This is a genomic window from Flavobacterium paronense (genome assembly GCF_030409795.1).
Classification (GTDB): Bacteria; Bacteroidota; Bacteroidia; order Flavobacteriales; family Flavobacteriaceae; genus Flavobacterium; species Flavobacterium paronense.
The window spans coordinates 1,153,428-1,211,098 of sequence record NZ_JAUFQN010000019.1; the positions used below are offsets into that span (position 1 = coordinate 1,153,428).

43 protein-coding genes and 1 other RNA gene (2 of these 44 cut by a window edge) are annotated in these 57,671 nt (G+C 34.0%); 25 read left to right on the plus strand and 19 right to left on the minus strand.

The window, feature by feature from the left end; all coding sequences use genetic code 11:
* Together QWY90_RS06360 and ssrA are read right to left on the minus strand one after the other, a co-directional pair.
* Nucleotides 1-5,837: the 5' portion of a RemA C-terminal-like gliding motility protein gene (locus QWY90_RS06360; protein WP_290285037.1), read on the minus strand. Its footprint begins 1,765 nt before the window's first position; the window shows 5,837 of its 7,602 coding nt (coding positions 1-5,837); the start codon lies at nucleotides 5,835-5,837; its stop codon lies beyond the left edge, outside the window.
* Between the two features lie 492 nt (nucleotides 5,838-6,329).
* Nucleotides 6,330-6,727: a transfer-messenger RNA gene (ssrA, locus tag QWY90_RS06365) on the minus strand.
* 387 nt (nucleotides 6,728-7,114) lie between these two features.
* On the opposite strand from ssrA, the gene QWY90_RS06370 reads away from it, so the two are divergent.
* The 10 genes from QWY90_RS06370 (at nucleotide 7,115) to QWY90_RS06415 (ending at nucleotide 18,953) form a co-directional block, all read left to right on the plus strand.
* On the plus strand, nucleotides 7,115-7,534 hold the full coding sequence (locus QWY90_RS06370; RefSeq protein WP_290285038.1) for a transposase-like zinc-binding domain-containing protein: 420 nt from the start codon (nucleotides 7,115-7,117) through the stop codon (nucleotides 7,532-7,534).
* A gap of 99 nt (nucleotides 7,535-7,633) precedes the next feature.
* The gene (locus QWY90_RS06375) at nucleotides 7,634-8,890 is read left to right on the plus strand and encodes a DcaP family trimeric outer membrane transporter (protein ID WP_290285040.1); all 1,257 of its coding nucleotides are present in this window, start codon (nucleotides 7,634-7,636) and stop codon (nucleotides 8,888-8,890) included.
* Nucleotides 8,891-8,916: 26 nt separating this feature from the next.
* Nucleotides 8,917-10,455, plus strand: coding sequence for an MFS transporter (locus QWY90_RS06380; RefSeq protein WP_290285041.1), 1,539 nt, complete (start codon nucleotides 8,917-8,919; stop codon nucleotides 10,453-10,455).
* A gap of 12 nt (nucleotides 10,456-10,467) precedes the next feature.
* Nucleotides 10,468-10,683, plus strand: coding sequence for a DUF6814 family protein (locus QWY90_RS06385; RefSeq protein WP_290285042.1), 216 nt, complete (start codon nucleotides 10,468-10,470; stop codon nucleotides 10,681-10,683).
* Nucleotides 10,684-10,747: 64 nt separating this feature from the next.
* Nucleotides 10,748-10,942 carry a hypothetical protein gene (locus QWY90_RS06390; RefSeq protein WP_290285043.1) on the plus strand — a complete coding sequence of 65 codons (195 nt, stop codon included), beginning with the start codon at nucleotides 10,748-10,750 and terminating at the stop codon, nucleotides 10,940-10,942.
* A complete protein-coding gene (locus QWY90_RS06395) occupies nucleotides 10,935-13,622 on the plus strand; it encodes an ATP-binding protein (RefSeq protein WP_290285044.1) in 2,688 nt (895 codons plus the stop codon). Before QWY90_RS06390 ends, QWY90_RS06395 begins: the two co-directional genes overlap by 8 nt.
* A gap of 97 nt (nucleotides 13,623-13,719) precedes the next feature.
* Nucleotides 13,720-14,085, plus strand: coding sequence for a response regulator transcription factor (locus tag QWY90_RS06400; RefSeq protein ID WP_290285045.1), 366 nt, complete (start codon nucleotides 13,720-13,722; stop codon nucleotides 14,083-14,085).
* An 89-nt stretch (nucleotides 14,086-14,174) separates the two neighbouring features.
* Nucleotides 14,175-16,070 carry an acetate--CoA ligase gene (locus tag QWY90_RS06405; protein WP_290285046.1) on the plus strand — a complete coding sequence of 632 codons (1,896 nt, stop codon included), beginning with the start codon at nucleotides 14,175-14,177 and terminating at the stop codon, nucleotides 16,068-16,070.
* A 161-nt stretch (nucleotides 16,071-16,231) separates the two neighbouring features.
* The gene (acs, locus tag QWY90_RS06410) at nucleotides 16,232-18,139 is read left to right on the plus strand and encodes an acetate--CoA ligase (protein WP_290285047.1); all 1,908 of its coding nucleotides are present in this window, start codon (nucleotides 16,232-16,234) and stop codon (nucleotides 18,137-18,139) included.
* Between the two features lie 64 nt (nucleotides 18,140-18,203).
* Complete coding sequence (locus QWY90_RS06415) at nucleotides 18,204-18,953, plus strand: hypothetical protein (protein ID WP_290285048.1); 750 nt, start codon at nucleotides 18,204-18,206, stop codon at nucleotides 18,951-18,953.
* 84 nt (nucleotides 18,954-19,037) lie between these two features.
* Here the strand turns inward: QWY90_RS06415 and clpB are convergent, their stop codons facing one another.
* Complete coding sequence (gene clpB / locus QWY90_RS06420; protein WP_290285050.1) at nucleotides 19,038-21,641, minus strand: ATP-dependent chaperone ClpB; 2,604 nt, start codon at nucleotides 21,639-21,641, stop codon at nucleotides 19,038-19,040.
* A gap of 165 nt (nucleotides 21,642-21,806) precedes the next feature.
* Between clpB and ytxJ the strand changes: the two genes are divergently transcribed.
* Complete coding sequence (gene ytxJ / locus QWY90_RS06425) at nucleotides 21,807-22,193, plus strand: bacillithiol system redox-active protein YtxJ (protein ID WP_290285051.1); 387 nt, start codon at nucleotides 21,807-21,809, stop codon at nucleotides 22,191-22,193.
* Nucleotides 22,194-22,207: 14 nt separating this feature from the next.
* Here ytxJ and proB read toward each other — a convergent pair whose 3' ends face one another.
* The 5 genes from proB to QWY90_RS06450 form a co-directional block, all read right to left on the minus strand.
* Complete coding sequence (gene proB / locus QWY90_RS06430; protein ID WP_290285052.1) at nucleotides 22,208-22,978, minus strand: glutamate 5-kinase; 771 nt, start codon at nucleotides 22,976-22,978, stop codon at nucleotides 22,208-22,210.
* On the minus strand, nucleotides 22,962-24,158 hold the full coding sequence (locus QWY90_RS06435) for a glutamate-5-semialdehyde dehydrogenase (RefSeq protein ID WP_290285053.1): 1,197 nt from the start codon (nucleotides 24,156-24,158) through the stop codon (nucleotides 22,962-22,964). The genes proB and QWY90_RS06435 overlap by 17 nt, the downstream gene beginning before the upstream one ends.
* A gap of 11 nt (nucleotides 24,159-24,169) precedes the next feature.
* Nucleotides 24,170-25,354: a hypothetical protein gene (locus QWY90_RS06440; protein WP_290285055.1), complete on the minus strand. Its 1,185-nt coding sequence runs from the start codon at nucleotides 25,352-25,354 to the stop codon at nucleotides 24,170-24,172.
* 241 nt (nucleotides 25,355-25,595) lie between these two features.
* Nucleotides 25,596-26,885, minus strand: coding sequence for a threonine synthase (gene thrC / locus QWY90_RS06445; RefSeq protein ID WP_290285056.1), 1,290 nt, complete (start codon nucleotides 26,883-26,885; stop codon nucleotides 25,596-25,598).
* Nucleotides 26,886-26,904: 19 nt separating this feature from the next.
* Nucleotides 26,905-27,831, minus strand: coding sequence for a homoserine kinase (locus QWY90_RS06450; RefSeq protein WP_290286944.1), 927 nt, complete (start codon nucleotides 27,829-27,831; stop codon nucleotides 26,905-26,907).
* Between the two features lie 243 nt (nucleotides 27,832-28,074).
* Here QWY90_RS06450 and QWY90_RS06455 point away from each other — a divergent pair, with 243 nt between their 5' ends.
* Complete coding sequence (locus QWY90_RS06455) at nucleotides 28,075-29,454, plus strand: hypothetical protein (RefSeq protein ID WP_290285057.1); 1,380 nt, start codon at nucleotides 28,075-28,077, stop codon at nucleotides 29,452-29,454.
* 54 nt (nucleotides 29,455-29,508) lie between these two features.
* A complete protein-coding gene (locus tag QWY90_RS06460; RefSeq protein WP_290285058.1) occupies nucleotides 29,509-31,107 on the plus strand; it encodes a TIR domain-containing protein in 1,599 nt (532 codons plus the stop codon).
* 48 nt (nucleotides 31,108-31,155) lie between these two features.
* Here the strand turns inward: QWY90_RS06460 and thrA are convergent, their stop codons facing one another.
* On the minus strand, nucleotides 31,156-33,603 hold the full coding sequence (gene thrA, locus QWY90_RS06465) for a bifunctional aspartate kinase/homoserine dehydrogenase I (RefSeq protein ID WP_290285059.1): 2,448 nt from the start codon (nucleotides 33,601-33,603) through the stop codon (nucleotides 31,156-31,158).
* 53 nt (nucleotides 33,604-33,656) lie between these two features.
* Here thrA and QWY90_RS06470 point away from each other — a divergent pair, with 53 nt between their 5' ends.
* The 3 genes from QWY90_RS06470 (at nucleotide 33,657) to QWY90_RS06480 (ending at nucleotide 36,209) form a co-directional block, all read left to right on the plus strand.
* On the plus strand, nucleotides 33,657-33,806 hold the full coding sequence (locus QWY90_RS06470) for a hypothetical protein (protein WP_290285060.1): 150 nt from the start codon (nucleotides 33,657-33,659) through the stop codon (nucleotides 33,804-33,806).
* A gap of 183 nt (nucleotides 33,807-33,989) precedes the next feature.
* Nucleotides 33,990-35,492 carry a histidine ammonia-lyase gene (hutH, locus tag QWY90_RS06475; protein WP_290285061.1) on the plus strand — a complete coding sequence of 501 codons (1,503 nt, stop codon included), beginning with the start codon at nucleotides 33,990-33,992 and terminating at the stop codon, nucleotides 35,490-35,492.
* A 51-nt stretch (nucleotides 35,493-35,543) separates the two neighbouring features.
* Entirely contained in the window at nucleotides 35,544-36,209 is a 666-nt protein-coding gene (locus tag QWY90_RS06480; RefSeq protein WP_290285062.1) for a hypothetical protein, read from the plus strand.
* Here the strand turns inward: QWY90_RS06480 and QWY90_RS06485 are convergent.
* The 5 genes from QWY90_RS06485 to QWY90_RS06505 all read right to left on the minus strand — a co-directional run bounded on the left by QWY90_RS06485 (nucleotide 36,206) and on the right by QWY90_RS06505 (nucleotide 41,704).
* Complete coding sequence (locus QWY90_RS06485) at nucleotides 36,206-36,571, minus strand: DUF1304 domain-containing protein (RefSeq protein WP_290285063.1); 366 nt, start codon at nucleotides 36,569-36,571, stop codon at nucleotides 36,206-36,208. The genes QWY90_RS06480 and QWY90_RS06485 overlap by 4 nt on opposite strands.
* A gap of 23 nt (nucleotides 36,572-36,594) precedes the next feature.
* Complete coding sequence (locus QWY90_RS06490) at nucleotides 36,595-37,173, minus strand: TMEM175 family protein (RefSeq protein ID WP_290285064.1); 579 nt, start codon at nucleotides 37,171-37,173, stop codon at nucleotides 36,595-36,597.
* 4 nt (nucleotides 37,174-37,177) lie between these two features.
* Entirely contained in the window at nucleotides 37,178-37,693 is a 516-nt protein-coding gene (locus QWY90_RS06495; protein ID WP_290285066.1) for a DUF421 domain-containing protein, read from the minus strand.
* Between the two features lie 7 nt (nucleotides 37,694-37,700).
* Nucleotides 37,701-39,077, minus strand: a complete 1,377-nt coding sequence (gene rimK / locus QWY90_RS06500; protein ID WP_290285067.1) for a 30S ribosomal protein S6--L-glutamate ligase — start codon at nucleotides 39,075-39,077, stop codon at nucleotides 37,701-37,703.
* Nucleotides 39,078-39,160: 83 nt separating this feature from the next.
* Nucleotides 39,161-41,704, minus strand: a complete 2,544-nt coding sequence (locus QWY90_RS06505; RefSeq protein WP_290285068.1) for an ATP-dependent Clp protease ATP-binding subunit — start codon at nucleotides 41,702-41,704, stop codon at nucleotides 39,161-39,163.
* 264 nt (nucleotides 41,705-41,968) lie between these two features.
* On the opposite strand from QWY90_RS06505, the gene gyrA reads away from it, so the two are divergent.
* Entirely contained in the window at nucleotides 41,969-44,584 is a 2,616-nt protein-coding gene (gene gyrA / locus QWY90_RS06510) for a DNA gyrase subunit A (protein ID WP_290285070.1), read from the plus strand.
* Between the two features lie 67 nt (nucleotides 44,585-44,651).
* Complete coding sequence (locus QWY90_RS06515) at nucleotides 44,652-46,055, plus strand: tetratricopeptide repeat protein (RefSeq protein WP_290285071.1); 1,404 nt, start codon at nucleotides 44,652-44,654, stop codon at nucleotides 46,053-46,055.
* Nucleotides 46,056-46,153: 98 nt separating this feature from the next.
* On the opposite strand, the gene QWY90_RS06520 is transcribed toward QWY90_RS06515, so the two are convergent.
* Nucleotides 46,154-46,516, minus strand: a complete 363-nt coding sequence (locus QWY90_RS06520) for a hypothetical protein (RefSeq protein WP_290285072.1) — start codon at nucleotides 46,514-46,516, stop codon at nucleotides 46,154-46,156.
* 299 nt (nucleotides 46,517-46,815) lie between these two features.
* Between QWY90_RS06520 and QWY90_RS06525 the strand changes: the two genes are divergently transcribed.
* The 4 genes from QWY90_RS06525 (at nucleotide 46,816) to QWY90_RS06540 (ending at nucleotide 49,534) form a co-directional block, all read left to right on the plus strand.
* Nucleotides 46,816-47,148, plus strand: a complete 333-nt coding sequence (locus QWY90_RS06525) for a ribonuclease Z (RefSeq protein ID WP_290285073.1) — start codon at nucleotides 46,816-46,818, stop codon at nucleotides 47,146-47,148.
* A 6-nt stretch (nucleotides 47,149-47,154) separates the two neighbouring features.
* The gene (locus tag QWY90_RS06530) at nucleotides 47,155-48,060 is read left to right on the plus strand and encodes a ribonuclease Z (protein ID WP_290285074.1); all 906 of its coding nucleotides are present in this window, start codon (nucleotides 47,155-47,157) and stop codon (nucleotides 48,058-48,060) included.
* A 55-nt stretch (nucleotides 48,061-48,115) separates the two neighbouring features.
* Nucleotides 48,116-48,760 (plus strand): pyridoxamine 5'-phosphate oxidase, encoded by a 645-nt coding sequence (gene pdxH, locus QWY90_RS06535; RefSeq protein WP_290285075.1) that lies wholly within the window; start codon nucleotides 48,116-48,118, stop codon nucleotides 48,758-48,760.
* Between the two features lie 273 nt (nucleotides 48,761-49,033).
* Nucleotides 49,034-49,534 (plus strand): CAP domain-containing protein, encoded by a 501-nt coding sequence (locus QWY90_RS06540; RefSeq protein ID WP_290285076.1) that lies wholly within the window; start codon nucleotides 49,034-49,036, stop codon nucleotides 49,532-49,534.
* Nucleotides 49,535-49,725: 191 nt separating this feature from the next.
* On the opposite strand, the gene fumC is transcribed toward QWY90_RS06540, so the two are convergent.
* Complete coding sequence (gene fumC, locus QWY90_RS06545) at nucleotides 49,726-51,123, minus strand: class II fumarate hydratase (protein WP_290285077.1); 1,398 nt, start codon at nucleotides 51,121-51,123, stop codon at nucleotides 49,726-49,728.
* A 206-nt stretch (nucleotides 51,124-51,329) separates the two neighbouring features.
* Here fumC and QWY90_RS06550 point away from each other — a divergent pair, with 206 nt between their 5' ends.
* Nucleotides 51,330-51,503, plus strand: a complete 174-nt coding sequence (locus tag QWY90_RS06550; protein WP_290283858.1) for a hypothetical protein — start codon at nucleotides 51,330-51,332, stop codon at nucleotides 51,501-51,503.
* Between the two features lie 54 nt (nucleotides 51,504-51,557).
* On the opposite strand, the gene QWY90_RS06555 is transcribed toward QWY90_RS06550, so the two are convergent.
* The gene (locus tag QWY90_RS06555) at nucleotides 51,558-54,089 is read right to left on the minus strand and encodes a TonB-dependent receptor (protein WP_290283857.1); all 2,532 of its coding nucleotides are present in this window, start codon (nucleotides 54,087-54,089) and stop codon (nucleotides 51,558-51,560) included.
* Nucleotides 54,090-54,154: 65 nt separating this feature from the next.
* Nucleotides 54,155-54,496: an ArsC/Spx/MgsR family protein gene (locus tag QWY90_RS06560; protein WP_290283855.1), complete on the minus strand. Its 342-nt coding sequence runs from the start codon at nucleotides 54,494-54,496 to the stop codon at nucleotides 54,155-54,157.
* Between the two features lie 68 nt (nucleotides 54,497-54,564).
* Between QWY90_RS06560 and QWY90_RS06565 the strand changes: the two genes are divergently transcribed.
* Nucleotides 54,565-55,533 (plus strand): CPBP family intramembrane glutamic endopeptidase, encoded by a 969-nt coding sequence (locus QWY90_RS06565; protein WP_290283860.1) that lies wholly within the window; start codon nucleotides 54,565-54,567, stop codon nucleotides 55,531-55,533.
* A complete protein-coding gene (locus QWY90_RS06570) occupies nucleotides 55,526-56,566 on the plus strand; it encodes an AMP-binding protein (protein WP_290283854.1) in 1,041 nt (346 codons plus the stop codon). The genes QWY90_RS06565 and QWY90_RS06570 overlap by 8 nt, the downstream gene beginning before the upstream one ends.
* 34 nt (nucleotides 56,567-56,600) lie before the next feature.
* Here QWY90_RS06570 and QWY90_RS06575 read toward each other — a convergent pair whose 3' ends face one another.
* Nucleotides 56,601-57,671: the 3' portion of a M1 family metallopeptidase gene (locus QWY90_RS06575; protein ID WP_290283853.1), read on the minus strand. The gene runs 546 nt beyond the window's last position; the window shows 1,071 of its 1,617 coding nt (coding positions 547-1,617); the start codon falls outside the window, past its right edge; the stop codon is at nucleotides 56,601-56,603.

The following is a 57,671-nucleotide window of genomic DNA, read 5'->3' on the forward strand; positions in this document are numbered from 1 at the left end:
GTACCTGCACAGATTATTTGATTTGAAGAAACACTGCCCGCAATAGGAAGTGGCGAAACGATGTAAGAACTGGATGTTGCTGAACCATCACTAGTTGTAACCGAAATAGTTCCGGCTGTTAACCCAGCTGGTGTAGTAACTATAATTGTTGTAGGGGATAAAGATGTTATGGTTCCAAGGACACCATTAAAACTAACAGAAACCGAACCATTATTTAAATTAAAACCCGATATAGTAACTGCTGTTCCACCAGAAAAACATAAAGTCGAAGGCGTAAATCCAGTTATAACTGGCACTAAATTAAACTCATCTGCACCAATATCTGGCGTAGTTACATTACGAACATCACCATCATAATCAGTGGTAAATCCGGCAATCGTTGTAGCGCCAGCATTTATAAGATTTGCTATTGAACTATTTACATGAAGGAATACTGAAGAAGAACCCGAAGTACTTATGAAAGTAGTGTTTTCTGAAACTGACAAACCATCTCTAGTTGCCATTCTGATTTTAAAATTAGCCAGAGTAGCATCAGTATTTGTACCATCAGTATAAATTGTAGTTCCGAAGAACGAATTGTTATTTGATGCAGCTGCATAGGAAGTTAAAGTAGTCGAAGATCTTCTGTAGGCTGCTGATAATCCGCCACCATTTGCGACTGAATTATTGATAAAAATATTATTTCTTAAAGTTGTTGTTACTGCAGTATTTACAAAAATAGCACTCGAACCAAAAACGGCACCACTACTTGTGGCATTTAATAAAATGGTATTGTAGTATACATTTGCGGTAGTTCCAAGTGAAATGTTTATTCCAACTATTGGGTTAGAAGCATTGGCCAAAGTAGCTTTTAAATCTCCGATAAGATTGTTATAAATAGTAGTTGTACTAGCCGCACCTGAACTTAAAACACCAGTTACAGTAGGACTTGTTGCAGTACTTGAAATATTGTACAATTTATTTTTAAAGATAGAGGTAGTTCCAATTGCTCCTTTATTAATTCCGATAACAATAGGATTGGTTCCTCCGGTACTAGTGATATCATTTACAGTATTACCAGAAATAGTTACAGTTGTTCCAGTTCCGATACTGATTCCATAAATGGAAGAGCCACCTGAGCCAGTTAATGTTGCCACCGAGTTGTTGGTAATTGTTTTTGTTCCTGTGGAAGTATTTTGGAAAATACCATAAACAGTACTTGTTCCACTTGTATTTGCATTTAAATTAGAAATGGTATTATTAGATAAAGATTCAGTTACTGAAGCACCAGCGCTATAAATACCATAAAGGACTCCGGTTGTATCTCTATTAAAGCCAGTAACAGTATTTCCACTCGCACTTAAAGCAGTAGCTGCTCCCCAATTTATCCCAATTAATGTACCGTTGGAATTAAATAACGAAATGTTTCGAACAATATTTGTATTGATATTAATAGTATTAGAAGAAGCTGTTGAAGCATTTAAAATCCCAATTAAATTTCCTGTTGAAGCTGTCAACGAAACGTTAGAAATAGTATTGTTATTTAAATTACTGGCGGAAGCAGCAGTTGGTAAACCTTGGAAATAGATTCCGGTGAAATTCCCTATGAATGTACTACCAGAATAAGTTGTGGTACCAGTTCCTAGTGCATTTTCATAACCAATTGTATTTCCGGTAATTTGAATGTTGTTTCCAAAAGTAGCATTGGCAAAATAAATTCCAAAAGCGGTTCCATTTGCAGTAAATGTTTGCGTAGCCGATTGATAGATTTTGTTATTGGTAATATTCCAATCTGTATTACCCGTTACTGCATAAATGGCTGCTGTTCCAGATGTTAAAAAATAATCATATAAGTTGCAATTTGTAATAGTTATGCCGCTATTAGCTATAGCTGAGGAAGCTGTTGATCCGTTTCCGTATATCAAGCGAGAAGGTAAATTGGAACCTGCTGGACCAATGTTACAATTTGAAATAATGTTATTGTCATTTCCTGTGGTTACACCAGTTGCAAAATAAACAACACCACCAGTTGTTGCCAAAGGAGCTGAAATAGAACCTAATAAGGTGCAATTTGTGATTGTATTATTTGTAGCATCACCAGTAAAAAGTAGGGTAGCAGTTCCTGCAGTAGCTGAAACCGTTGTATTAGATACGGTTAATGATATTCCGGGAATATTTAATCCATCAATAGTTACATTATCGGCACCATTTAAACGAATTAATGAATTGCCAGCAATTGTATTACCAGTGATTGTTCGGGTACCATTTGGTATAATGGTTAAACTAGTCCACAAACCGGCATTTAAAGTAGCTTGAAAATTTCCTTCATTAGTATCACCATTAACGGTGATGTTGATAGTAGCACCAGTTTGTGCTCCGGCATTAAGCGCGACAAAAGCACTTCCTAATGAAGTATAAAAACCGTTTCCTACTAGAGCGCCACTAACAATAATAGGGCTAGTGATTAATGAACCTTCTATTTCATAAGCACCTAAGTCTGGGTTTGTTCCCGTTCCTAAATAACCAGGATTCCCTTGTCTTACAGTTCCTAAATAATCATCTGCTATGCCTACTATTGCAAATCCTTTGCTTTCTATATAGGTTGGTGAACTATTGTCGGGTTTAAGAAAATCAGCACTTATTCCAGCTGTACTTAAAAAAATCACATTTTCTGTTACAGAATTAATTTCTCTTGTATTCACTCTTGTTTGAAAAGCGGCTAAAGTTTGACTGCTATTTGTATTGTCAAAATATATTAAATTTGAAACACCAGGTGTTCCTGCATAAAATAAATTAGCATTAGAAGTGATGTCATAGTTTGTCAAAACGGTATTGTTTCTATAATAGGCAGCCGTTCTACCAGTTCCTCTAGCGGTCGAAATATTGGTGAAAACATTATTTTTCAAAATCAGCTTGCCGGTAGTTGCTGTTGCATTTGTTGTATGATAAAGTGCTTCAGTTCCAAAATTAGTACCTGTTGAAGCTGCGTTTAAGTAAACGGTATTATAAGAAACTGTATAGGTTGAATTTGCTACACCTGAGTTAACCGAAATTCCTCTGATAGCATGAGTATTTGATACAGATGGTGCTTTTAAATCGCCAATAATGTTATTAAAAGCACTAACAGCAGTTGCTCCTGTAAATACAATTCCGTTTACTGCACCACCAGTACTTGCGCCATTTTGAGCTAGGTTATAAATTTTATTTTTGGATACATTTACAGTTGTACCACCACTAATTAGTATTCCGTTCTGCGTTGGACTTGTAGTTCCAGTTGTTGTGAAACCATTAATATTATTTCCTCTAACATTTTGGGTTCCTGTACCACCAGAAATCTGAATTCCGGTTAAAGTAGCAGAAACCGCAGTTGACGATAAAGTATTTATAGTATTATTATTTATGGTAACGGTTACACTTGGATTTGCACTTATTAAAGCTATTACATTTCCACCAGTTCCTGTTGAAGATAAACTAGTAATAGTATTTGAAGTTATAGAAAATGAACTAGCGTTTCCGGTAGTTCCAACGTTCATTCCGGTAATTGCTGCTTGACCAGCTAAATTTGAAATAGTATTATTAGTAACAGATGAAGTAAGTCCAAAACCATTTAATACCATTCCTGTTATAGCACCAGTTCCTGCTGACCAATTATTAAAAGTATTCCCATTTATTGTTTTTGCTGTTAACCCTAAATCACGCTGATTCCAACCTGATATAATAGTTGTTCCTAAAACTGTAATATTGGAGAAATTATTTGAAGTATTGGTAATTGTAGCTGATGCATTAGATGTTGCAGCACTTACAAAGACAGTAACAGTTCCGCCTATGCTACTTTTACTATAAGTTCCAACAATAGCATTTGAGGAAATGGTTTGTGTTCCCAAAGCTGGCAAAGCAACATTATTAGAAATAAAAGTGACATTCCCAGTAGTAGCAACATTTAAATTAGTAAAAGTGTTAGTATTGATGTTTTGGGAACGTGTTGCAAAACTATTGAAAATGTAATTGTGAGATGAACTTCCGGCAACCGAATGCGTAATTCCTCGAATATCATTTCCTTGAATTGTTAAAGCAGTTGCATTGGTTCCGCTAGAATTTAAAATTCCATAAAAAGCCCCAGTTGATGCGACAGTATAGGATAATAATCCAGCAGTTGCATCTCCTAATTTATTATTATTAATTGTAATTGTTGTGCTAACAGCACCTGCATTTAAAATACCCGAAACGGAGGAAGCTGTTGATGTTACTTTTAAATTTCTTAACGTATTATTTGATATAGACAAAGTACCAGCAGCTATTCCATTATAAATCCCACGCAATACATTTGTACCACTTAAGCTAGTATCATTTATAGTATTGTTATCTATTGTAACTGCAGAACCAATTCCACCACCATTATAAATACTATAAAAAAATGAAGCAGCTGTACCAAAAACAGCACATTTTAAAATGGCATTGTTGGTTATAGAAATTGATCCAGTAGCATTATTAAAAATTCCATAAAAATTACAAACTCCGGTAGTAGTTGTACCAGAAGTTCCCATAGCAATAGAATTTGATATAGAACTACTTCCTATACTATTGTTGCTAGTCGTAAAATTACCCAATGCCCCAGAACTGTATATGGCAACCATTGAAAATCCGTTAGTTGCTCCACCACCAGTAGTTATTCCGCCAATATTATTGTTTTGTATAGCAGAAGTTGTACCTGCAGAAGAAACATAAATTCCATCAATTCTTGAAGAAGTGGTAGCCGATGAAGTAATAACAATAGCATTAGCTACAGAAGTATTTCCAATTGTATTACCCGTTGTAGTTCCCACATTTGCCGCACCACTTGTAACCGCTATACCACTAAAAATACCAGGCGAACCAGCATTTCCGTTACTTGTTGTGAAATTTATCCCTGAAATAGTATTGCCTTGTATAGATGATACAGTAGTATTTGCAGCCAATTCAATTCCTCTAAAAGCAGTTGTGAAACTACCATTATATATAGTGTTTCCTGTTCCGGATGCATTTGCAAAACCAATAATATTATTAGTAATTGTATAATTCCCAGCACTAGCAGTACTAATTCTAATGGCTCTACATACTAAACCATTGGCAGCAGTCGTTCTTGTGGCAGTTTGAAAAAATTTATTATTTGAAATTATCCAGGCAGCACTATTTGAGGCTAGTAAAATTCCTGCTGATGACACGGTACTATTAAAATAATCTTGAACAGAACAGCTCATGATACTATTACCACTATTATCAATAGCAACAGAGGTTCCTGCTGAATAAATAGCGTTAGTTGGCAGGTTTGCTCCGGCTGCTGTTATCGTACAATTAGTTACTGTATTAGAATCATTACCTGTAGTTGTTCCTGTGGAAAAAAATACGGTTCCAGAACTTGCCGTTGCTTCTGAACCTGCGATGGTACAATTTTGAATTATATTATTGGACGCATCACCAATGAATCGAATTGTTGAAGTTCCAGCCGTGGCAGAAACTGTTGTGTTAGAAAGTGATAAACTATTTCCTCCGGAATTCAATCCGTTGATAGTAACATTATCTGCACCATTAAGATTTATTAATGGCGAACCTGCAGCTAATGCTCCGCTTATTGTTCTCGAAATTCCACCACTAGGTGAAATTGACAAAGCAGTATAACTTGATAAACCGGTTCCACTTGCGTTTAGACTTGCGGATAGCGTTTCTGTTGTGTTAGCGGTTATAGCAATACTAATATTTCCTTTATGGGTTCCTGCATTAACAGCATCAAATGCTAATTTAAGAGTTGTATAAGAAGTTGGGCCCGGTGTCCCCAAAGTAGCAGTTACTGATACTTGACCAAAAGAAACAATAGTTGTCAATAAAAAAAAACAGGTAAAAACTATTTTGTTTTTAGCTGTTTTTTTGTTAACGTAACTGTCAATTTGTTTTTTTGTCTTTATCCTAAATAATAAAAAAAGTAAGAAGGAATTTTTATTAACTAAAGTAATACTATTCATATTTATGAAATAAGAGATTTATATTTAAAAACATCAACAATTTATAATCTATGGTAAATGAATCAAAAAAACAAAATTATAGTATCTTAGAAAGGTTTTTGACAACAAAAATTGTCACTTATAAACTATCTTATTAACATATTTTATTTCCTTAATAAGTCATTCAATATAGTTTTAGTTTTAAATGGAGATAATTACTGAAATGCACTTATAAAATTTTAATAAACTTTAAAAGTGAATAGTTTGTAAAAAATGATAAGGAAGAATAGTAGTTATCTATACTATTCAAAAGATATATCCTGACTTGTCAACTAAAATTAAAAACCCTGTAAAATTAAAACTTTACAGGGTTAAAAGTGGAGTCGCCGAGAATCGAACTCGGGTCCAAACAAGCAATTAAAAAGGGTTCTACACGTTTATTTTCTGATTGAGTTTTCGATATAGTGATAGGCCAGAAACAGCCACACTATACTTATCTTCTTAAATTTTCGTAACAGCCCCGAAGTTTCACTGTTCTTAGGTTTATTTTTACGATTCACCTGTGCCGACCGCCACAAACCAAAGCTATCGAGGTGAATCCTGCTTTCCTACCTTGTAGGACGAGGCTAATCTTACTTTAATTCAGATTATGCAGCAAGAGCGTAGTTTCCTTCGCCGTTTATGTTTTTGTGAATTTGGATTTACGAGCAAAAAACACAATGCTCGACGTGCTTACAATTCAATTCGACTTGCTGTCAAAACCAGTCGACCCCAAATTTGTTTTTTTGTCTTATCAAAAATTGTTCCGCAAAAGTAGTTTAAAGTTGTTAGTATAAAAAATCATATCAAAAGTTTATAAATAGCTTTATGATCTATATTGTTTGTGTCAAATTTTATGATGTTGTTTTGTTTATTCGAAAGTAAAAACTATTTTTTATTTTTAGCTGATTACTATCCTTCAGTCACGTTTGAAATTATTAAATTGAAACTATCATTACATTTATTAAAATACCCAGCTAATTCTTATTTTTTCATTTTATGAATGATTTAATAATAAAACAGTGTAATAATTTAACACTTCGTAATTTTAAACCAAATAAAATAGTAATATCACTTTCATATAATTGCTAAATAAGTATATTTATGCAAAATTTATATATATGGAAATTTTAGCCTGTCCAAAATGCCAAAGTAATACTATAGTTAAAAGCGGTATCATCAAAGAAAGACAAAGGTTTTTATGCAAAAAATGCAATTACTACTTCACAGTCAATAAACTTGGAAAAAAGATAGATAGTTACTATGTGACCAAAGCACTACAGTTGTTTCTGGAAGGTTTAAGTTATAGAGAAATTGAGCGTATTATAGGCGTTTCCCACGTAACCGTTAGTAATTGGGTAAAGGAGTTTAAAATAACAAAACCTAATCACACAGATTATCACCCAACATATAAGATTTACAACCACTTAGAACTACTGGAATTTCTAAAAAACAAAGAAATTATGAAAGGAGCTGGGATGATTATAACAGAATTAGGCGATAAATTTATGCTTATTAAATGGGAGCGTTTCAAAGATTAACTATAGTAATTTACAATAATATATATCATAATTTTTTTGATTCACAAAATGTTAGAATTTGGTACAACAAAATAGTAACCAAAACTAACAAATCAAATTATGAAAAAAATTTTATTATTATTGTTTGCAGTCTGTTCTTTTTCAGGTTATGCTCAAACACCAAGTACTCAGGCAACTCCAATACCCTTGGAGAAAGAATGGGAAGTAACCCCATATGGTTTTATCAGAACCGACTATATCTGGGACACACGTCGTTCAGCTCAAGTTCGCGAGTATAACTTAAACCTTTACCCTTTAGACGAGCAACTCGATGCCAATGGGGATGATGTTAACGCAGCAGGCGCTTCTAACTTTTTATCAGTAGTATCTCGCTTGGGAGTAAAAACAAAAGGACCTAATGTATGGGGTGCAAAAACAACAGGTACTCTTGAAGGTGATTTCTTTGGAAATACTGAGTCTAGTATTGGTTTGTTCCGTCTACGTCATGCTTATGTTACTTTAGAATGGAAAAAAACCAGCATATTAGTAGGACAAACTTGGTACCCAACTTTTATTCCTGAAGTAATTCCAGGTGTGGCTAACTTTAGTACTGGTATCATGTTCAACCCTTTTGGTTGGGTATCACAGGTGAGAATAAAACAAAACTTCACTAAAGAATTCTCTTTTGCCTTTACGGCTTATAAAGAAAGAGAGTTTACCACTGCAACTGCTACAGGCGGGACACAAAACTCCGCTTCTTTCAACTCTATGTTACCAACATTGCACGGTCAATTCCAATTCAAAAATAAAAACTGGATAGCTGGTTTAGGCTTTGAATACAAATCATTGCAACCAGTAACAGTGAGTAATAATTTGGCTTCTACCGAAAAACTCAATACCACTTCGGTAGTAGGGTATTTAAAATACAGCAACGACAAATTTTATATTAAAGCTTACGGAATTACTGGCAAAAACTTATACAATATGGTGATGTTAGGGGGATTTGCTGGCTATACCTTACCAGGAGAAGTTGAAACCTATGAAGGAATTAAAACGACAGCTATGTGGGTTGATATTGCCAGTAATGGTAAAAGTATAGCGCCAGGCTTGTTCTTTGGGTACACCAAAACAGATGGAGTGAGTAAAGACAATCCTACTGCCTTGTATGGAAGAGGTTTCTCAGGAACTCGGGGTGTAGATAATGTAATGAGAATATCAGCACGAGTAGATTTCAAACAAAACAAATTCAGAGTGACACCTGAGTTAGAATATACTGGAGCTACTTGGGGTGACTTAAAACCCGATGTGACTTTTGACGGAAACAACAAGAATGTAGGCAATTTCAGAGCCATGATTTCTTGTGCTTATACTTTTTAATAAACCAACTAAAATATTTATATAGTATGACTAAAAAATCAACAAAAGGAATCTGGAAAGTAATTTCGGCTTCCTCCTTAGGTACGATGATAGAATGGTATGACTTCTACATCTTCGGAAGTTTGGCCGTAGTATTATCTACTAAATTCTTTCCATCGGATAATCCAACTGCAGCGTTCTTATCCACATTGGCTACATTTGCCGCTGGTTTTGTAGTGCGTCCATTCGGAGCCTTATTCTTTGGTCGATTGGGAGACCTTATCGGAAGAAAATATACCTTTATGGTAACTTTATTATTAATGGGTGGAGCTACTTTCTTAATAGGATGTATCCCAAGTTATGAAACCATAGGTTATATGGCACCAGTTTTAGTATTGGTATTGCGATTGCTTCAAGGTCTGGCTCTTGGAGGTGAATATGGAGGTGCTGCAACTTATGTAGCAGAACACGCACCAAAAAATCAAAAAGGATATTGGACTTCGTGGATACAAACTACTGCAACAGTAGGTTTGTTTGTTTCGCTGGTAGTTATCTTAATTACTAAAGGAACACTATCTAAGGAAGCTTTTGACGAGTGGGGATGGAGAGTACCGTTTTGGGTATCTATTATCATGGTTTTTATCTCATATATGATTAGAAAAAACATGAATGAATCACCAGTTTTTGCTAAAGCTAAAGCAGAAGGGAAAACTGCAACCAATCCGTTAAAAGAGAGTTTTGGTAACAAATTTAATTTGAAGTTTGTCTTGTTAGCATTATTTGGAGCCACAATGGGACAGGGTGTTGTTTGGTATACCGGACAGTTTTATGCTATGAGTTTTATGAAGACGGTACAATGTATAGAATCTTCACAAGTAGATACTTTATTGGGGATTGCTTTAATTTTCGGAACGCCTTTCTTTGTATTCTTTGGATGGCTAAGTGATAAAATTGGCCGTAAAACTATAATGATGTCAGGACTGTTATTAGCTATTTTTCTTTACAGACCTATCTATAGAGCAATGTATACTACCACCGATCTGGCTTTGAAAACAGAAATTGTTGCCAAAACCAAAGTAATACCTTCCATAAAAGAAGTAGATGCAACCAAAATGGATTCTATTTATACCACAACAAAAATGTATATAGACGGTACTGCTCTAGAAGAAATCAAAACGAAACATTTTGAAGCGGGAAAACTAATGTTGGACGACAAAGGCAAAGATAAAATTGAGACTAAAATCACTAAAACGATTACTAATAGCGACCGATGGATGTTAGTATTTCTAGTATTTATTCAAGTGCTATTCGTAACTATGGTTTATGGTCCGATAGCTGCTTTCTTGGTAGAAATGTTCCCAGTGAAGATAAGATATACGTCAATGTCGTTGCCTTATCATGTTGGAAATGGTATATTTGGTGGATTACTGCCTGCCATTTCAACGTATTTTGTAACTACTGCCAAAGATGCCGGTGACGTAGAGTTTTACTTAGAAGGATTATGGTATCCGATTGGAATCGCTGCCGTATGTTTTGTCATCGGAATGATTTACATCGATAGAAAAATTAATACACTTCACGACTAAACACATAACAATATGAACACATTTAAAAAATATTTAGGAATTGTCTGGATAGCCTTAGCTATGGTAGTGGCTTATTTTGCCATCGGAATCTTTGGAGGAAAACTAACCTCAGGAAAACAAGACGATTTGGTTTTCGGAATAATAATATTCTTTATTTTATTACCTCTAGTGGTAACTGGCTTAACCATTTTTGGATGGTATGCCATAACAGATGAGTATGAAGATTAAATTTTAAAATTAATTGGTTAGCCAAGAGCTCTTAATTTCTTAAGGGCTTTTGGTTTTAAATGCTATGAAACAAAGACACCAACAAAAATTAGTAATTATATCAATGGTACTGTTGATTGGATTAAACATTCCAATACTGCTTCTTTTTGACAGTTCGCAATGTGTCATGGGTTTTCCTGTAATTTATATTTACATTTTTTCGGTTTGGCTGTCTTCTGTTTTGCTTTCTTTTGTCATCATAAAGCGCTACAATGAATAGTTTCTTTTTATTAATCATATTAGCTTTTTATTTGGGAATTCTTTTCATCATTGCGCATTGGGCAGAGAGAAAAGAAAACTCAAAGTGGACAAATAATCCATATATCTATTCGTTGTCTTTAGCTGTTTATTGTACTGCATGGACATACTATGGTAGCATTGGAGTGGCAGCGAATTCAGGTTTGAGTTACTTGCCGATTTACTTAGGCCCTATAATTATCGCTCCAGCGTGGATTGTGATTCTCAAGAAAATTATCAGAATATCAAGAGTAAATAAAATATCTAGTATTGCTGATTTTATTTCACTGCGCTATGGCAACAGTCGTTTTTTAGGGGCTGTAGTTACGATAGTTTGTTTGTTTGGAATTCTTCCTTATATCGCCTTGCAATTAAAGTCAATATCCGAAACGTTTCATTTGGTTACCAATACGAAGTCGAGTTCAAATGTTTTTGAAGATAGTACAACTTATGTGGCTTTTGCTTTAGCTTTTTTTTCTTCCATTTACGGAACGCGTTATGTAGATGCTTCAGAAAAACGAAAAGGAATTGTCACCGCTGTAGCTTTAGAAAGCGTCCTGAAGTTGGTTTTCTTCATCATCATCGGAGTATATGTTACGTTCTTTGTTTTTGATGGGTTTAATGATATTTATGCGAAAGCATCGCTCTTGGAAAACTTCCATGAAAAGAATACCATTGGCGGTTTGCCACAAGCTATCAATTGGTTTTTCCTGTGCCTGCTTTCTATGTTTGCCATCTTTTTATTGCCGAGACAATTTCAAGTATCAGTCATCGAAAACAATAGAGAAAACCATGTGAATACTGCGATTTGGTTGTTTCCTTTGTACCTGTTGCTGTTCAATATTTTTGTGTATCCAATTGCTTGGGGCGGTAATATTTTATTCGAAGGACAAACTGTCAATTCTGATACGTATTCTTTATTAATTCCACAGTTTTTTGGAAACAAAACATTGACAGTTATGGTTTTTCTTGGTGGATTTTCAGCGGCCATTTCAATGATTGTTGTTTCTTCTATCGGACTTTCCACCATGGTAAGTAACAACTTGATTATTCCTTATGGCTTGTTGGGAAGATTAAAAAATAACGAACAATCGACTATCAACAAAAAGATTGTCAATATCCGAAAAATTGGAATTTTCTCCTTAATTATAATTGCTTATTTCATCTACCGCTATTTTGGTTTAGATTACAGCTTGTTTTCTATTGGATTAATAGCTTTTGTAATTATTGCCCAATTAGCGCCTTCCTTTTTCGGTGCCTTATTCTGGAGAAGAGGTTCCAGAACAGGAGCTGTATCTGGATTAATTGTAGGTTTTGTGATTTGTTTGTATACTTTGCTTGTGCCATATGCTTTAGGAATAACTTCGTCCAATACCTCATTTATAACGGAAGGTTTATTTGGAATAAAGTTATTAAAACCATTGCAATTATTCGGACTAGATTATCTTCAACCTGTACCTCAAGCGTTGTTTTGGAGTTTGTTTTTTAATTTCATGACTTATGTAGCCGTTTCTGTTAGTTTCAAAGGAAACTATCGCGAACGTAACTATGCTGAAATGTTTTTGGATATCAACAAATACATCGCGATGCACGAAAATGCTTTTGTATGGAAAGGAACTGCCTACAGAACTGATATCGAAAAAGTACTGATTAAATTCTTGGGAGAAGTAAGAACCAAGCGTGCCATGAATATTTTTAATTTAAAATATAATATTGACAAAGACGCCGAACTAGCCGATGCACGCTTGATTAAGTTTTCAGAAAACCTTTTAACGGGTCACATTGGCACTGCTTCCGCCAAAATTTTAATCTCGAGTGTAGTCAAAGAAGAGAAAATTACATTACCCGAGGTCTTAAAGATTTTGGAAGAATCTAAAGAGAATATTATCATTAATAAAAAATTGACAGAAACCTCAAACGAACTTAAGGAAATCTCAGCAAAATTACAGAATGCCAATGCTTCGTTGATGATAAAAGACAAACAAAAAGATGAATTCTTAGATACTGTCACACACGAATTAAGAACACCAATAACCGCCATTAGAGCATCGAGTGAAATTTTGTACGATGATGACGAAATCCCTGAAGAATTACGCAAACAGTTTTTACAAAATATTATATCCGAATCGGACCGATTAAACCGACTGATTGATAAGATTTTGGATTTGGAAAAATTTGAAACGGGACGCCAAAAGGCAAACGTTGGATTGTATAAAGTTTTAGAAACAATTGAAAATGCCATCGAACCTTTGCAACAATTGATAGCTAATAAAAACATTCATATTCACATAGAAGGAAATAACAACTTGAAAGTTGATTTTGATCAAGACCGAATTGTGCAGGTTGTAACCAATTTGATTTCTAACGCCATTAAGTTTTGTCCCGAAAGTAATGGGTTAATCTCTGTAGCTGTTTATGACAAATCCAATTATGTTCAGGTAGAAGTAAGCGACAACGGAAAAGGCATCAATGCAAATGATTTTGATATTATTTTTGATAAATTCTATCAGTCAACCAATCAGAATTTCAAAAAACCTATAGGTAGCGGATTAGGATTAGCCATTTGCAAACAAATTATAGAACTCCACAAAGGGAAAATTTGGGCAACCAATAATACCACAGGTGGCGCTTGTTTAAGTTTTACATTACCCATAAAGCATTAACCATGAAATCGCCATTAACAACAAGTTTGCGCAAGCAAATGCCAATAAATAAAAAGGCGATATCATATATGACCACTAACAAATATATTTCACATATATGAAAAAGATTTTAATTGTTGACGATGAACCTAATATTGTAATGTCGCTCGAGTATACTTTCAAAAAAAACAACTTTGAAGTGTATATTGCACGTGATGGTCAGGAAGCTTTGGATATTTTAAAAACACAGTTCCCAGATATAATCATACTCGATATCATGATGCCTTTGGTAGACGGATTTGAAACCATTCAACAAATCAAGAAGAATGAAAAACTCAATCATTGCAAAGTGATTTTTCTCTCAGCCAAAAATAAAGAAAGCGACATCGAAAAAGGAATGGCACTTGGCGCAGATGCCTATTTAACCAAACCTTTTTCACTTAAAAAAGTTGTCGAACAAGTAAACCAATTACTGGAAAGATAAAATTTAAATAAACATTTATGGGATGCTATTTTGTCTTTTTCTTTTGAAATGGATTTCATAACTACACTCACAACTATAGAAAAATAACAATGAACTATCAAGAATTATACAATCAAAGTATACAAAATCCAGCGAAATTTTGGACAGAACAAGCCAATGAAATAGATTGGTATACCAAACCGCAACAAATACTATCAGCTGATGAAACAGGTTATCCGTTATGGTACAAAGACGGAAATTTAAATGCTTGCTACTTAGCTATAGACAAACATATTAACGATGGTTTTGGTGACCAAATTGCCATCATTTACGATTCACCGGTTACGCAAACGGTAAAAAAATATACCTACAACGAAGTGAAATCTGAAGTGGCAAGATTAGCAGGAGGCTTATTGTCATTAGGTTTAAAAAAAGGAAACACAGCAATTATTTATATGCCTATGATTCCGCAGGCAACTTTTGCTATGTTGGCTTGCGCCCGAATAGGTGTAACACATTCTGTTGTTTTTGGTGGATTCGCCCCACATGAATTAGCAATACGTATCGATGATTGTAAACCAAGAATAATAATAACTGCATCCTCCGGAATTGAAATCGACCGACTAATCGCTTACAAGCCTTTAGTAGATGAAGCCATTGCATTGGCAACACACAAACCCAAAAAAGTTGTTATTCTAAACAGAAAACTAGGAGCCAGAATTCCGTTCAAAAAATATGATGTCGATTATGATGCATTAGTTTACGGTTCGGAGGAAGCTGAATGTGTGCCGGTAGAAACTACACATCCATTGTATGTTTTATATACATCAGGCACCACAGGTAAACCAAAAGGAATCGTTCGTGACACCGGTGGTTATGCTGTAGCTTTAAAATTCTCCATGGAAAAGATTTATGGTGTCAAACCAGGAGAAGTTTTTTGGGCCGCTTCCGATGTAGGTTGGGTAGTTGGTCACAGTTTTATTGTTTACGGACCATTAATTAATAGAAATACAACTATAGTTTTCGAAGGCAAACCTATCAGGACTCCGGATGCAAGTACGTTTTGGAGAGTTATTGCGGAACACAAAGTAAGCGTAATGTTTACAGCTCCAACTGCTATTCGCGCCATCAAAAAAGAAGATCCCAACGGTGAGTTTATAAAAAAATACGATTTGTCAAGTTTAAGAACCCAATTCTTAGCAGGCGAGCGTTGTGATGTGGCTACTTTAGAATGGTATCGAGAGCACATTCCTGTTCCGGCAATCGATCATTGGTGGCAAACGGAGTCGGGCTGGCCCATGATATGCAATATGATGGGTGTCGAATATCTACCGATAAAACCAGGTTCTTCAGGAAAAGCCGTTTCGGGTTATAATATTAAAATTCTTGGTGAAGAAGGACAAGAATTAGGCCCCAATGAAGAAGGGTATGTAGTCATAAAACTGCCTTTGCCTCCCGGAACATTATTAGATATTTGGAACGATAACGAACGCTTTCAAGCGGGCTATTTGAATAAATATCCAGGTTATTACTTTTCTGGTGATGGCGGTTATATTGATGAAGATAATTATATTTTCATAACAGGCAGAGTAGATGATGTAATTAATGTGGCAGGTCACCGTTTGTCTACAGCCGAAATGGAAGAAATAGTGGCTTCACATCATGCCGTTGCGGAATGTGCCGTAATTGGCATTAACGATGAATTAAAAGGACAAATTCCACTGGCTTTGGTCGTCAGCAAACATGGCGAAACGATAGAACATTTTCAATTGCAATATGAAATTGTACAATTAGTAAGAGAACAAATCGGTGCTGTGGCTTCCTTGAGAGATGTAGTAATAGTTGAACGATTACCCAAAACACGTTCCGGAAAAATATTGCGCAAATTATTGCGTAGCATTGCTGATGGTGAGAATTTCCAAATCCCATCAACCATTGATGATGAAGCTATTATTGATGAAGTAAAAGGAGTATTGGAAATAGCAAAGATTGGTTCTTTCAAATAAAAAAAATAGGGCACAGAACATAGAAAACAGAAGTTATTCCCGAAAACTGCTTAGCCTATTTTCTTTACGCTTAACTATAGTTATTTAGCAATAAAATTTAACTAAACTTCAATAGAATATTTATATTTACATAACAAAATGATAATAAAATTAGATTTACAATGAGCTACTACAAAATAAACAACCTGGAACATTATTTCAAAATGTACAATAAGTCTGTTCGTGAACCCCGAAAGTTTTGGGATAAAATTGCAGATGAAAACTTTACCTGGTATCAAAAATGGGAGAAGGTCTTTGAGATGAATTTTCAAGAAGCCAAATTCAAATGGTTTGTCGATGCTAAAGTGAACATAACCAAAAACTGTATCGACCGGCATTTAGCACGTCGTGGAGATAAAACAGCTATCATTTTTGAACCTAATAATCCCGATGAAGCAGCACTCCATATTACTTATAATCAACTTTATGATAAAGTGGCTAGAATGGCTAATGTTCTGCGTGACCAAGGTGTGGAGAAAGGTGATAGAGTTTGTATTTATTTACCCATGATTCCCGAATTAGCCATTGCAACTTTAGCCTGCGCTCGAATCGGTGCTGTGCATTCAGTAGTTTTTGCCGGATTTTCTGCCTCAGCTGTTGCCGCAAGAATTAATGATTGCGAATGTAAAATGGTCATTACATCGGACGGAAGTTATCGCGGAAATAAATCTATTGACTTAAAAGGAATTGTTGATGAAGCATTAGAGAAAACACCATGTGTTGAAAAAGTTTTGGTAGTAAAACGAACTCACACAGAAGTGAAAATGAAAGAAGGTCGTGATCTTTGGTTGCAACCATTGCTTGATGCTGCTATTCCTAATAACGTTGCCGAAATCATGGATGCAGAAGATCCATTATTTATACTTTATACTTCGGGTTCTACCGGAAAACCAAAAGGAATGGTACATTCTACAGCCGGTTATATGGTGTATACGGCTTATACATTTAAAAATGTTTTCGACTACGAAGAAAATGATATTTTTTGGTGTACTGCAGATATTGGTTGGATTACCGGACATTCCTATATCCTTTACGGACCGCTTTTAAATGGTGCCACAACCGTTATTTTTGAAGGTGTTCCCTCTTATCCTGATTTTAGTCGTTTTTGGGAAGTTATCGAAAAACATAAAATCACACAGTTTTATACTGCACCAACAGCCATCCGTGCTTTAGCCAAAGAAAGTCTGGATTATGTGCAACGCTTTCCTTTGAAATCACTTCGCGTAATTGGTTCAGTAGGTGAACCTATAAACGAAGAAGCTTGGCATTGGTATAACGATCACGTTGGTGGTAAACGATGTCCATTAGTTGATACTTGGTGGCAAACCGAAACGGGAGGTATTATGATTTCTCCGGTGGCTTTTGTAACACCAACAAAACCAACTTATGCATCCTTACCATTACCAGGAATTCAACCGGTTTTAATGGATGAATTGCGTAACGAAATTGAAGGCAATCAGGTTACAGGAAGTTTGTGTATTAAATTTCCATGGCCATCTATTGCCAGAACAATATGGGGTGATCATCAGCGCTATAAAGAAACTTATTTTACAGCATTCCCAGGCAAATATTTTACAGGTGATGGCGCTTTACGCGATGAAGTTGGGTATTACAGAATTACAGGTAGAGTAGATGATGTTATTATAGTATCTGGACACAATCTTGGTACGGCGCCTATAGAAGATGCTATAAATGAGCATCCGGCTATTGCTGAAAGTGCCATAGTTGGTTTTCCTCACGATATAAAAGGGAATGCCTTGTATGGTTTTGTCATTCTTAAAGAAGTAGGGGAAAGCAGGGACAAAGACAATTTGGCTAAAGAAATCAACCAATTAATCTCAGACCAAATTGGTCCTATTGCCAAACTAGATAAAATTCAATTTGTGTCTAATCTCCCAAAAACACGTTCCGGAAAAATCATGCGTCGCATATTACGTAAGATAGCTGAAGGTGATTTTAGTAACTTTGGAGATACCTCAACTTTATTAAATCCTGAGATTGTAGATGAGATTAAAGAAGGAAAATTATAAGTAATTAAAGTAGGGTAAGGAATCATTGACTTGTTACTCCACTATAAATTTAAAATAAAATAATATGAAAAGCTTAAAAGCATTAATCGGAATTATGGTACTATTTATAATGGTTACCTCTTGCTCTAGTGATAGTAGTTCAAGTACCAATAAAATGACTATAATTGGTAAGGCTACTTATACTAATCCATCAAAAACGAATGTAACGCTATCTCCTCTTACGAGCGGTGTAGTATTAACAAGTTTTAAAATAAACATCAAAGAAATTGAATTTCAAGTTGCAGAAGGTAGCGAAGAAGAAGATCACCATGGTAATGGCGGAGATGATAATCATGATGGCATGTATAACGGAGATGATGAAACACAATTAAACGGTCCATGGGAATTAGATTTGCTTAACCAAACCGCACCGCTTACTACTGTAACTATTGCAAACGGAACCTACGAAGAAGTAAAGTTCAAATTAAATAAAAGTTTAGTTAGCACTTCCGACTTGTACAATAAAACAATGGAAATCAGAGGAACTATAAACGGAACACCTTTTGTTTATTGGCATGACTTCGAAAGCGAATTCGAAATTGATTATCATGATGCGGCTCAAAACTTAGTGGTTAGCAATGGTTCATTTGATTTGATAATCAATATAGACTTAAACCAAGTATTGAGCAGTGTTGATTTAACAAGCGCTGTTGATGGAAACGGAAACGGAACTATTGAAATTGGTCCAAACGATACTGACGGAAATAACGCATTAGCGCAACAACTTAATGACGATTTGGATGATGCTACAGAAATGGAAGATCACCACGACTAATTAGTTTAAAAATATAGAATTAAAAAGCCTAATAGGATATTAACTATTAGGCTTTTTAATTAAAACAGATTATCTCTATTAAACTTAGGACACTAGTTCACTCTGATTTCTAAAAACCAATTGCCCATCAAAACTATCTAAAAGGACGACACTATCTGTAGTTACTTTTCCTGCCAGAATTTCTTTGGAAAGCTGGTTAAGTACTTCTCTTTGAATAACTCTTTTTACCGGACGAGCTCCAAACTGAGGATCGTATCCTTTCTGTGCTAAATATTCAATAGCTTCCGGCGTTGCATCTAATGTAATGTTTTGATGCGCTAACATTTTAATAACGCTTTTCAACTGTAAGCCTACAATCTCTTTAATGTTTGCACTAGTCAATGGCGTGAACATTACAATTTCATCGATACGATTGATAAACTCAGGACGAACGGTTTGTTTTAACAAGCCCAAAACTTCTGCTTTTGCGGCTTCGGTAGCGGCTTCAATTCCACCTTTCAAATTTTCAAATTTTTCTTGTATAATGGCACTTCCCATATTGGAAGTCATTATGATAATCGTGTTTTTGAAATCGGCTAATCGTCCTTTGTTATCCGTTAATCGTCCTTCATCTAACACTTGTAATAAAATATTAAAAGTATCAGGATGGGCTTTTTCAATTTCATCTAACAGCACTACAGAATACGGTTTTCTGCGCACGGCTTCGGTTAATTGTCCACCTTCATCATAGCCCACATATCCTGGAGGAGCACCTACTAAACGGCTTACGCTGTGACGTTCTTGGTATTCACTCATATCGATACGCGTTAAAGCGTTTTCATCATCAAATAAATATTCGGCTAATGCCTTAGCTAATTCGGTTTTACCAACTCCGGTTGTTCCCAGAAATAAGAAGGTTCCAATTGGTTTTTTCATATCTTGTAATCCGGCGCGACTTCTACGAACCGCATCACTTATGGCTTCAATCGCTTCTTCTTGTCCCACAACTCTGTGGTGCAATTCATCTTCCAATTTTAAAAGCTTTTCTCTTTCGCCTTGTAACATTTTCATCACTGGAACTCCAGTCCATTTAGCAACTACTTCAGCAATATCTTCCCGAGTTACTTCCTCTTTTATCAATGAAGTTCCATCTTGCTTTTCTAATAATTCCTTTTGAAATTTATCCAAACGTTCTTGTGCTTCTTTGATTTTTCCGTAACGTATTTCAGCAACTTTACCATAATCACCATCGCGTTCAGCACGTTCGGCCTCGTATTTAAAGTCTTCAATTTCAGTTTTTACCAGTTGGATGTTATCCACTACGTCTTTCTCTGATTTCCATTTGGTGTAAATCTCATTTCTATCTTCTTTTAGATTTGCCAAATCCATTCGTAGTGCTTTCATCTTGCTCTCATCGTTCTCCCGTTTAATAGCTTCCAATTCGATTTCCAATTGCATAATCTTTCTATCCAAAACATCTAATTCTTCCGGTTTTGAATTGATTTCCATTCGCAATTTTGAAGCCGCTTCATCAATTAAGTCAATGGCTTTATCAGGCAGAAAACGATTGGTAATATAACGTTGTGAAAGTTCAACAGCTGCAATTATCGCTTCGTCTTTTATTTGAACTTTGTGATGTGTTTCATATTTTTCTTTGATTCCACGTAGAATAGAAATAGCACTTTCAGTATCGGGTTCGTCAATCATAATCTTTTGAAAACGACGTTCCAATGCTTTATCTTTTTCGAAGTACTTTTGATATTCGTCCAATGTTGTTGCTCCAATTGCTCTTAATTCACCACGAGCCAAAGCAGGTTTTAAAATATTGGCAGCATCCATAGCACCTTCACCACCTCCAGCTCCAACAAGTGTGTGGATTTCATCAATGAATAATACAATATCACCTTCAGCAGAAGTAACTTCTTTGACTACGGCTTTTAATCTTTCTTCAAATTCACCTTTGTATTTGGCACCGGCAATCAGCGAACCCATATCGAGTGAATAAACGACTTTGTCTTTAAGGTTTTCAGGTACGTCACCATCAACGATTCGATGTGCTAAACCTTCGGCGATAGCTGTTTTACCAACACCCGGTTCTCCAACTAGCATAGGATTGTTTTTAGTACGACGTGTTAGTATTTGCAGCACTCTTCGAATTTCTTCGTCTCTACCAATAACAGGGTCAAGTTTTCCCTGACGGGCTAATTCGTTTAGATTTTTAGCATATTTGTTCAAAGCGTTATAGGTTTCCTCAGCAGAAGCAGAAGTTACACGTTCGCCTTTTCTAATTTCGGCAATTGCTGATTCTAATCCTTTTTCATTTACGCCTTGGTCTTTTAAAATTTGAGCTACTTTACTTTTCGACTTGAATATGGCCAAAATTAAATGTTCGACAGCAACATATTCATCGTTCATTTTTTTAGCAATGATATTAGCTTCAGTTAAAGCATTGTTAGCTTCGCGAGACAACATGATTTCGCCACCCGAAACTTTTGGGAAACTTTGAATAGTGCTGTCTAATATCTTTTTAAATAAATCGACATTCACATTTAGTTTTTTCAAAATGAATGGCGTTACGTTTTCATCAACCTCTAGAATTCCCTTAAAGATGTGTTCGTTCTCAAGTTGTTGTTGACCAAAACTTTGTGCAATTTGCTGTGCTTGTTGCAGCGCTTCTTGCGATTTGATGGTTAAATTATTTAAGTTCATTGTTATAGGTGTATATTGTTAAAATTGTTTGATATCTTTTAAAGTTTTCTAACTTTGGAAACGAATGGTCAATATACATTCCAATATAAATTTACAGACAAATTGTCTTTTATTATATGATTTCTATCATATTGTCAAGACAAAATGTCTCAAAAACAGACAATTATGAGTTTTTTAAAGAATATGTTTGGTGCTAATGAAGAAAATCAATCGGTTTCAAAAGTAGGATGGAGGCAACTAACCGATTTAGGGCAGTTGAATGAAATTGTAAATGTATCTACAGAAAAAACGGTTGTTATTTTTAAACACAGCACCCGCTGTAGTATCAGTAGAATGGTGTTGAAACAATTTGAAAACGAGTTTGATTTGCAGGACAAAATTATTCCTTACTTCCTGGATTTATTAGCGCATAGAGATATTTCTAATGCGATAGCCAGTCGGTTTGAAGTACAGCATCAATCGCCGCAAGTTATCGTAATTAAAGAGGGAAAAGCGGTTTATACTGCTTCTCACGAAAGTATTGAGGTTGAGAAATTAGCAGCATTTATTTAAAAACAGCAGTAGGGCTACACTATTTTAGTAAACTTTGATTCTTTGTTCAAAGCTTTCAGGATAAAATTATCTTCCAACCCATTTACTATCCAGGTCTCTATTTTACCTTCTTTAGCAATGGTTGCTGCTTCAATTTTAGATTGCATTCCACCAGTTCCATGCGAGGATTTTGTATCACCAACTTCTTTTTCTAATGCTTTTAAATCAGTTACTATCGAAATGGTTTCAGGAATGTCATTATTGATGGAAGCTTTTGTATAAATTCCGTTAGTATTAGTGGCAATGATTAATATATCAACATGCAATAATACAGCCGTTAGTGCCGCCAATTTATCATTATCACCAAACTGAATTTCATCGGTGGCAACCGTATCATTTTCATTAATGATTGGAATGTAATTGTTTTTCAATAATACGTTTATGGTGTTTACGATATTGACTTTAGATTGTTCCTTTTCAAAATCGGAGTAGGATAATAAACACTGAGAAATGAGTAAACCCAAATCGCTAAAGTTTTCTTGATAAATACGCATCAGATGCGGTTGACCAATAGAAGCCAACGCTTGTTTTACAAATACTTCTTTATCCTGACTTTCTAATTTTACAAATTGTTTAGCGGCAGCAATCGCACCCGAACTTACTATTACAAATTCGTATTTGTCTTTTAAAGCAGCGATTTGCATCCCAATATCTTCAATCTTTCCTCTCGAAATATGATTGGTTTCTTTGGTTAAAGTATTGCTCCCTAATTTTAAAAGAATTCTCTTTTTATCTGATTTGTCCATCGCCGTAAATATACCATTTATTAGTAACCAAATGTTGTAAGCCTAATGGTCCACGTTGATGAAGCTTGTCTGTACTAATAGCCAATTCACCACCTAGTCCAAACTGTCCTCCATCTGTAAAACGGGTTGAAGCATTTTGATAGACAGCCGCTGCGTCAATATTTTCCATAAATTCATTGGCAAGTAAATCATTTTTTGTAATGATGGAAGCGGAATGTCCGCCACAATACCTGTTGATTTTAGCTATTGCTTCTTGATTAGAATTAACCGTTCCGATTACAATTTTATAGTCTAAAAACTCTTCATGCCAAATAGCATCTGATTCAATTTGAAGTACGTTGGTTACTTGTGCAATAGTAGCATCGCCTAAAACAGTGACATTTCTTTGTTGCAACTCTGATACCACTTTCTTAGCAAAGGTTTCCCATTTAGGCAGCGTAGTATCAATTAAAACTTTATCTAAAGCATTACAAACGGATATGTTTGATGTTTTGCCATTAATAATAATTGATAAAGCTTTATCTAAATCAGCTTCTTGATTTACATACACAAAATTATTTCCTCTTCCGCTGACGATTACCGGGCAAGTGGCGTGTTTTTTTACAAAGTCAATTAACGCTTCGCCACCTCTGGGAACAATTAAATCAACTTTTTGAGAAGGATGTTCTAAAAATTGTTGCGTTTCGTTTCGGTCAAAATTTAAATAGCTAATCCAATGGTTTGGAATGTCATTATCTGATAAAGCCTGGTGCCACAAACTAACAATTTTCAGGTTAGTGCGTAACGATTCTTTGCCGCCTTTTAGCAGAATTTTGTTTCCTGATTTAAATGCAATAGCTGTTGCTTCTACTGTAACATCGGGTCTTGATTCATAGATAATAAGTATCGTTCCAAAGGAGGCCGTTTTATTTTGAATTTTCATCCCGTTTTCTGGAGTGAAACTATATAAAAGCTTTCCAATAGGATCTTCCTGACCGACTAATTGCTGTAAGGAAGCAATCATCCCGTCTATTTTTTCATCATCTACCAAAAGCCTTTTTCTCATGGCCAAATCAGCACCTGAATAGTTAACACTATCTTCTACATTCACTAGCTTAATATTGGCTCTTTCTTGCTCAAGCAATGCTGCCATTCGGGTTAGAATAGTATTTCTCTTAGCAATAGGAATGGAATGAAGCATGATGGTATACTTTATCTTCTGAATTTATTCTTTATAATAATATCTTTAAGTTTTGCTTTTAAATCGTTTCCGGTATCAAAAACCATTTGTTCATTGCTTGGAAAAGGAACAACTCTTTTGTCGAAATTTGTATAATAAGTATCTTCACAGGCCCGTTTATCGCCTTTGTAAGTAGCATAAATATTAGAGAATACAAACTCACTGCTTATTGGGAAAGTCTCAATTAGCTGGTTGGTTTTAAAGTTGATAAAATCTATTTTGGCATTTATCTGACATGATTTTATTTGTGAAAACTCATAAATACTGATGCGAATTGTTTTCATATTATCCACTTTTATAGGTTGTCCTAAGCTGTCTTTTACTACATTGCCATGCGCATCCAAAAGATTTTTCAAGCCATCTTTAATCTGTTTTTCTTTGTCAAATTGTTTTTCCTTTACCTGTTCGGGTGAAATATTAATTTGACGGAAGTTTACAATCAAACCATAATCGTAGTCAATTCCTTTTTGACGGTTGCTGTGGTATACGGTCCATTTATCATTCAATCCATAGGTGCTAAAATCCAATAAATCATTTTCTAAACGTACCGGAATAACCATGTTCGTTTCGTTTTTGGTATACACATTTACAAAATCGGTTCCTTTAAATTTAGCTTCATCGGTTAGTTTGGCTACATCTTTAAATCCGGGATTAATACTTTCTAAATACACCAAATCATCATAAGCACGGCGAATCGTCAGCTTGTCTTTTGTTACCAATAATGCTTTAGAATTGTCGTAAAGGTATTTTGACAAGGCATTTTTACTACTTACAATTTGATCCGAATAATCATCAAAAGGGAATTGAGCATCACGTCCTTCTTTTAGTAACTTCAAAGGTAAAAGTGGTCGAATCTCTTCTTGACGATAATTTAACTGAACGTAAGTGTTGTATATTTTTTCTAAGTTCTGTGGATTGGCATCTTTAAACCAACCATTGATATCACGTAAATCGCGCTCTTTAGCTTTAGCAAAAGCTTCTTCTAATAGATAGATATAATCTTGTTTGCCTTTAGCATTTTTATTTCCACGTAAACCATCAACAGCGTTCCTAATAGCAGCATCATACTCGCCGGAAGTTAGTAATTCCCGAGTTTGTTTTACGCCACAAGATGAAAGGATAAGAAATAAGGCAAGGAGTGAAGTAATTTTTTTCATTGGTTAGATTTTAAACAAATATAATAGAAATGCTATTGTTTTGAAAGCTCTTTTTGTAAGAATAAAAGTTTTGTTCTAGTCATGTTCTAGTTTTGTTCGGCAAAAGGCCCAAAAGGGTACCACAACCTAGAACAAAACCCGAACGAAACCCGAACAAAGGTCGAACAAAAAAACAGCGTTTTTTTACAGTATCGTCTTATAAACACTGAAGATTATACAGTTACAAAAATGTAAGAATAATTTAGCTTAGCAAAAAGGATTTAAATTCCTCATACGTTTTGATTCGAGTGCTAACTTTTTCTTTTCCTAACACGCTTTCAATTTGTTTTGGAATAGGTAGTTTTAAGTCCAATAAAGGTTCAACGGTATCTAAGAATTTTATGGGATGTGCAGTTTCTAAAAAGACACCAACACTGTTAGGTTGTTTTGCCATTTCCTTTTTCAAACCCAGATAACCTACAGCACCATGAGGTTCGGCTATGTATTTTGTTCGGTTGTAAATGTCTTTGATAGCGATTTCGGTCTCAGCATCAGTATAACTATAGGATGAAAAGTCCTTTTCAAATTCACTTAAATTATGATTGTATAACTCTTGGATACGAATAAAATTACTTGGGTTACCCACATCCATGGCATTGGAAATTGTAGCAATTGATGGTTTTGGATCATAGTTTCCTTTTTCTAAAAACCTTGGAACGGTATCGTTAGCATTAGTGGAAGCTACAAAATGAGCTATTGGTAAACCTAATTTTTTTGCCATAATTCCGGCACAAATGTTTCCGAAGTTTCCGCTTGGGCAAGATAAAATGATTGGTTTGTTGTGTTTTTTTAATTGTTGGTAGGCAAAGAAAATATAAAACATCTGTGGCAACCAACGCGCAATGTTAATTGAGTTAGCAGAAGTAAGATTCAGATGCTTTAAACTTTCGTCAAGGAATGCTTTTTTTACCATATCCTGACAGTCATCAAAAACGCCGTCAACTTGCAAAGCTTTTATATTCTGACCTAAGGTTGTCAATTGTCTTTCTTGAATATCACTCACTTTTCCGGACGGATAGAGAATGATAACCTCTACACCTTTAACACCTAAAAACCCACTGGCAACTGCACCGCCAGTATCACCGGAAGTGGCTACTAAAACTGTGTTTTTAATATCTTTATCTCTGTTGAAATAGGCAAGGCAACGCGACATAAATCGGCCACCAACGTCTTTAAACGCCATAGTTGGTCCGTGAAAAAGCTCTAAAGAAAACACATTCTCTTCTACCGGCACACACGGAAAATCAAAGCATAAAGTCTCGCTAATAATGCGTTTAAGCTCGACTTCCGGAATTTCATCACCAACGAATTGTTTAATGGCTTCAAAAGCAATTTCTTCATGTGAAAGATGCTCTATGTTAGCGAAGAAAGAATCAGCTAAAGGTGAAATGCTCTCTGGAAAATATAATCCTCTGTCAGGCGCTAATCCAGCAACAACAGCTTCCTGAAAACTAACTTTATGTGATTTATTATTTAGGCTATAGTAATTCATAATTCCTAATTCGTAATTCTTAATTGGTAATTAATTTTGTTCCTTCATCATTCACTTTAGAAATATGAATATCAAAAGGAATTCCCGTAACTGCGTATGCATCACTCATGCTTTTGGCCACAGCTTTTGCAATATTTTCTCCTTTGCATAAGGCAAATATGGATGGTCCAGCACCCGAAATTCCAGAACCTAACGCACCATTTTGCAACGCTGCATTTTTAACTTCATCAAAATTCGGAATCAAATGTTTTCTGGCTGGTTCAACAATTACATCATTAAGCGATCGTCCGATTAGTTCGTAGTCTTTAGAATATAAACCAGCTATTAATCCGCCGAGATTTCCCCATTGGGTAATCGCATTTTTAAGTGAAACTTCAGGTTTTAAAACGGCGCGCGCATCCGAAGTTTTCACTTCAATATGAGGATGTAAAACGGCAGCATAAATCTCACTTGGACTTTCAATCTTAATCACATCTAACGGATTGTAACCGCGAACCAAAGTGAAACCACCCAATACACAAGGCGCTACATTATCGGCATGTTCACTGCCACTGGCAACGACTTCGCCTTTCATGGCAAAATAGACCAACTCGTGTTTGGTAAACGGTTTGCCCAAGAGTTCGTTGATGCCAAAAACCGCTCCGGCTGCACTGGCAGAACTGCTTCCAATGCCACTTCCGGCTTTTATGTTTTTATAGATTTCTATTTCAAAACCAAAGTCGGATTGTGTTGCATTCAATAAGGCTAAACCAGCAACTCCGGCTACGTTTTTTTCGGTTTCGAGAGGTAAATCGGCGCCGATAATTTTGGTGATTCTAATTCCTTTTTCAGCAACTTTTCTAATAATCATTTCGTCACCAATACCTTCTAGACACAACCCCATTACGTCAAATCCGCAATTGAGATTGGCGATAGTGGCAGGACAGAATATTTTGATTTCGTTCATCATAAAAAAAAATAATTGTTTGTGTGCAATAAATGAACTTTAATTTTACTGAAGGCAAATCTAGTAAAATTATTTAGAGAATAATTGTTTTGAATAATAGCACCTAAGAATTGTTTTGAATTATAAATATTTGTTTCTATGTTTGTTAAGTATAATCTTCTAAAATTTATTAATCTTAAACTTTTTTAATGTATAAATTTTATGTAGTAAAAAATCATTTTATCAATTGACAAGTAATTAGTTATGTTAAAAATAGGTATTACTGGGCATAGAAATTTAGTAAATACAAAAGACGTAAAAGATAGAATATCTTTGTTTTTTGATTATTATAAAAATTTAGATGATGAATTAATAGCGATTACATCATTAGCTATTGGTGCCGATACAATTTTTGCTCAAGTTGCACAAAGTAAAAATATACCATTACGAATTATCTTGCCTTTTGAAAATGAAGAGTTTAAAAAAGATTTTCATGAATCAGATTTAAAAACACTAGAGGATTTTTTAAAAAACAATAATTACGAATCAGTCTTTAATTTAAAAGGCAATCATCCTGTTGAAAGAAATAATTCCTATTTGGAAACAGGTAAGTTTATTGTAGATGAATCTGATATTATTTTAGCAGTTTGGGACGGTAAACCATCTAATGGTATTGGTGGGACAGGCGATATAGTTGAATATGCTATGTCTAAAAAGAAGCAAGTAAACATAATAAATGGTCAAAAAAACATAAAAAGTTTTAAAGAAATTGAAAAAGATGAAGTTAAATCTACATTTGAGAAACTTGATGATGAAGCGAAAATTTATAAGAAGAAAAGGTTTGAATTAGCTTGGTTTGGCGGAATAATTTCTGGATTATTAGCTGTTTTCTGTTTTGCTATTGCATTAACACTTCCAATTGAAGAAAGTAATAAATTTTATTTATCAATAGGTGAAGCACTATTTTTAACAATTTCATTTATACTATTGGCCGTTTATGCAAAAAAATGGAAGAAAGTATTTTTAGATAAACGAAGAGGTGCAGAATATTTAAGATTGTTAATTTGGTATAAAGATTCTGGAATACCAATACCAGTTTTAGAGAAAATTGATTATAGTCCTAGCCAAGAAATTCTTGATATTGAAAGCAAACTAACTTCTAATTTAACTAGAGTAGAAAACTTATCAAACGCTAAAAGGATTACATGGAGCTTAGCTCAAGAGCAAATTAATTATCATTTATCAAGAGTTTCTTTATTTCATAAAAGGAATGAAAATATTGAAAAAGCACTAACATCAATAAAATATATTTTCTTTATGAATGTTGCTTTGATTTTGTTTATTGAAAGCCTTCATTTTTTTCATATTCATTTTGATATTACTATTCTTAAATTTTTATGGATTATTTTGCCTCCTATCTATGCAGCGTTTGAGGGAGTAAAATATTTTAGTGAATGGAAAAGAAATATTGTAATATCAAATAAAACAATTAACGCTTTAGAAGAAATTAAAAAGAAAGTCTTGAAATGTAATAATGAATCAGATTTTGAAATAGTATCAAAAGAACTAAGAAACACGCTAGAAATAGAGAATAGTGATTGGGCAATACGATATGATGAAAAAGAAATGGAAGCAAAGTTATAATTCATAAAAAACTACCTGGGTGAAGAAAGTGATAGCATTTTATATTTTTTAATGATGGAAAAGAATTTAATATTTTTTAGTTATTCAAGGGTAGATTCTAATTTTGCATTGAAATTAGCGAAAGATCTTCGACAATCTGGAATTGAATTGTGGATAGATCAATTAGATATAAAAGGTGGAACTCACTGGGATGCTTCTATTGAAGACGCTTTGAATTCAGCAAATAGAATGATTGTAATACTTTCAGCTTCTTCTGTGGCTTCTAATAACGTAATGGATGAGGTATCTTATGCTTTAGAAAACAACAAAAAAATAATCCCTGTTCTTTTAAATGATTGTAAAGCACCCTTCAGATTAAGAAGACTTCAGCATATTGATTTTACTTTAGATTACAAGAAAGGGTTGAGTCAATTATTGGAAGCAATAAACTCTACAAATATTCAAAATCCAATCCTTGTTGTAAATGAAGTTGAAAAACAAATCTCTTTACCAGAAAATGATAATGAAGTAATTGAACCTATTAAACCAGAGGTTGTAAAGCTTGTAAAGAAAGAAAAAGAAAAGGATAGAGAAAGAGTAAGCGAAAGGGAAATAGAAAAGGAGAAGGAAAGAGAAAAAGAAGTCCAAAAAAGGAGAAACAAAATAATTATTATTGGAATTTCAGCATTAGTTGTATTGGTAATATTGGCTATGGTTACTTATAATTACCAATTTAAAAAACCAGAAGAAGTAATAAATACATTTCCTTTGGATACTACAGAAATAGAAGTTCCAAAAGTAAAAGATACACTGAATAACTCTGACACAATTAATAAATCAGAAACTGATAAAATAATTATAAAACAATTGTTTGGTTTGGTTAGCAAAGACGGAACAAAATTTTCTTATTATGGAGAAACAGTAAACAACATCCCAAATGGTAAAGGAACCGGAACATTTATTGAGGAAAAATATACAGGAGGATGGAAAAATGGCTATAGAGTAGGAAATGGAATTGTTACAGATAAATCAGGAGGAAAAATTACAGGAAATTTTAAAGATGATAAATTAAATGGGTATGGAATCCTTACTTCTAAAGATTATAATTATAAAGGTTTTTTTAAGGATAATAAATTTAATGGAAAGGGAACATTAATTTCAAAAGATGGAGATAGTTATACAGGAAATTTTAAAAACGGAGTTTGTGATGGGATTGGTACTTATAAATATAAAAATGGAGATAAATATGAAGGAGAATTTAAAAATAATTTATTTAACGGTAATGGAACAATTAATTATGCTAATGGAGATACATACTCAGGATCATGGAAAAATGATGAAAAAGATGGGCATGGAACTTATATTACAAAAGATGGATATAAATATATTGGGACTTGGGAAAAGGATAATGAAAAGATTGGTTATCGTACACATGCAACTAAATTTTCTTCATACATAGGATATACTAAAAATGGAAAACGTGACGGCTTGGGAACATTTATTATTTTTGATAAATACGAAATAAGAAATTGTCCAAATTCTAAAAAATATATAGGGGGTTGGAAAGAAGATATGCTAGAAGGTTTCGGACGATGTTATGATAAAAATAACAAACTAATTTATGAAGGTGATTTTAAAGATGATAAACCTGTATCAAAATATCCAAACAGATAAAAAAAACAGCTTAATTATTAAGCTGTTTTTTTATAATCACATAATTCATTATACATTTCCAATTCGGATTACATCAGCAAAAATACCTGAAGCTGTTACTGCAGCACCTGCACCTGCACCTTTTATAATTAAAGGTTGGTCAATATATCTATCCGTGTAGAATTCTACGATATTGTCTTTTCCTTCTAAGTTATAAAACGGACTTTCTTTCGGGATGAATTGCAAGCCAACTGATGCTTTTCCGTTATCGAATTTGGCTACGAATTTTATACGAGAATCTTTCGATTTAGCTTCTGCTAATAGCTTGTTGAAATGGTCATCGTGTTTGGTCAATGATTTAAAGAAATCTTCATTATTAGTTGTGTCCATACATTCTTTTGGCAGGAAACAATTGTTTTCAATTTCTTCTATATCCATCTGGTAACCACTTTCGCGGATAAGGATTAATATCTTTCGAGCTACATCAACTCCGCTTAAATCAATTTTTGGGTCAGGCTCTGTAAATCCTTGAACGCCTGCCTCTTTAACTACATCATGGAAGTTGTAAGTTTCACTAAAATTATTAAAAATAAAGTTCAAACTTCCTGATAAAACCGCTTGAATTTTGTTCACTTTATCACCAGAAGCTATTAAGTGTTTTAGTGTGTCAATAATAGGTAATCCGGCTCCAACATTCGTTTCGAATAGGAAAGGAGCGTTGTATTTTCTAGAAAGTGTTTTGAGCGTTTTATAATTATTATATTCAGAAGAACAGGCAATTTTGTTACACGTTACTACGGCAATATTTTGACTTAAGAACTTATCATAAATACCGGCAATATCATAGTTTGCGGTAATATCAACAAAAATACTATTGCGTAAGTTGAGGCTTTTTACTTTGGCAATGAAGCTTTCCACATTTGCTTTTTCGCCTTCGGATAGAGCCGTTTTCCAGTCTTTTAAATTGATTCCTTCTTCGTCAAAAACCATTGTTCTTGAATTTGACATAGCAATCACACGAAGGTTGATTTTTAGGTTTTCTTTTAAGAATTTCTTTTGTTGAGCAATTTGGTCTATGAATTTCTCACCTACATTTCCAACGCCCATCACAAATAAATTCAATTGCTTGGTATTGTCTTCAAAGAATCGTTCGTGCAAGGTATTGAGTGCTTTTTTAACGTCTTTTTCATTGATAACTACAGAGATGTTTCTTTCTGATGCACCTTGTGCTATGGCTCTAATATTCACATTGTTTTTTCCTAAAGTGCTAAACATTTTACCACTAATTCCCTGGTGGTTTTTCATGTTTTCACCAACTAAAGCTACTATGCATAAGTCTTTTTCTACGATACATGGATCTACTCTGTTTTGAGCAATCTCAATTTCAAAAGTTTTATCGATGGCAGTTTTGGCTCTGTCTGCATCAGCATTTAAAATACCGATACAAATAGAATGTTCTGAGGAAGCTTGGGTAATAAAAATCACGTTGATACTTTCTTGCGAAAGCACTTCAAATAAACGTTTAGACGAACCGGCAACACCAATCATTCCTGGACCTTCAAGTGTTAGCAATGCAATATTGTCGATATGTGAAATTCCTTTAATAGGATTGGTAGACGCGTTGGGATTGTTAGAAATTAAGGTTCCGTAAACTTCAGGTTCAAAAGTATTTTTGATGAAAATAGGAATACTATCTTTCAATACTGGTTGTATTGTTGGCGGATAAAGTACTTTGGCACCAAAATGGGACAACTCCATCGCTTCCTGATAAGAAATAGTTTCTATAGGTTGGGCTTGTTTTACAATCTTTGGATTGGCAGTAAACATTCCGTTTACATCGGTCCAAATTTCCAAAACGGTTGCTTTAACCGCAGCAGCTAGTATTGCCGCTGTGTAATCAGAGCCACCACGACCAAGAGTTGTTGTATTACCATCTAAAGAAGAAGCAATAAAACCAGGAAATAAAACTACTTGATAGGTATTGGATTTAAAATAATCGGCAATTAATTTATTGGTTACACCAAAATCCACACTTGCTTTTCCAAAGTTGGAATCTGTTTTGATAAGTTCACGACTGTCTTTAAAAGTGGAGTTACTCACTTTTTGTTTCAATGCAACTGCAATGATTTGAGAAGATAATAATTCGCCAAAACCAGCCACAATATCAGCAGTTCTGTTTGATATTTCTCCTAAGAGAAAGCAGCCATCAAGCAATGTTTTTAAGTGGTTGATTTGATCGCTTATCGTTTCAATGATTTCGCTTTGTTCGCTTGACGGAACTAATTCGGCGATGGCATCTTTATGTTTTTTTTCAATTTGGCTAACAATTTCTTTGTAATTTTTGTCTTTTGCCGCCGCAGTTTTACCTGCTAAGATTAGTAAGTCGGTTACACCACTAAAAGCAGAAACCACAACGGCCAGTTTATCTTCTTTACTTTTATTGGTTACAATTGCTATTGTTTTTGAAATATTTGCTGCATTGGCTACTGATGTTCCGCCAAATTTTAATACTATCATGATTGAATTATGAGTTGTGAATTATGAATTATTGTCTTTCTAAATGAAAGTCCATGAATAAGGATTATATGAAACAGTATACCCCAATTGGGGTTGTAGTTGATGTGGTAGCAATGGTAATTGCAACTAATAAATTAGTTGCTGTTGCTGAAGAAAATGTATTTTTTTTATTCCACATAATTTTCAAAAATACTACTTTTTGAATAGTAAAAAAGGATTAGTTCCATTTTTATTAAAATCGTAGTAATATGGATAGTAGCCTAAAAAAACATACTTTTTTCCAGTTTAGAGGGGTTTTCATTATTAAATTCTCAATAAATACTAGTAGCAAAACTTGTTTTTTAACTATTGTTTACAGATTTTTGATGACAATTTGCAAACTAAAAATGGAAAACACTTATTATATCAGTTCGGAAGTATTGACATTAGAGACTTTACAAGAAATTGTCTCTCAACACAAATCGCTTTCGCTTTCTGAAGAGGCAAGAATAAATATTCAAAAATGCAGAGAATACCTAGATAAAAAAATGGCCAACAATGATAAACCAATTTATGGTATAAATACTGGTTTTGGTTCGTTGTGTAATGTGAAAATTTCCAATGAAGATTTGTCTTATCTTCAGGAGAATCTCGTTAAATCTCATGCTTGTGGTATCGGAGATGAAGTGCCTTCAGCAATCGTAAAGATTATGTTATTACTGAAAATACAGTCTTTAAGCTACGGACATTCCGGTGTTCAATTAAATACTGTAGAACGATTAATAGATTTTTATAACAATGATATTCTTCCTGTAATTTACACCTTAGGTTCGTTAGGTGCGAGTGGTGATTTAGCTCCGTTGGCGCATTTATCCTTACCATTATTAGGCGAAGGCGATGTGAATTTTGAAGGTAAAAAAGTACCAGCTTCCGAAGTTTTGAAGAAGTTTAATTGGCAACCCATTGTATTGCAGTCTAAAGAAGGTTTGGCTTTGTTGAATGGAACACAGTTTATGAGTGCTTATGGAAGTTATATCTTGATAAAAGCGAACAAATATTCTTATTTTGCAGATCTTATTTCGGCAATTTCTTTAGAAGGATTTGATGGAAGAATAGAACCTTTTGATGAATTAATTCATTTTATTCGTCCGCACAAAGGACAGATAATGACGGCTAAACGAATGAAGCAATTTTTGGAAGACAGTCAAATTATTGTCCAACAAAAAGCACATGTGCAAGATCCATATTCTTTTAGATGTATCCCACAAGTGCATGGTGCTTCAAAAGATGCAATTGATTATGTAAAAAAAGTATTTAAAACAGAAATCAATTCGGTTACTGATAATCCTAATATATTTATTGAAAGCGATGTGATTGTTTCCGGCGGTAATTTTCATGGACAACCTCTTGCGATAGCTCTAGATTTTTTAGCGATTGCATTAGCTGAATTGGGTAGTATTTCTGAAAGGAGAACATTCCAACTTATTTCAGGTTTAAGAGGATTACCGGCTTTTTTAATTGACAATCCAGGATTGAATTCAGGGTTTATGATTCCACAATATACTGCTGCAAGTATTGCCAGTCAGAATAAGCAATTGGCTACTCCAGCAAGCATTGATAGCATTGTTTCCTCAAACGGACAGGAAGATCACGTAAGCATGGGGGCAAATGCTGCTACAAAATGCTTAAAAGTTATGGAGAACCTTGAGAGAATTTTGGCTATAGAATTAATGAATGCTTCTCAAGCCATAGAATTTAGACGTCCATTGCAATCAAGTGAATTTATTGAAATGTTCTTGAAATCCTTCAGAGTTGTTGTGCCTCTGGTTAAAGAAGACAGAATTTTACATTACGACATTGAGAATTCAGTAGCGTTTTTGAATAGCTTTATGGTGGAGTTGGAGGATTAGTATTATTTGTTTTGGCATGGTTTTAGGTTAGCATTTAAAAAACCAAAACTTATGAAAACTCTCCATTATTTTCTAATTCTAATTATTCTTTTTTTATTGAGTAGTTGTAAACAAGCTGATGCAGTAATTACTGAAACTGATTTTTCATTTCAACAATCACAACCAATAAGTGATAGCAAGATTGGTTCTTTTCCTAGAAAAATTATTGGAAGATACATTGACACAGATTCAACTTATCTAATTGTAACTGATAAGCAGCTTATTTATAAATGGGTTAGAAAAAACAACACAAGTTTTGAAGACTTTGAAAAAATAAAAGACAGTTCTAAAATCGTCGGAAATAGAATTTGTTTTAAAAGTGAATTTTACGAATTTAGGAAACTTAAAGATTCAATAGAAATTACTTCAATGGATTATGATACTATCTTTTCAATATCTGAAAATCAAATTGCCAAAAAAATTAAAGGTTCAGTAATCTTAAATACTAAAGATTCGATTTTCTGGAAAATTAAAATGTTAAGTTTAGATAAAAGGATATTAAACCTTACAACATTAGCTTCGTTTAAAGATTTAGACAGAATAGATTCATTATCAAAAACAAAAGTCCAAAAAATTGATTCAACTAGAAATATTATTCAACTTACAAGAAAAGAGTTTAAAAATATGTTGAAACTTAAAAAGTTTGGCTATAGTCATAGTTTTAAAAGAACAGATTAAATCTGCAACATAAAACTCAATAATCCCAAAATAGCAGGAACCGCTTGAACAAAGAAAATTCTTTTAGAAGCTGTCATTGCCCCATAAATTCCGGCAATTAATACACACGAAAGGAAAAAGATGGCTATGTTTATTGACCAATCAATAGTTGTAATACTAAGCGACCAAATTAAACCTGCGGCTAGAAATCCGTTATACAACCCTTGGTTGGCGGCCATTACTTTGGTTTTTTCAAATTGGTCCTCGGGAATGGTTTTAAAGACTTTTCTGCCTCGTGTTGTCCAGGCAAACATTTCTAGCCAAAGAATATAGATGTGCAGTAGTGCAATAAATCCGACGATGAGTTGTGATAGTGTGTTCATTTTGTTATTCGGTTATTTGAAAATTATTCTCGATTAAAGATCCGTTCAATTCTTTTATCTGGCACGAGCCACATCAAAGCTACAAAAATGTAGATAGATCCAGAAACTATAGGATAATAATTAGCAAACAAAACCGCAATTAAATAAAATAAAGGTGATGATTTTCCTTTATAATCTTTACCAAGGGCTTTTGATAATAGCGAATCTTTTCCGTGGTGTTTTAAAATTAGTTGTTGCAAAATATAATAGGCTACGCCATTCATTAATAAGATTATTCCATACAACATCATCGGAAAAGGAGCAAAATGATTTTCGCCATTCCAAGCTGTTGCAAACGGAATGAGAGACAACCAAAACAGTAAATGCAAATTAGCCCAAAGGATTTTACCGTTTACCTGATTCACTGTATGCATCATATGGTGGTGATTGTTCCAATAAATTCCGATATAAATAAAACTCAAAATGTAACTTAAGAACTTAGGTAATAATGGTTTTAGGGCATCAGAATTCGCGCCGTCTGGAAGTTTGAATTCCAATACCATTATAGTGATGATTATGGCTAAAACCCCATCGCTAAATGCTTCTAATCTGTTTTTATTCATAACTTTAGTTATTTAAAGTTCCTAATGTTTTATGGATTTTGCGTTTATGATGCGATTGTCTCAGATTTTTGTCTCCCGAAATAATGCTGATACTACCGTCTATTTCAAACATCGCTAATTTGACATCTTTATAATATTCGACACCATGTTCACGCATGGCTTCAAGCAATTCTTCATTGGTAATACCTAATTTGGCTATGGTTGCAAATGCTATTTTGCCATCATGAATCAGTATTTCCGGTGTGTCTTGTACCAATTCTCTAATGAAATTAGATTTAGACATTACCTTTTTAAAAATGAAATTGACCACAAATAGTGCTAATGCTGCAACCATACCTCCATATAACGATGTATTGTTACCAACCATGGCGTTTTGAACTGAGTTACTGATTAACAATATCAGTATTACATCGGCAGTATTTAATTGGGATAACTGTTTTTTGCCGAAAATGCGTAAAACAATAACCATAAATAAATAGATGGCTATACTACGAAATACGATGTCTAGATAAGGATTCATTTCTATTTTATTTTTTCAGTTTAAAGTTCTTTTCAATGGCTTTAATCATTTCTCCTGCAATGTCTTTATTGGTTGCTCCTTCGATACCTTCTAATCCAGGGGAAGAGTTAACCTCAAGCAATAATGGTCCTTTTGAGGAACGAATAATATCAACGCCGGCTACTTTTAAATCCATCGCTTTTGCGGCTTTTATGGCTATTCGTTTTTCATCAGCCGTAGGTTTGATAATTGATGCTGTTCCTCCCATATGAATATTGGCTCTGAATTCTCCTGGCGCAGCTTCCCGTTGAATAGCAGCTACTACTTTTCCGTCAACAATAAACAACCTTAAATCTTTGCCATCAGCTTCTTTTATGAATTCTTGCACTAAGATATTGGCATTTAAGCTTTTGAATGCATTGATAACCGATTCTGATGCTTTTTTGGTTTCAGCTAAAACGACACCTTTTCCTTGAGTGCCTTCTAATAATTTTACTATCAAAGGTGGGCCTCCAACCATTTTTATCAAATCATCGGTATCTAAAGGAGAATTGGCAAAACCTGTAGTTGGAATATCAATTCCATTTCGCAGTAATAATTGCAACGAAAACAGTTTGTCTCTTGATTGTGTAATGGCTGCTGCCGAATTTAAACAATATACTTTCATAGCCTGAAATTGCCTTGTAAGAGCGCAACCATAAAAAGTAATACTTGGCCGAATTCTAGGTATTATAGCATCAAAATTATCCAAAATTTTACCACCTCTATAATGAATCTCGGGCTTATCGGCATCGAGTTTCATATAACATTCCTTGATGTTTAGAAAATGCATTTGATGCCCACGCATTTCTCCAGCCTCCATTATACGTCTGTTGCTATATAAATCTGGATTACTTGCTAAAAGGCCAATTCGCAAACCATTAGTATTTGTTACAGAATAATTGGTATACAAGTCTTTTAAATTCTCTGCGGAGGTTAGTCCTAAAAGATATTTCTGTTCAGGGTCAACTAATATTCTGCCACTCATAGCTTCCCGACCTAGTAACATCCGGAATCCCATTGAGTCTCGATTGGTTAAAGTCATTTCAATTTCCCATTTGTCATTGCCAATTTTTAAATTGGTTTGAATGACATAACGTTGTTCTCTGAAACCACTTGAACTTTTAACAATCCGTTTGTCAATAAGTTTGGCTTCACAATGAATTATTGTTTTTAGATTGTTTTGAATTGGATTGATATCAAATTTCACCCAGTTTTCACCTTCTTTAATAAATGGTGCAATGTTGATTGCATGTAAAGCCGAGGTCTTTGCTCCCGAATCTACACGAGCTTTAATGGCGGGCAAGCCAAGTTCAGGAAAGGCACACCATTCTTCTGAACCTAATACAATTTTATTTTGTGACATGGTAAAAAATTAAAAAACCACGAACTCTCGAAATATATAATTCATTCGTGAATTCGTGGTTTAAAATTAATTAATTTATATTCTTAACTGGTTGATTTTTTTGCTTTTTGAATCGCAACGGTCAACTCTTGCGTAGTTTCGTCTAAATCCATAAAAATCTGATCTCCTGAAGCAATTTTGGAAGTAATTATTTCTTCGGCTAAAGCATCTTCAACATACTTTTGGATAGCTCTTTTTAAGGGACGCGCTCCAAATTGTTTGTCAAAACCTTTATCAGCGATAAATGCTTTGGCTTTATCAGAAAGATTTAATTTATAACCTAATTCTTCAATTCTGCCATATAATTTTTTCAATTCGATTTCGATAATCAAATCGATGTCATGTTTTTCTAGTGGATTGAAAACAATTACATCATCAATTCGGTTTAGGAATTCAGGAGCGAAAGTTTTCTTTAAAGCATTTTCGATGACACTTTTTGAATTGTCATCAGCCTGCGCAATTTTTGCGGCAGTTCCAAATCCAACACCTTGTCCAAAATCTTTCAATTGACGCGCTCCAACATTAGAAGTCATAATAATAATAGTGTTTTTGAAGTCGATTTTTCGCCCCAAACTATCTGTTAAATAACCATCGTCTAATACTTGTAACATCATATTGAAAACATCGGGATGTGCTTTTTCAATTTCGTCTAAAAGTACCACGCAATAGGGTTTTCTTCTCACTTTTTCTGTTAATTGTCCACCTTCTTCATAACCAACATATCCTGGAGGTGCACCGATTAATCTGGAAATCGCAAATTTCTCCATGTATTCGCTCATGTCAATTCTAATTAAGGCATCTTCAGAGTCGAATAATTCTTTGGCTAAAACTTTCGCTAACTGTGTTTTTCCAACTCCGGTTTGTCCTAAGAAAATAAACGAACCAATCGGACGATTTGGGTCTTTTAAGCCAGCACGATTTCTTTGAATAGAACGAGAGATTTTTAAAACGGCTTCGTCTTGACCAATTACTTTCCCTTTAATTAAGTCTGGAAGATGAGCTAATTTATTACTTTCTGTTTGGGCTATACGGTTTACTGGAATTCCAGTCATCATCGATACAACATCGGCAACATTATCTTCTGTAACCAAAATACGATTGCTTTTAGAATCTTCTTCCCATTGTTCTTGAGCAATGGCTAAATCTTTTTCTAAACGTTTTTCATCATCACGAAGTTTGGCTGCTTCTTCATATTTCTGTTTCTTAACTACAGAATTTTTCAAATCGCGTACTTCTTCTAACTGACGTTCTAGTTCAAGAATTTGTTTAGGAACATCAATATTAGTAATATGCACTCTTGAACCAGCTTCGTCCAGAGCATCAATAGCTTTGTCTGGAAGAAAACGCTCTGACATGTATCTGTTGGTCAATTTCACACAAGCTTCAATTGCTTCATCTGTATAAGTAACGCTATGATGATCTTCGTATTTGTTTTTGATGTTATTCAGAATCGTAATGGTTTCTTCAACTGAAGTTGGTTCTACAATTACTTTTTGGAAACGTCTTTCTAACGCGCCATCTTTCTCGATATATTGTCTGTATTCGTCAAGCGTAGTAGCACCAATGCATTGTATTTCGCCTCTAGCTAAAGCAGGTTTAAACATGTTAGAAGCATCAAGAGAACCTGTTGCACCACCAGCACCTACAATCGTATGAATTTCGTCAATGAAAAGGATAATGTCATCATTCTTTTCTAGTTCGTTCATTACGGCTTTCATTCTTTCTTCGAATTGTCCACGGTATTTTGTTCCGGCAACTAAAGAGGCTAAATCTAAAGTCACAACTCTTTTGTTGAACAAAATTCGGGATACTTTCTTTTGAATAATTCGCAAGGCTAAACCTTCAGCGATGGCAGATTTACCAACACCAGGTTCGCCAATTAGTAACGGATTATTTTTCTTTCTTCTGCTAAGGATTTGAGAAACTCTTTCAATTTCTTTTTCACGACCAACAACTGGGTCGAGTTTTCCTTCTTCTGCCATCTCGGTTAAATCACGACCAAAATTATCTAAAACAGGCGTTTTAGATTTTTTATTGGTCTTATTTGCAGGATTATTAAAACTGCCTTCTTTCAAACTGTCATCTTGTCCTGAATCCTCATTATAAGATTCGTTTGTTGGCAAATTATCATTAAAATCTTCTTCGCTTGGTGTCATATTTAAATACTGTTCTTTTACTACATTATAGTCTATTTTTAGACGATGCAGTAGTTTGGTTGTTGGATCATTCTCATTTCTTAAAATACACAATAATAAATGTGCCGTACTAATAGACGAACTTTGAAAAACTTTAGCTTCTAAAAAGGTAGTTTTCAACGCACGTTCCGCTTGACGAGTCAAGTGTAGGTTTTTCTTTTCGTTATTGATTTCCACATTTGGATTTGCAGGGCTGAGTATTTCAACCTTCTTTCGCAAATGTTCCAAATCAACAGAAAGATTATTGAGAATGGTAATTGCTTTACCATTTCCGTCTCTTAAAATACCGAGCATCAGATGTTCGGTCCCAATGAAGTCATGACCTAAGCGCAAAGCTTCTTCTTTGCTATAGGTGATTACGTCTTTAACTCTAGGTGAAAAATTATCATCCATAAATATAGAATTGGTGATGTAAATTTAGTTATTCAAAATGATTTTAACAAAAACCATTCCCACTAAAAGTACTGTCAGCTAATTGACAAAAAAAATGCCAATAATAAAAGTAGTATTGCCACTAACTTATTAACCAAAAATCTTCCCTATTTTGTTAATAAATCATTGAAATTTGTGGGCTAAAAATGCTTCTAATTTTTTTTAATTACCCTATATTAGCACGTTTCGAATTAAAAATAATTTTTATTAAATAATTTATAGAATATGTCTGACGGAGAAAGGTTAATTCCAATTAACATCGAAGATGAAATGAAATCAGCTTACATCGATTATTCGATGTCGGTTATTGTCTCAAGAGCATTGCCAGATGTGCGTGACGGTTTAAAACCAGTGCATAGAAGAGTACTTTATGGTATGTATGATCTTGGCGTAACTTCAAAATCTGCTCACAAAAAATCCGCAAGAATTGTTGGAGAAGTTTTAGGAAAGTATCATCCACACGGAGATACCTCGGTTTATGATGCTATGGTTCGTATGGCGCAAGAATGGAGTTTACGTTATTTATTAGTTGATGGTCAAGGTAACTTTGGTTCTGTCGATGGCGATAGTCCGGCAGCAATGCGATATACCGAGGCAAGAATGCGTAAAATTTCGGAAGAAATAATGTCCGATATCGAAAAAGAAACGGTTGATTTTCAGTTAAACTTTGATGACACTTTGTACGAACCAACGGTTATGCCAACGCGTGTTCCTACATTGTTGATTAACGGCGCAACAGGAATTGCGGTTGGTATGGCTACCAATATGCCTCCACATAATTTAACTGAAGTTATCAACGGAACATTAGCGTATCTTGATAATAATGACATTGAAATTGATGAATTAATAACACATATCAAAGCACCAGATTTTCCTACTGGAGGAACTATTTATGGTATGGAAGGTGTTCGTGAAGCATTCAAAACCGGTCGTGGACGAATTGTAATGCGTGCTAAAGTGAATTTTGAAGAAGTTGATGGTCGCGAATCGATTATTGTTACTGAAATTCCGTATCAAGTCAACAAAGCTGACATGATTAAAAGAACGGCTGATTTAGTAAATGAAAAGAAAATAGAAGGCATTGCCAATATTCGTGATGAATCAGATAGAAATGGTATGCGTATTGTTTATATTTTGAAGCGAGATGCTACTCCAAATGTAGTTTTGAATACACTTTATAAATTTACCCAATTACAATCTTCGTTTAGTGTCAACAATATCGCATTAGTAAAAGGTCGTCCACAAATGTTGAATCTGAAAGATATGATTCATTATTTTATTGAACACCGTCATGATGTTGTGGTTAGAAGAACAAATTTCGAATTGCGTAAGGCAGAAGAAAGAGCGCATATCTTAGAAGGTTTAATCATCGCTTCAGATAACATTGACGAAGTAATTGCATTGATTCGTGGTTCTAAAAATACCGAAGAAGCAAGAGAAAAATTAATAGAAAGATTTAATCTATCCGATATACAGTCTCGCGCTATTGTTGAAATGCGTTTGCGTCAGTTGACAGGTCTTGAGCAAGATAAGTTGAGAGCTGAATATGAAGAGTTGATGAAATTAATTGAGCATTTGAAAGCTTTATTAGCGGATGTAAATTTAAGAACAGCATTGATTAAAGAAGAATTAATCGAAATCAGAGACAAATACGGCGATGCTCGTCGTTCGCTTATTGAATATTCTGGTGGAGATGTAAGTATTGAAGATTTAATTGCCGATGAGAATGTAGTAATCACCATTTCGCATGCAGGTTATATCAAACGTACTAATCTTACTGAATATAAAACACAGAATAGAGGAGGAGTTGGACAAAAAAGTGCCGGAACAAGAGACCAAGATTTCTTAGAGCATATGTATGTGGCAACGAATCATCAATACATGATGTTCTTTACGCAAAAAGGAAAATGTTTCTGGATGCGTGTGTATGAAATTCCAGAAGGAAGCAAAACAGCCAAAGGAAGAGCGTTACAAAATCTTATCAACATCGAATCTGACGATAAAGTAAAAGCATTTATTTGTACACAAGATTTAAAAGATAAAGAATATACCAATAGCCATAATCTTATTATGGTTACCAAAAAAGGTCAGGTTAAGAAAACGTCTTTGGACAAATATTCTAAACCAAGAGTTAACGGAGTTGCAGCCATAACTATTAAAGAAGATGACGAATTATTAGGAGCTCAATTAACAAACGGTGAAAGCCAAATTATATTAGCTGTTAAATCGGGTAAATTGGTTCGTTTCGAAGAAACTAAAACGCGTCCAATGGGAAGAACAGCTTCGGGTGTACGTGGAATTACCTTAAAAGATGAAACCGACGAAGTAATTGGAATGGTTACAGTAAACGACATGGAAAGTGAAATCCTTGTAGTTGCTGAAAACGGTTACGGAAAACGTTCTTCACTTGATGAATATAGAATCACAAATCGTGGTGGAAAAGGTGTGAAAACATTAAACATTACTGAAAAAACTGGAAAACTGATTTCTATTAATTCAGTTACGGATGCTGATGATTTGATGATTATCAATAAATCGGGATTAACTATTAGAATGGCGGTTGAAGATTTGAGAGTAATGGGAAGAGCAACGCAAGGAGTGAAACTTATTAATATCAAAGGGAACGATTCTATTGCTGCTGTTACTAAAGTAATGAAAGATGATGTTTCTGAGCCAGAATTAGATGAAGAAGGAAACGTAATTGAAGTAGAAACAATAGAAAGAGTAAAACCAGTTCTAGAAGTTCTAGAAGATGATGGTTCAGTTGAAGACGAAGAAGAAGAAGATGACGATATCGTAGAAGAAGATGACGCTGAAGACGATTCTGAGGACGATGAATAAAAAACTGAAAATCACCAATTAGAACATTTTAATTGGTGATTTTATTTATAAATTAAAAATAAAAAAAATGAAATCGGAGATTCACGGCACGAGCGAAAGCGAACTAGTGAAACAATTCAAAAATAAACAAATAATAAAAGTTATGAGTAAAATAAAACATATTGTATTGGCTTCGGCAGTACTAGTTTCTGTTTCATCTTTTGCACAAAAAGATGAGTTAAAAACGCTAAAGAAAATTTACGGAAGAGATGAAATAAAAGGAAACGATTTAGTAGAATACAAGTCGTTGGTCAGTAAAGCCGAACCACTTGCTACCGAAGAAGGAGACAAAATTTATGTTGGGTTTTATAAAGCGATGATTCCGGTATTGGAATCAATGGTATTAGACAAGACTATGTCACCGCAACAAATTCAGGTAGCTTACGCAAAGTTGATTAGTCCAAAAGTAATTTCAGATTTAGCTAATGGATTAAATGCAACTTTAGAATATGAGAAAAAGACAGGAAAAAAAGTTTATACAGATAAAATAGCAGAAACAATAACCGCATATAAACCACAATTAATAGATTACGGATTTGCATTAGGAAAGTTTGATAAAACAAAAGAGGCGGCGGATGTATTTTATTCTATTTATACTTTAGATAAAAAAGATATTGACATATTGTTTTACGCAGCTTCTTATAGTGTAAACGCACAGGATTACGATAATGCACTGAGTTATTATGAAACTTTAAAAAACTTGAATTATTCAGGTGAAGGCACAATATATTTAGCCGTTAACAACGCTGGCAATGTTGAAGAAAATTTTGGAGTTAATAAAAGTCTAAGAGATATAGCAGTTACTTCAGGTTCACATTCTAAACCAAGAGAAGAAAAACTTCCTTCAAAACGTGGGGAGATATATAAAAACATTGCATTGATATTAAAAGAAAAAGGTAAAACGGCTGAAGCACTTAAAGCAATTCAGGATGCCCAAAAAGAAAATCCTAGTGATGAAAGCTTATCAATGGCTGAAGCTGAATTGTATTTAGCCAATAAAGACTTTGATAATTATACACGATTAATAAATCAAGCATTAGAAAAGAATCCTAATAATGCGGATTTAGTTTATAATTTAGGGGTTATTAGTAGCAATGCCAATAAGATTGACGAAGCTCAGAAATATTATAAAAGAGCCATAGAATTAGATCCTAATTATTTTAATGCACTATTTAATTTGTCTGAATTAATATTAAGAGCTGACGAAAAATTAGTTACTGAAATGAACAAATTGGGGACTTCAGAAAAGGATAACAAGCGTTACGATGCTATTAAACTGGAAAGAGATAAGAATTTTAAATCAGTACTCCCTTATCTTGAAAAAGCAGTTGAATTAAAAGCTGATGATGATGCAGCAAGAAAAACTTTATTAAGTGTTTATAATGCTCTTGAAATGACCGATAAGTACAAAGCATTAAAAGCTAAAAACTAATTAGTCAAATTATTAAAACTGATTGTATTAAAAAAGTCCCGATTTAAATCGGGACTTTTTATTTTCCTAAACTAACCAAAATATATTTAAAAAAATAATTATGCAACACCATTTTCTTGAGTAGAAACTTTTTTCAAGAAAGATCTGATTAACACACTGTTTGTATTGATACCAGAGTTAATCAATTGTTTTTTGCTGAATGTTCCGTTTGATGTATTGTTGTTAGAAGTTTTTTTAGAACCCATGAACCAAACTGCAAAATCCATTGAAGAAGCAACAGTGTTATCAGTAGTGATAGTCATTGTAGCGTCTTTAGATACAGAAACCTCAGTAGAAGTAGTTGCAACAACACTAGTAGTATTTGTTTGAGCAAATGCTCCAGTAGATGATAATACTAATAATACAAATGCAACAAATAATTTGATGTTTGTTTGAGTTCTGTTGTTATTAGCTGTTGTCATAATATTGGGTTTGTTTCTTATTTCTTTACCAAAACTACGGCAACACTTCTCTCACTGAAAATATTTTCGATAACTAACCTTAAAAGTCGTTTAATCGACAAAATCAATGAATTCAAGGGTTTTCAGCGTTTTTTTTGTGCAGTTTGTCTATAAAATGTTAAAAAAAGAGGTATTTCACCGATGAAAAACCATAATATTCTATGAACTACATTATCCAAACGAATTTCACAGCAACAAATCAATGAATAGTGACAAAATCTTAGTAAATTAGCATCATAATATAATATTCGCATTCTAAAATGAAAGTAGAGAAAAAGGGACATACCACAACTATTAGAAATACACAAGGCAGTACTGCCGAGTTCTATCAAAAGCTACATCACGAATACAATAGTTTTAAATCGCAAAATATTATTGTCGATTTATCTAATGATAAAGCATTGACAATGGATGATATAAAACTTTTTACTGAAATGATTAAAATTCATTCTAAAGAAAAAAAGTCGTTAGTGCTTGTGAACAATAGCGTTAATTTTAATACTGTGCCAAAAAATATTATGCTTGTACCCACAATTTTAGAAGCTCATGACATTATAGAAATGGAAGAGATAGAACGCGATTTAGGATTTTAGTATATAATGAAGTTAACCATTCTTGGCTGTTATGCAGCAACTCCACGAACCATTACTAATCCAACATCGCAAGTCTTGGAAATCAGAAACCGAATGTTTCTAATTGATTGTGGAGAAGGAACTCAAGTCCAGTTACGCAAAAACAAACTCAAGTTTTCCAAAATCAATCATATTTTTATTTCACATTTACATGGTGATCACTTTTATGGATTAGTAGGATTGATTTCAACCTTTATGTTGTTAAATCGACAAACTGATTTGCATGTGTATGGACCAAAAGGCATAAAAGAAATTATATTGCTTCAGTTGCGTTATTCCAACTCGTTCACAGGATATAATTTATATTTTCATGAATTGATATCTAAAGAAAGCGAGATTGTTTATGAAGATGAAAAAGTAGTTGTAAAAACAATTCCCTTAAAACACAGAATATATACTAATGGATTTCTGTTTGAGGAAAAAATTGGTGACAGAAAACTGAATGTTGACGCTGTTCAGGAATACCATATTGACACTTGTTATTATCAGAAGATTAAGAACGGAAGCGATATCACACTTGAAGACGGAACTGTAATTCCAAATGCAGAAATCACCTTTGATCCAATCCAGCCAAAAAGTTATGCATTCTGTAGCGATACAATGTATGACGAATCAATTATTCCGATAATTCAAAATTGTGATTTGTTGTATCATGAAACTACATTTTTGGAATCAGAAGCTGAGAAAGCCGAGAAAACAATGCACAGCACAGCGAAACAAGCGGCAACTATTGCAGCAAAAGCAAATGTTAAACAATTAATTTTAGGTCATTATAGTACACGTTATGCCAATATTGATTTATTTCAACAAGAAGCTGGAACCATATATTCGGATGTATTGTTAGCTGATGATGGTAAAACATTTGAATTTTAATAAAATAATTCCAAATAGAATTGTATTAATTTTGTAGCATAATATAAAAGTAAAAATGGAAGATTTAAGCAATTATAGAAAGTCCTACGAGAAAAGTCAACTTTTAGAAAACACTATTCCGGAAGATCCAATCAATTTATTCCACAAATGGTTTTATGAAACCCAAGAGTTTGGCGGAGTAGATGAGGTCAATGCTATGACAGTTGCTACTATTGGTTTAGATGGTTTTCCTAAATCGAGAGTAGTTTTGCTAAAAAAATTCAATGAAGAAGGTTTTATATTTTATACCAATTACAATTCTGAAAAAGGAAAAGCTATTCTAAACAATCCAAATATTTGTCTCTCCTTCTTTTGGCATAGTATGGAAAGACAAGTTATTATTAAAGGAACAGCTGAGAAAACTTTGGAATCAATATCAGATAATTATTTCGGCTCAAGGCCAGATGGAAGTAAACTAGGCGCTATAGTTTCTGCACAAAGCGAAGTTATTCCATCAAGAGACTATTTGGATAATAAATTAAAACAGTTAGAATCTGCTTATGAAGGTAAAGATATTCCTCGTCCTGATTTTTGGGGCGGATTTTTAGTTCGACCAATTGAAGTAGAGTTTTGGCAGGGAAGACCAAACCGACTTCACGACAGAATCAGGTATAAACTCCAAGATGATTTCAATTGGCAGATAGAAAGGCTCTCACCTTAAATTGTTTAACTTCGTTTTCAATAGTAATTTAACCACTCTCACGAGTGGTTTTTTAGTTTTATGAATAAATAAAATACTATCGACGAAATGCATTTAAGTAGGAAATATTCCTTATATATAATTAAAATAGTGCATTTAATCGATTTTATTTGCACTTTAAACGTTAAAAGTTGTAGAATTGTCTAACCAAATCAAACAATACGTTCTGTCAATATTAATCTAAATAAAGTGTTTGCCCCACATCTACTTTATTAAAAAACTTAACCTACTACTATGAAAGCAAAAATGTTTAGAGCATTGTTGCCGTTAGCAATCGTGTTCACTATGGTATCTTGTTCTTCTGACTCTTCAGAAGGTTCTTCAACTGACAAAAAACTTGTAACTACCTACAATTACAATGACACTGAGTTGAAACTTGTTACACTAATCAATAATTATCGTGCAAGTATTGGATTGAATACACTTGAAGTAATCAACCATATCTCTTATAAATCTCAAGAGCACAATATTTATATGATTGACAATAAAGTTGTAAATCACGATTATTTCCAACAAAGATCTAACAACCTAGTAGAAGTATTAGGAGCCGGAAGAGTAGGCGAGAACATTGCCTATAACTACCAAACAGCCGAAAGCGCAATGAGTGCTTGGTTAAACAGCCCAGCTCACAAAGCCAACATCGAAGGCGATTACACTCATTTGGGTATATCCGTAACAGTTGATGAAACTACCGGAAAAAAATACTACACCAATATGTTTATGAAGAAAAAATAGTTTGATTATTGTTTTGTTTGATTTTGACAGATCGAAAAATCCCGACGCTAGTCGGGATTTTTTTTATTTAAAACTATAATTTTACCACATAGATTCATAGAAAATAAGATTGATTATTCTATGCTAAAGCAAAGCTTCTTGTTAAGTTTCAAAATCTATGTTTCTATGTACTTTAAAGTAACACAATAGAATTACTTCAAACTGCCAACCATGTCCTCGGGTTTTACCCAAGCATCAAAATCTTCTGCAGAAACATAACCCAATCTAACAGCTTCTTCTTTCAAAGTTGTTCCGTTTTTATGAGCAGTTTGGGCTATTTCAGCCGATTTGTAATATCCGATTTTAGTGTTTAATGCTGTTACTAGCATCAAAGAATTATCAACTAATTCTTTGATACGCTTAAGATTTGGTTCGATACCGCTAGCGCAATGTTCTTCAAAAGAAAGACATGCATCTCCAATTAATCTAGCCGATTGCAAAAAGTTAGCTGCCATTACCGGTTTGAAAACATTCAATTCATAATGACCTTGCATTCCACCCACAGCAATTGCTACATCGTTACCTATTACTTGGGCACAAACCATAGTCAAGGCTTCGCATTGTGTAGGATTTACTTTTCCTGGCATTATAGATGAACCTGGTTCATTTTCCGGAATTATGATTTCACCAATTCCGGAACGTGGACCTGAAGCTAGCATTCTAACATCATTTGCAATTTTATTTAAAGAAACAGCCAATTGTTTTAAAGCACCGTGAGACTCAACAATAGCATCATGAGAAGCCAAAGCCTCAAATTTATTTGGAGCAGTAACAAATGGATGTCCTGTAAATTTGGCAATATATTCGGCTACTTTCAGATCATAACCGGCTGGTGTATTTAATCCGGTTCCAACCGCAGTTCCGCCAAGGGCTACTTCTGATAAATGAGAAAGCGTATTTTTTAAGGCTTTGATTCCGTAGTTTAATTGAGCAACATAACCCGAAATTTCCTGACCTAATGTCAAAGGTGTTGCGTCCATTAAGTGTGTTCTTCCAATTTTCACCACATTCATGAACTCCTTGGCTTTTGCCTCTAAAGTATCGCGTAGTTTTTCAACTCCTGGAATTGTAGTTTCTACAGCCGCTTTATAGCATGCAATGTGCATTCCAGTTGGAAAAGTATCGTTTGATGATTGTGATTTGTTCACATCGTCATTGGCTTTTATTAGTTGTTCGCCTTCGCCAATTTTGAATCCGGCTAAAACTTGGGCTCGATTGGCAATGACTTCATTCACATTCATATTACTTTGTGTTCCTGAACCGGTTTGCCAAATTACTAATGGAAATTCATCAGCTAGTTTGCCGGCAAGGATTTCTTCGCAAACGGCTGCAATGGCGTCACGCTTTTCGGTTGACAAAGCACCCAAATCACAATTGGCATATGCGGCGGCTTTTTTCAAATAGGCAAATCCTTCTATAATTTCTTTTGGCATTGATGCGGATGGACCAATTTTAAAATTATTTCTGGAACGTTCGGTTTGTGCACCCCAATATTTATCAGCTGGCACTTTAACTTCACCCATAGTATCTTTTTCTATTCTGTATTCCATTTTGATTTATTATATGTTAATAAGTAGCTTTACGTTTTTAGCCCCGATGGGAGCGAGCTACCGTGTAGCGCGGACAGCGGGAAATAGCTCCTAAAAAAGCACCACAAAATTACGCATAAAAACTATTTAATAAAAATTGATTTTGTTTTTGCATAGCTTAAATATTCAGCTTACATTTGCTTATAATTCAAAAAATTCCGGAAAACATGTTTGAATTTTCACAGTATTTAGGTTTCTTAGCTTTCTTAACCATTTTAACCATTGGTTTTTGGTTGATGATGTTCTTGGTAACTTTCGTTGTTCCTTATTGGATTTACGGAGGCGTTAAAGAATTAATGCAAGAAAGAAAAGCAAAAAGAGACGCAGAACAAACAGCTTAAATTTAAGTTTTTGTTTATGAAAAAGCCCCGAATTTCGGGGCTTTTTTCTTTTTATTATCCGGGAAAATCACCGTTATCATCTTGTTGGTTTCCTTTTGGTTTTTTGTCTTTATCGTTATTTTTTAATTTATTGAATCTGTAAGTAAACGAAAGATTGATTTGACGCTGTCTCCATTGCATTTCGCTGTAAGAGTTTAAAGTAGCCAAATGGGTTTCACTAATTCTTTTTCTCGAATTGAAAACATCACTTACGTTAAGAGCAATCGTAGCTTTGTCTTTCAAAATATCTTTACTGAACGCCAAATTTGCACTCAAGACGCCAAGGCTTTTTCCTTGTGCATTATTTTGTGGTGCATTGTAAGTTGCATTTGTTTGCCAATCTATTTTATAAGGCAATGTTATTTTTGAAGAAACTCTGGTAAACCAACTTGCAGCTGTATTATCGAAGTTTTCGTTTATTACTTCTCCTGTATTTTGAAGAGTATACGAGTAGTCTCCATTTATTTTACTTTGGAAAAAGTTGAAGTTACCGTTTAATTTCCACCATTTGTATGGTGTATAGTTTAGGTTAAATTCAAATCCGAAACGATCTTCACGCGCTAAGTTTATAGGTGTTGATAAAATTACAGGCGTTACTATTGTTACTCCGTCAACAATAGTGGTAACAGATTCTCCGTTTGGTCTTCTGATAAATTGGAACACATCATTAGTTCTGTTAAAATACATTGATGTGCTAAACGTTACTTTGTCCCATTTGTTCATGTATCCAATATCAAAAGCGTCAGTAAGCGATGGATTGATATCTGGATTTCCTTGAAAAATATTTACGTTACTAGAATAATTTGAAAACGGATTTATAAATCGCGAACGAGGTCTGGAAATACGTCTGCTGTAATTAAGTGAAATGGTACTTTGTTCTTTTAATTGATAAGTAAAGAAAGCACTTGGAAAAAAATTATTGTATTTTTTATTATTAAAATTATTGGTTGTTAAAAGGTCAATATCGATATTAGAATCTTCATATCTTAATCCAAATAAATAGGAGAATTTATTAATCTTTGAACCAAATTGAGAATACACGGCATTAATTTTCTCTTTATAATCTAAAATATTTGTGTAGTTTAAATTTGGGATATAATTTCCACTACCATCAATATCGCCAACATTATAATCGGTAATCAATTCATTAAAATCGCCTTTGTAACCTGCTTCAAATTGACTGTTTTCACCTATTGGCAAGACATAATCTGATTGAATTAAGCTTCTTTTTTGTGTTTGAAAGTTTTTAGTTAATTCTTTGGTTGCCAGGTTTTCTTGTCCAATAACAAAATCGGTTATGGTCGAAGAGTCGTTATCTAAATTTTTTGAAAATGAACCATCAACAGTAAGTTTATGTCCGTCTTTTTTGAATTTTTTGGTAAAATTTGTAGCGTATTCTACATCATGCGTTCTTGTGAACTGATCGTTATACCTGTTGCGAACGAAATTGTCGGCGATATCGGGAAATTCATTATACAATAAAACGTTATCTGGATTGGCACCGTTATTTTTTCTGTAGTTAAAAGTATTACTCCATGTCAAGGTTTTGTCTAAATACCAATCCATTCCGATAGTATAGTTGAAACCTTTTCTGCCTCTCTCTCTGGTACTTCTTTCATTTATTGTTTTTTGGATAGTTCCATCCGGATTTAAATAATCAGTATCCGTTTTTGATTTACCAGGTGCTTTACTATCGTTATATCCTAATGTAGAAAAAAGATTGAACTGTTCACTTTTGAAATTTATGTTTGATACTAATCCATAGTTTTGAGGATTTCCGACAGTGCCAATAAGGGTTCCGTTGATTCCTTGATTTTTTCCTTTTTTCAATAAAATATTGATAATTCCGCCACCACCTTCAGCATCATAACGCGCAGATGGATTGGTAATCACTTCGATTTTATCTAAAGCATCTGCAGAAATTGTTCGTAAAGCATCAGCAATATTAATTGCATTTGAAGGTCTTCCATCAATAAGAATTTTAACATTGTCGTTGCCGCGTAAAGCCACATTTCCATCGGCATCAACCGTAACTGACGGCACATTATCTAACACATCGCTGGCGGTTCCGCCTTTTACAATCATGTCTTGGCCAACGTTGTAAACTTTTTTGTCGAGTTTTATTTCAACCGTAGTTTTTTCGGCTCGAACTACCACTTCGTTTAATTGAGTTGCATCTTCTTCTAAAGCTATGGTTCCTAAATTGGTTGATTGGGTTAATTGTTTTTGACTTATAGTCGTTGGTTTAAAAGAAATAAATTCTAGAGTGATATCATAAATACCTGATACAACAACTATAGAATAATCACCTTTGCTATCTGTAATTCCACCGAAAATTAGTTTTGGATTTTTAGTATTTTTAAAAGTTATAGTTGCGTATTCAAGAGGAAGTTTACTTGTTTTCTCTATGATTTTTCCAGTGATGGTAATTTTAGCTTTCTCAGATTTACCTTCTGGCAGTAAGCCTTTAGTTTGTGTTTCTTGTCCAAAAACTGTAAATGAAAATAGTAGTAGAAGTGTAGGTATAAAACAGTATAATTTTTTCATGGATAAATTTTCAACTTTCGGAACAAAATTACGCCTTAGCTTGATAAACTTATCCCAACAGTTTGTTAAATAAAGTCTTTTAGTTTGTCAATGTCCCTTCCAATTGTAGCTTTGTCACCATCAATAACTATTGGTCTTTCAATCAATATGGGATGTTTGGCTAAGGCATTTAGGATGTCACTATCTGTCAGAGATTTTCCTTTATAATTTTCTATCCAAATGCTTTCTTTTTGACGGACTAATTCTATAGGTTTGAGATTCAGTTTTTTAAGTAGATTTTTTAAATCTTTAGCACTTAATGGTTTTTCGATGTAATTTATAATTTCAAATTCCTGTTTAGATTCCGTTACAAAAGCCAAACAGGCTCTTGATTTTCCGCATCTTGGATTGTGAAGTATTTGCAACATATTTTTTTTACAAAGTAATCTATTTTAATAGAAAAAAGTTAATTTAGGCGAAAGAAAATATGAGTACTATGTTTTTAGAAAACGGTTTTTTGCCTACCAATAAATTTTGGAAATATTTAGTTGGTTCCTTGATAATTTTTATTGCATCAGCCATTGGTCAAATACCATGGGTTATAGCTGTTTTTATTAAATCTTTAAAAACGGGGAAGCCATTTCCGACAAAAGAAATGGAAATGATGAACTTTTTAAATTTAAATACAACTTTATTTTTATTGCTATTTTCATTTGTCGTTGCCTTTATTGCCATAATTTTAGTTATAAAGTACTTTCACAAACAAACCTTATTATCAATCACTACGTCAAGGGTAAAAGTTGATTGGAAAAGAATATTTTTTTCGTTTACTCTTTGGGGAGTTTTTACTGTAGGATCAACGTTAATAATGTTTTATACTAGTCCAGGTGATTTTGTATACAATTTTAAACCTTTTCCATTTTTAATTTTGGCAATTATTGGAATTCTTCTAATTCCGGTTCAAACCAGTACTGAAGAATATGTTTTTCGTGGTTATTTAATGCAAGGGTTTGCCCTTTTGGCGAAAAACAGATGGTTTCCGTTGGTAATGACATCCGTTATTTTTGGAACGATGCATATCGCCAATCCTGAAGTTGAAAAAATGGGGTATATTATATTAGTATATTATATAGGAACAGGTTTCTTCCTTGGAGTTATTACACTAATGGATGAAGGAATGGAATTGGCTCTTGGTTTTCATGCTGCCAATAATTTAATGACGGCACTTTTAGTTACTTCAGATTGGTCAGCTTTTCAAACTAATTCTATTTTTAAAGATATTTCATCACCATCTGCCGGATTTGAAATTCTAGTACCAGTTCTCATTATTTTTCCATTACTATTATTTATCTTTAGTAAAAAATATAATTGGACTGACTGGAAAGAGAAACTGACAGGTAAAATTATAGTTGTTGAAAAGAATGAACAAATTGAAAATATTGTAAATGATAAAAGTTATGAGTAACCCAACCTATGAAAATGTACATAATTTATTTAAGCTTAATGGATTTCACCTCGATAGGGAAGATTTGTGTCGCGTAGCTTATAGTTTTATCAAAGAAGGAGAAGATTTTGAAAAACCAGTTGGTAATTTTCTTTTGGATTGGTTTGATGGAAAAAGTTATATTCAAATGGAAACTTCGGGAACAACCGGAGCACCAAAAACTATTTCAGTTAGCAAACAAGCCATGGTTGATTCAGCATTGGCTACAGGTGATTTTTTTGAATTGCAACCTGGCAATAAAGCATTACAATGTTTACCTGTAAAATATGTTGCGGGAAAAATGATGCTAGTTCGTGCTATGATTTTAGGACTTGATTTAGAGTTTGTGGCTCCAAGTTCAAATCCATTAGCTAACAACGAAATTGATTATGATTTTGTTGCGATGGTGCCTTTGCAAGCACAAAATTCAATACCCCAATTAAAGAGAGTTAAAAAGTTGATTATTGGAGGCGCAGCTGTTAATAAAATTCTGGAGAAGCAGTTACTAAAGTTACCTACCATAGTTTATGAAACTTATGGTATGACCGAAACCATTACTCATATTGCAGCCAGAAAATTAGGAGAAAAAGCATTTACGGTTTTGCCTAATGTTACTGTTTCGTTTGATGAAAGAAATTGTTTGGTTATTCATGCACCAACAATTTCTCCTGAAGTTATTATCACAAATGATATTGTTGAATTGGTCAATGAAAATCAATTTATATTTCTCGGCAGATTTGATAATGTTATCAATAGTGGTGGAATAAAATTAATTCCAGAGCAAATAGAGAAGAAATTGATAAGCAAAATTAGTCAACGCTTCTTTATTGCATCAAAACCTGATAATGAATTAGGAGAAAAAGTAGTTTTAGTTATTGAGGGAGAAAAATGCGAACTGGACAATTCAATTTATGAAACTTTAGACAAATACGAAAAGCCCAAAGAAATTATTTTTGTTCCTAAGTTTAAAGATAGTGTAACTGGGAAAATCTTGAGAAAAGAAACGCTGAATTAATAAAAAGTACATTCCCAATAAAGTTAGTGATGAATTAGTTAACATCTATATAAAAATCATTGGTCAAGACTTCAACTTCTTCTAACTTATTGATTTTATATTTTGTAGTAACCCAAGTAGTTGTTGGATAAAATCGGTATTTTTTACCATTAACTTTAAGATCAATTGGCATATTGAATTTAGGTTCATCTGTTTTCCAACGAAGCCCAAGTTTGCCTTTAGATTTTCTCAATTCAAGTTTAGGAATTGATGCATGTCTGAGATATTGATTAAAAATAGGTGTTAAATTCATTCCTGTTTCGGTATTGAAAAAGCTAATAACAGCTTCTGTATCAATAATTTTGTTGTGAAATGTTTCAGAATATTTTAAGAACAGTTTCCACCATTTATCGTCATCATTGACAACATGCCTCAAAGTATTTAAAAGCAAAGCACCTTTTTCATACATATCACCCGAGCCTTCTTTATTCACCCCATACGGGCCAATAATTGGACTTACATTATCAATATTTCTTTTGCAACCGTTTACGTATTGTTGCCCTTTTTCGTAACCAAATTGACATTCAACAAAAACATTTTCGGTGTAACAAGTAAATCCTTCATGTATCCACATATCGGCAGAATCTTTGGATGTTATATTATTACCAAACCATTCGTGTCCACTTTCGTGAATTATAATGTAGTCAAAAAGTAACCCAATTCCGGTTCCAGATCTATCAGTTCCTAAATAACCATTTACATATTTGTTTCCATAGGCAACGGCGCTTTGATGTTCCATTCCTAAATAAGGCGTTTCCACTAATTTGTAACTGTCACTTGCAAAAGGATAGGGTCCGAATTTACTCTGAAAACAATCCATCATAGGTTTTACTTCCTCAAAATGTATTTTGGCTGCAACTTCATTTTGGCGGAGTACGTAGTAATCTAAATCTAATCCTTTATAATTTTCATGTATAGACACATAATCGCCAACACTGACATTTATGGAATAAGTATTTATTGGATTTTTAACTTCCCAATCCCAACGGGTATAACCATTTTTTAGATCTTCACTGCCTATTAATCTTCCGTTGGAAACTTCCATCAAACCATTCGGAACAGCTAC

What these genes read in the sequence shown, in the direction of transcription:
- thrA (WP_290285059.1), bottom strand. Translation starts at nt 33,603, where the DNA reads ATGATAGTATTAAAATTTGGCGGAACATCAGTAGCCAATGCAGCAAAT.
- QWY90_RS06440 (WP_290285055.1), bottom strand. Translation starts at nt 25,354, where the DNA reads ATGAAAAAAATTACTTCACTCCTTGCCTTATTTCTTATCCTTTCATCT.
- QWY90_RS06400 (WP_290285045.1), top strand. Translation starts at nt 13,720, where the DNA reads ATGAAAAAGATTTTAATTGTTGACGATGAACCTAATATTGTAATGTCG.
- rimK (WP_290285067.1), bottom strand. Translation starts at nt 39,077, where the DNA reads ATGTCACAAAATAAAATTGTATTAGGTTCAGAAGAATGGTGTGCCTTT.
- QWY90_RS06560 (WP_290283855.1), bottom strand. Translation starts at nt 54,496, where the DNA reads ATGTTGCAAATACTTCACAATCCAAGATGCGGAAAATCAAGAGCCTGT.
- QWY90_RS06435 (WP_290285053.1), bottom strand. Translation starts at nt 24,158, where the DNA reads ATGCTTCATTCCATTCCTATTGCTAAGAGAAATACTATTCTAACCCGA.
- QWY90_RS06520 (WP_290285072.1), bottom strand. Translation starts at nt 46,516, where the DNA reads ATGACAACAGCTAATAACAACAGAACTCAAACAAACATCAAATTATTT.
- QWY90_RS06455 (WP_290285057.1), top strand. Translation starts at nt 28,075, where the DNA reads ATGTTAAAAATAGGTATTACTGGGCATAGAAATTTAGTAAATACAAAA.
- thrC (WP_290285056.1), bottom strand. Translation starts at nt 26,885, where the DNA reads ATGAATTACTATAGCCTAAATAATAAATCACATAAAGTTAGTTTTCAG.
- ytxJ (WP_290285051.1), top strand. Translation starts at nt 21,807, where the DNA reads ATGAGTTTTTTAAAGAATATGTTTGGTGCTAATGAAGAAAATCAATCG.
- QWY90_RS06505 (WP_290285068.1), bottom strand. Translation starts at nt 41,704, where the DNA reads ATGGATGATAATTTTTCACCTAGAGTTAAAGACGTAATCACCTATAGC.
- QWY90_RS06540 (WP_290285076.1), top strand. Translation starts at nt 49,034, where the DNA reads ATGAAAGCAAAAATGTTTAGAGCATTGTTGCCGTTAGCAATCGTGTTC.
- hutH (WP_290285061.1), top strand. Translation starts at nt 33,990, where the DNA reads ATGGAAAACACTTATTATATCAGTTCGGAAGTATTGACATTAGAGACT.
- QWY90_RS06470 (WP_290285060.1), top strand. Translation starts at nt 33,657, where the DNA reads ATGAATAAGGATTATATGAAACAGTATACCCCAATTGGGGTTGTAGTT.
- QWY90_RS06375 (WP_290285040.1), top strand. Translation starts at nt 7,634, where the DNA reads ATGAAAAAAATTTTATTATTATTGTTTGCAGTCTGTTCTTTTTCAGGT.
- QWY90_RS06395 (WP_290285044.1), top strand. Translation starts at nt 10,935, where the DNA reads ATGAATAGTTTCTTTTTATTAATCATATTAGCTTTTTATTTGGGAATT.
- QWY90_RS06525 (WP_290285073.1), top strand. Translation starts at nt 46,816, where the DNA reads ATGAAAGTAGAGAAAAAGGGACATACCACAACTATTAGAAATACACAA.
- QWY90_RS06390 (WP_290285043.1), top strand. Translation starts at nt 10,748, where the DNA reads ATGAAACAAAGACACCAACAAAAATTAGTAATTATATCAATGGTACTG.
- QWY90_RS06460 (WP_290285058.1), top strand. Translation starts at nt 29,509, where the DNA reads ATGGAAAAGAATTTAATATTTTTTAGTTATTCAAGGGTAGATTCTAAT.
- QWY90_RS06490 (WP_290285064.1), bottom strand. Translation starts at nt 37,173, where the DNA reads ATGAATAAAAACAGATTAGAAGCATTTAGCGATGGGGTTTTAGCCATA.
- QWY90_RS06450 (WP_290286944.1), bottom strand. Translation starts at nt 27,831, where the DNA reads ATGAACGAAATCAAAATATTCTGTCCTGCCACTATCGCCAATCTCAAT.
- fumC (WP_290285077.1), bottom strand. Translation starts at nt 51,123, where the DNA reads ATGGAATACAGAATAGAAAAAGATACTATGGGTGAAGTTAAAGTGCCA.
- QWY90_RS06565 (WP_290283860.1), top strand. Translation starts at nt 54,565, where the DNA reads ATGTTTTTAGAAAACGGTTTTTTGCCTACCAATAAATTTTGGAAATAT.
- acs (WP_290285047.1), top strand. Translation starts at nt 16,232, where the DNA reads ATGAGCTACTACAAAATAAACAACCTGGAACATTATTTCAAAATGTAC.
- QWY90_RS06485 (WP_290285063.1), bottom strand. Translation starts at nt 36,571, where the DNA reads ATGAACACACTATCACAACTCATCGTCGGATTTATTGCACTACTGCAC.
- gyrA (WP_290285070.1), top strand. Translation starts at nt 41,969, where the DNA reads ATGTCTGACGGAGAAAGGTTAATTCCAATTAACATCGAAGATGAAATG.
- QWY90_RS06555 (WP_290283857.1), bottom strand. Translation starts at nt 54,089, where the DNA reads ATGAAAAAATTATACTGTTTTATACCTACACTTCTACTACTATTTTCA.
- QWY90_RS06370 (WP_290285038.1), top strand. Translation starts at nt 7,115, where the DNA reads ATGGAAATTTTAGCCTGTCCAAAATGCCAAAGTAATACTATAGTTAAA.
- QWY90_RS06405 (WP_290285046.1), top strand. Translation starts at nt 14,175, where the DNA reads ATGAACTATCAAGAATTATACAATCAAAGTATACAAAATCCAGCGAAA.
- QWY90_RS06515 (WP_290285071.1), top strand. Translation starts at nt 44,652, where the DNA reads ATGAAATCGGAGATTCACGGCACGAGCGAAAGCGAACTAGTGAAACAA.
- QWY90_RS06480 (WP_290285062.1), top strand. Translation starts at nt 35,544, where the DNA reads ATGAAAACTCTCCATTATTTTCTAATTCTAATTATTCTTTTTTTATTG.
- QWY90_RS06530 (WP_290285074.1), top strand. Translation starts at nt 47,155, where the DNA reads ATGAAGTTAACCATTCTTGGCTGTTATGCAGCAACTCCACGAACCATT.
- clpB (WP_290285050.1), bottom strand. Translation starts at nt 21,641, where the DNA reads ATGAACTTAAATAATTTAACCATCAAATCGCAAGAAGCGCTGCAACAA.
- QWY90_RS06385 (WP_290285042.1), top strand. Translation starts at nt 10,468, where the DNA reads ATGAACACATTTAAAAAATATTTAGGAATTGTCTGGATAGCCTTAGCT.
- QWY90_RS06495 (WP_290285066.1), bottom strand. Translation starts at nt 37,693, where the DNA reads ATGAATCCTTATCTAGACATCGTATTTCGTAGTATAGCCATCTATTTA.
- pdxH (WP_290285075.1), top strand. Translation starts at nt 48,116, where the DNA reads ATGGAAGATTTAAGCAATTATAGAAAGTCCTACGAGAAAAGTCAACTT.
- QWY90_RS06380 (WP_290285041.1), top strand. Translation starts at nt 8,917, where the DNA reads ATGACTAAAAAATCAACAAAAGGAATCTGGAAAGTAATTTCGGCTTCC.
- proB (WP_290285052.1), bottom strand. Translation starts at nt 22,978, where the DNA reads ATGGACAAATCAGATAAAAAGAGAATTCTTTTAAAATTAGGGAGCAAT.
- QWY90_RS06550 (WP_290283858.1), top strand. Translation starts at nt 51,330, where the DNA reads ATGTTTGAATTTTCACAGTATTTAGGTTTCTTAGCTTTCTTAACCATT.
- QWY90_RS06415 (WP_290285048.1), top strand. Translation starts at nt 18,204, where the DNA reads ATGAAAAGCTTAAAAGCATTAATCGGAATTATGGTACTATTTATAATG.
- QWY90_RS06570 (WP_290283854.1), top strand. Translation starts at nt 55,526, where the DNA reads ATGAGTAACCCAACCTATGAAAATGTACATAATTTATTTAAGCTTAAT.